Source organism: Cryobacterium sp. Sr8 (genome assembly GCF_004403225.1).
GTDB classification, from domain to species: domain Bacteria; phylum Actinomycetota; class Actinomycetes; order Actinomycetales; family Microbacteriaceae; genus Cryobacterium; species Cryobacterium psychrotolerans.
Map to the genome: position 1 here is coordinate 114,270 of NZ_SOHO01000041.1, position 45,060 is coordinate 159,329.

44 protein-coding genes and 1 tRNA gene (1 of these 45 cut by a window edge) are annotated in these 45,060 nt (G+C 69.2%); 35 read left to right on the plus strand and 10 right to left on the minus strand.

Features of this window, described 5'->3' with window-relative positions; translation table 11 throughout:
* The 4 genes from leuS to holA all read left to right on the plus strand — a co-directional run.
* Positions 1-535 carry the 3' end of a leucine--tRNA ligase gene (gene leuS / locus E3T54_RS07840; protein WP_134475224.1) on the plus strand. It extends 2,057 nt beyond the left edge of the window, so 535 of the gene's 2,592 nt are visible here — the last part of the coding sequence; its start codon lies beyond the left edge, outside the window; its stop codon occupies positions 533-535.
* Between the two features lie 164 nt (positions 536-699).
* Complete coding sequence (locus tag E3T54_RS07845; protein WP_134475225.1) at positions 700-1,395, plus strand: helix-hairpin-helix domain-containing protein; 696 nt, start codon at positions 700-702, stop codon at positions 1,393-1,395.
* On the plus strand, positions 1,392-3,899 hold the full coding sequence (locus tag E3T54_RS07850) for a ComEC/Rec2 family competence protein (RefSeq protein WP_134475226.1): 2,508 nt from the start codon (positions 1,392-1,394) through the stop codon (positions 3,897-3,899). Before E3T54_RS07845 ends, E3T54_RS07850 begins: the two co-directional genes overlap by 4 nt.
* A gap of 28 nt (positions 3,900-3,927) precedes the next feature.
* Positions 3,928-4,989 carry a DNA polymerase III subunit delta gene (holA, locus tag E3T54_RS07855; RefSeq protein WP_166804856.1) on the plus strand — a complete coding sequence of 354 codons (1,062 nt, stop codon included), beginning with the start codon at positions 3,928-3,930 and terminating at the stop codon, positions 4,987-4,989.
* A gap of 235 nt (positions 4,990-5,224) precedes the next feature.
* Here the strand turns inward: holA and rpsT are convergent, their stop codons facing one another.
* The 4 genes from rpsT to E3T54_RS07875 all read right to left on the minus strand — a co-directional run bounded on the left by rpsT (position 5,225) and on the right by E3T54_RS07875 (position 8,272).
* Positions 5,225-5,488 carry a 30S ribosomal protein S20 gene (gene rpsT / locus E3T54_RS07860; protein WP_092324572.1) on the minus strand — a complete coding sequence of 88 codons (264 nt, stop codon included), beginning with the start codon at positions 5,486-5,488 and terminating at the stop codon, positions 5,225-5,227.
* 119 nt (positions 5,489-5,607) lie between these two features.
* Complete coding sequence (locus E3T54_RS07865) at positions 5,608-6,375, minus strand: alpha/beta fold hydrolase (protein WP_241977119.1); 768 nt, start codon at positions 6,373-6,375, stop codon at positions 5,608-5,610.
* The gene (locus E3T54_RS07870) at positions 6,375-7,001 is read right to left on the minus strand and encodes a response regulator transcription factor (RefSeq protein ID WP_134475228.1); all 627 of its coding nucleotides are present in this window, start codon (positions 6,999-7,001) and stop codon (positions 6,375-6,377) included. The genes E3T54_RS07865 and E3T54_RS07870 overlap by 1 nt, the downstream gene beginning before the upstream one ends.
* Positions 6,998-8,272: a sensor histidine kinase gene (locus E3T54_RS07875; protein ID WP_134475229.1), complete on the minus strand. Its 1,275-nt coding sequence runs from the start codon at positions 8,270-8,272 to the stop codon at positions 6,998-7,000. Before E3T54_RS07875 ends, E3T54_RS07870 begins: the two co-directional genes overlap by 4 nt.
* 78 nt (positions 8,273-8,350) lie before the next feature.
* Between E3T54_RS07875 and E3T54_RS07880 the strand changes: the two genes are divergently transcribed.
* Genes E3T54_RS07880 through hemW form a run of 4 tightly spaced genes read left to right on the plus strand, consistent with a single transcriptional unit; the run spans position 8,351 to position 13,363 of the window.
* Complete coding sequence (locus E3T54_RS07880) at positions 8,351-9,589, plus strand: amidohydrolase (protein WP_134475230.1); 1,239 nt, start codon at positions 8,351-8,353, stop codon at positions 9,587-9,589.
* Positions 9,590-9,627: 38 nt separating this feature from the next.
* On the plus strand, positions 9,628-11,481 hold the full coding sequence (gene lepA / locus E3T54_RS07885) for a translation elongation factor 4 (RefSeq protein WP_092324566.1): 1,854 nt from the start codon (positions 9,628-9,630) through the stop codon (positions 11,479-11,481).
* A 4-nt stretch (positions 11,482-11,485) separates the two neighbouring features.
* A complete protein-coding gene (locus E3T54_RS07890; RefSeq protein ID WP_134475231.1) occupies positions 11,486-12,133 on the plus strand; it encodes a DUF1990 family protein in 648 nt (215 codons plus the stop codon).
* A 6-nt stretch (positions 12,134-12,139) separates the two neighbouring features.
* Entirely contained in the window at positions 12,140-13,363 is a 1,224-nt protein-coding gene (gene hemW, locus E3T54_RS07895) for a radical SAM family heme chaperone HemW (RefSeq protein WP_134475232.1), read from the plus strand.
* A 19-nt stretch (positions 13,364-13,382) separates the two neighbouring features.
* Here the strand turns inward: hemW and E3T54_RS07900 are convergent, their stop codons facing one another.
* Together E3T54_RS07900 and E3T54_RS07905 are read right to left on the minus strand one after the other, a co-directional pair.
* Complete coding sequence (locus E3T54_RS07900) at positions 13,383-13,754, minus strand: DUF4870 domain-containing protein (protein ID WP_241977120.1); 372 nt, start codon at positions 13,752-13,754, stop codon at positions 13,383-13,385.
* A 78-nt stretch (positions 13,755-13,832) separates the two neighbouring features.
* On the minus strand, positions 13,833-14,291 hold the full coding sequence (locus tag E3T54_RS07905; protein ID WP_134475233.1) for a DUF4870 domain-containing protein: 459 nt from the start codon (positions 14,289-14,291) through the stop codon (positions 13,833-13,835).
* Positions 14,292-14,498: 207 nt separating this feature from the next.
* Between E3T54_RS07905 and hrcA the strand changes: the two genes are divergently transcribed.
* The 9 genes from hrcA to leuA all read left to right on the plus strand — a co-directional run bounded on the left by hrcA (position 14,499) and on the right by leuA (position 23,654).
* A complete protein-coding gene (gene hrcA, locus E3T54_RS07910) occupies positions 14,499-15,521 on the plus strand; it encodes a heat-inducible transcriptional repressor HrcA (RefSeq protein WP_134475234.1) in 1,023 nt (340 codons plus the stop codon).
* 122 nt (positions 15,522-15,643) lie between these two features.
* Positions 15,644-16,750 (plus strand): molecular chaperone DnaJ, encoded by a 1,107-nt coding sequence (dnaJ, locus tag E3T54_RS07915; RefSeq protein ID WP_134475235.1) that lies wholly within the window; start codon positions 15,644-15,646, stop codon positions 16,748-16,750.
* A gap of 10 nt (positions 16,751-16,760) precedes the next feature.
* Positions 16,761-17,501: a 16S rRNA (uracil(1498)-N(3))-methyltransferase gene (locus E3T54_RS07920; RefSeq protein WP_134475236.1), complete on the plus strand. Its 741-nt coding sequence runs from the start codon at positions 16,761-16,763 to the stop codon at positions 17,499-17,501.
* A gap of 19 nt (positions 17,502-17,520) precedes the next feature.
* The gene (locus E3T54_RS07925; RefSeq protein ID WP_134475237.1) at positions 17,521-17,883 is read left to right on the plus strand and encodes an HIT domain-containing protein; all 363 of its coding nucleotides are present in this window, start codon (positions 17,521-17,523) and stop codon (positions 17,881-17,883) included.
* Positions 17,884-17,920: 37 nt separating this feature from the next.
* Positions 17,921-18,958, plus strand: a complete 1,038-nt coding sequence (locus E3T54_RS07930) for a PhoH family protein (RefSeq protein WP_134475262.1) — start codon at positions 17,921-17,923, stop codon at positions 18,956-18,958.
* Positions 18,955-19,419, plus strand: a complete 465-nt coding sequence (ybeY, locus tag E3T54_RS07935; RefSeq protein ID WP_134475238.1) for an rRNA maturation RNase YbeY — start codon at positions 18,955-18,957, stop codon at positions 19,417-19,419. Before E3T54_RS07930 ends, ybeY begins: the two co-directional genes overlap by 4 nt.
* Entirely contained in the window at positions 19,419-20,738 is a 1,320-nt protein-coding gene (locus tag E3T54_RS07940; RefSeq protein WP_134475239.1) for a hemolysin family protein, read from the plus strand. Before ybeY ends, E3T54_RS07940 begins: the two co-directional genes overlap by 1 nt.
* Positions 20,731-21,633, plus strand: coding sequence for a GTPase Era (gene era / locus E3T54_RS07945; RefSeq protein WP_092324593.1), 903 nt, complete (start codon positions 20,731-20,733; stop codon positions 21,631-21,633). Before E3T54_RS07940 ends, era begins: the two co-directional genes overlap by 8 nt.
* Before the next feature lie 254 nt (positions 21,634-21,887).
* Positions 21,888-23,654, plus strand: coding sequence for a 2-isopropylmalate synthase (gene leuA / locus E3T54_RS07950; RefSeq protein WP_134475240.1), 1,767 nt, complete (start codon positions 21,888-21,890; stop codon positions 23,652-23,654).
* A 118-nt stretch (positions 23,655-23,772) separates the two neighbouring features.
* On the opposite strand, the gene E3T54_RS07955 is transcribed toward leuA, so the two are convergent.
* Positions 23,773-24,450, minus strand: coding sequence for a hypothetical protein (locus E3T54_RS07955; RefSeq protein ID WP_198414447.1), 678 nt, complete (start codon positions 24,448-24,450; stop codon positions 23,773-23,775).
* A 105-nt stretch (positions 24,451-24,555) separates the two neighbouring features.
* On the opposite strand from E3T54_RS07955, the gene E3T54_RS07960 reads away from it, so the two are divergent.
* Positions 24,556-24,924: a nuclear transport factor 2 family protein gene (locus tag E3T54_RS07960; protein WP_092324549.1), complete on the plus strand. Its 369-nt coding sequence runs from the start codon at positions 24,556-24,558 to the stop codon at positions 24,922-24,924.
* 11 nt (positions 24,925-24,935) lie between these two features.
* Here E3T54_RS07960 and E3T54_RS07965 read toward each other — a convergent pair whose 3' ends face one another.
* A complete protein-coding gene (locus tag E3T54_RS07965; protein ID WP_134475241.1) occupies positions 24,936-26,318 on the minus strand; it encodes a DHA2 family efflux MFS transporter permease subunit in 1,383 nt (460 codons plus the stop codon).
* Between the two features lie 55 nt (positions 26,319-26,373).
* On the minus strand, positions 26,374-27,108 hold the full coding sequence (locus E3T54_RS07970) for a trimeric intracellular cation channel family protein (protein ID WP_134475242.1): 735 nt from the start codon (positions 27,106-27,108) through the stop codon (positions 26,374-26,376).
* Positions 27,109-27,186: 78 nt separating this feature from the next.
* Between E3T54_RS07970 and recO the strand changes: the two genes are divergently transcribed.
* The 17 genes from recO to E3T54_RS08050 all read left to right on the plus strand — a co-directional run bounded on the left by recO (position 27,187) and on the right by E3T54_RS08050 (position 43,996).
* Positions 27,187-27,909, plus strand: coding sequence for a DNA repair protein RecO (gene recO / locus E3T54_RS07975; protein WP_092324545.1), 723 nt, complete (start codon positions 27,187-27,189; stop codon positions 27,907-27,909).
* A complete protein-coding gene (locus E3T54_RS07980) occupies positions 27,906-28,730 on the plus strand; it encodes an isoprenyl transferase (RefSeq protein ID WP_092324543.1) in 825 nt (274 codons plus the stop codon). The genes recO and E3T54_RS07980 overlap by 4 nt, the downstream gene beginning before the upstream one ends.
* A gap of 38 nt (positions 28,731-28,768) precedes the next feature.
* Complete coding sequence (locus tag E3T54_RS07985) at positions 28,769-29,443, plus strand: DsbA family protein (protein ID WP_092324542.1); 675 nt, start codon at positions 28,769-28,771, stop codon at positions 29,441-29,443.
* Positions 29,440-29,562 carry a hypothetical protein gene (locus tag E3T54_RS17550; RefSeq protein WP_255452843.1) on the plus strand — a complete coding sequence of 41 codons (123 nt, stop codon included), beginning with the start codon at positions 29,440-29,442 and terminating at the stop codon, positions 29,560-29,562. The genes E3T54_RS07985 and E3T54_RS17550 overlap by 4 nt, the downstream gene beginning before the upstream one ends.
* A 106-nt stretch (positions 29,563-29,668) precedes the next feature.
* Complete coding sequence (dusB, locus tag E3T54_RS07990; protein ID WP_092324588.1) at positions 29,669-30,850, plus strand: tRNA dihydrouridine synthase DusB; 1,182 nt, start codon at positions 29,669-29,671, stop codon at positions 30,848-30,850.
* Positions 30,843-32,093 (plus strand): deoxyguanosinetriphosphate triphosphohydrolase, encoded by a 1,251-nt coding sequence (locus E3T54_RS07995; RefSeq protein WP_174844403.1) that lies wholly within the window; start codon positions 30,843-30,845, stop codon positions 32,091-32,093. The genes dusB and E3T54_RS07995 overlap by 8 nt, the downstream gene beginning before the upstream one ends.
* Before the next feature lie 24 nt (positions 32,094-32,117).
* Positions 32,118-33,983, plus strand: coding sequence for a DNA primase (dnaG, locus tag E3T54_RS08000; RefSeq protein ID WP_134475244.1), 1,866 nt, complete (start codon positions 32,118-32,120; stop codon positions 33,981-33,983).
* 176 nt (positions 33,984-34,159) lie between these two features.
* The gene (locus E3T54_RS08005; protein WP_092324537.1) at positions 34,160-35,797 is read left to right on the plus strand and encodes an ABC transporter substrate-binding protein; all 1,638 of its coding nucleotides are present in this window, start codon (positions 34,160-34,162) and stop codon (positions 35,795-35,797) included.
* 97 nt (positions 35,798-35,894) lie between these two features.
* A complete protein-coding gene (locus tag E3T54_RS08010) occupies positions 35,895-36,998 on the plus strand; it encodes an ABC transporter permease (protein WP_134475245.1) in 1,104 nt (367 codons plus the stop codon).
* Positions 36,999-37,000: 2 nt separating this feature from the next.
* Positions 37,001-38,077 carry an ABC transporter permease gene (locus E3T54_RS08015; protein ID WP_092324534.1) on the plus strand — a complete coding sequence of 359 codons (1,077 nt, stop codon included), beginning with the start codon at positions 37,001-37,003 and terminating at the stop codon, positions 38,075-38,077.
* Positions 38,074-39,762 carry an ABC transporter ATP-binding protein gene (locus E3T54_RS08020; RefSeq protein WP_092324533.1) on the plus strand — a complete coding sequence of 563 codons (1,689 nt, stop codon included), beginning with the start codon at positions 38,074-38,076 and terminating at the stop codon, positions 39,760-39,762. Before E3T54_RS08015 ends, E3T54_RS08020 begins: the two co-directional genes overlap by 4 nt.
* A 4-nt stretch (positions 39,763-39,766) precedes the next feature.
* Positions 39,767-40,690 carry an ABC transporter ATP-binding protein gene (locus E3T54_RS08025; protein ID WP_134475246.1) on the plus strand — a complete coding sequence of 308 codons (924 nt, stop codon included), beginning with the start codon at positions 39,767-39,769 and terminating at the stop codon, positions 40,688-40,690.
* Positions 40,691-40,759: 69 nt separating this feature from the next.
* Positions 40,760-41,752 carry a D-isomer specific 2-hydroxyacid dehydrogenase family protein gene (locus E3T54_RS08030; protein ID WP_134475247.1) on the plus strand — a complete coding sequence of 331 codons (993 nt, stop codon included), beginning with the start codon at positions 40,760-40,762 and terminating at the stop codon, positions 41,750-41,752.
* A 79-nt stretch (positions 41,753-41,831) separates the two neighbouring features.
* A tRNA-Asn gene (locus E3T54_RS08035) sits at positions 41,832-41,904 on the plus strand.
* Between the two features lie 83 nt (positions 41,905-41,987).
* Positions 41,988-42,863, plus strand: coding sequence for a sensor histidine kinase (locus E3T54_RS08040; protein WP_134475248.1), 876 nt, complete (start codon positions 41,988-41,990; stop codon positions 42,861-42,863).
* A 12-nt stretch (positions 42,864-42,875) separates the two neighbouring features.
* Positions 42,876-43,694 carry an AzlC family ABC transporter permease gene (locus tag E3T54_RS08045; RefSeq protein ID WP_134475249.1) on the plus strand — a complete coding sequence of 273 codons (819 nt, stop codon included), beginning with the start codon at positions 42,876-42,878 and terminating at the stop codon, positions 43,692-43,694.
* Positions 43,691-43,996 (plus strand): AzlD domain-containing protein, encoded by a 306-nt coding sequence (locus tag E3T54_RS08050; protein WP_134475250.1) that lies wholly within the window; start codon positions 43,691-43,693, stop codon positions 43,994-43,996. Before E3T54_RS08045 ends, E3T54_RS08050 begins: the two co-directional genes overlap by 4 nt.
* Positions 43,997-44,012: 16 nt before the next feature.
* On the opposite strand, the gene E3T54_RS08055 is transcribed toward E3T54_RS08050, so the two are convergent.
* Positions 44,013-45,060, minus strand: a 1,048-nt coding sequence (locus E3T54_RS08055) for an HNH endonuclease signature motif containing protein (protein ID WP_134475251.1), incomplete at its 5' end; no start/stop codon positions are given.

Here is a 45,060-nt window from a genome sequence, read left to right on the forward strand (position 1 = left end):
GGACGTCACGAGCGCGCCCGGCATCGAGTGGAAGACGGGCGACCAGGCCCTGCGTCGGGTGACTCACCGGTTCCTCGCCGACGCCCCATCGCTCATCGAGGCGTTCAAGTTCAACGTCGTCGTCGCCCGCCTGATGGAGCTCGTGAACGCCACCCGCAAGGTGATCGACACGGGCGCCGGGGGCGGGGATGCCGCGGTCCGCGAGGCGGCCGAGACGACCGCGATGGCGCTGAACCTGTTCTCGCCGTACACGGCGGAGGACATGTGGGAGCGCCTCGGCTACGAGCCGTGCGTCGCCCTGGCCCAGTGGCGCAAGGCCGACCCGACGCTTCTCGTGGCGGAAGCGGTCACCGCCGTCGTGCAGGTCGACGGCAAGGTGCGCGCCCGCCTCGAGGTGTCGCCGAAGATCACGAGTACGGACCTGGAGAAGCTGGCCCGCGAGTCGGCCGCCATCATCCGCTCGGTGGGCGACCGCGAGATCGTGAACGTGATCGTGCGCGCCCCGCGCCTGGTCAGCATCGTCACGAAGCCCTGACCTCCCCGCGAAACCGCAGTTGTGCCATTTATGAAGGTCGTTTAGCGCGCACAACTGCGGTTTCGCGGGCCGGGAGGAGACCTCCACAGGCGGCGGCGGGGGAGATTGCGCACGGGTTGGGGCCGGCGCGGGAGCGGAGCCGGGGCGCGGCCTAGCCTTCCGGCATGGAGTCCGACGAGGCGAGTGATGCCCTCGCACGCCTCGCCCCGTCGGCGCGTGCCCCGGAACGCGCGCGCCGCCGCATCGGGGTGGGCGCCGCGGTTGTGCTGTTGATTGTCGCGCTGGTGACCGCCGTCGTCGTGTCCGCATTCGGGCAGCCGCCGGGGCACGTCGTCGTGCCCGTCGGCAGCGGCCCGGGAACCGGGTCGTCCGGAGGCAACAACGAGGGGTCCGGCGTTCCCACGTCCCCCTCGGCAGACAGCGGCGGCATCCTGTTCGTTCACGTACTCGGCGCGGTTCGGCGGCCCGGTCTCTTCGAAGTCCGCGACGGGGCGCGGGTGATCGACGTCGTCGCGGCCGCCGGTGGCCTCCTGGCCACGGCCGACCCGGACGGCGTCAACCTGGCCAGGCTCGTGGGCGACGGGGAGCAGCTCTACATTCCGAAGCTCGGCGAAACGCAACCCGGTACCCCGCCGGGCGGGTCCGGCGGCGCGGCCCACGCCGCCGGCGGGAAGGTCAGCCTCAACTCCGCGAGCGCTTCGGAACTCGACACCCTCCCGCGGATCGGGCCGCTGATGGCCCAGCGCATCATCGACTACCGGGAGGCCAACGGCCCGTTCGCCGCCGTCGAAGACCTCCGCAATGTGACCGGAATCGGCGACAAGACCTTCGACGGCCTGAAGGCGCTGGTCACGCCGTGACGGCCGACCTGCGCCTGGCCGCCCCGGCCGCAGCCTGCTGGCTCACTGCCGGGGTGCTCTGCGCCGCTCCGGGGCAGGTGGCTGCGGCGGCTGGTCTGCTCTGGCTGGGGTCGGTGGCGGCCATCGGGATCGGCCTCGTCGATCGTTGGCCTCGGCGGTCGCGGTCCCAGAAAGGGTCTCAGCTTCGGGGGCGATGGCGAGCCCCGGCGCCAGCCCCGGGCCGCCCGGGTTGGCGCGCCCTGTGGGGTACGCTCGGCGTCACCTTCGCCGCCGCCGCGCTCGTCGCCACGGTCATCGCCGCCACCGCGTCCGCGCGGCTCCCGGGCGAGGTGAGGTCGGCCGCTGAACGGCACGCGATCGTCACCGGCACCGTCACGATCGGCACGATGGCCGCCGAGACGCAATCGTTCCAGGGTTTCAGCGGCTTCTCCAGTCGGGTCCGGTTCCGCGGCACCCTCACCGAGCTGCGGCTGGACGGCCGGACCGTGCCGGTGTCCGTTCCCGTGGTGGTGTTCGCCGAATCCACTGCTTCCGCTTCGCGCGCGCTGGAGATCGGTTCCTCCGTGCGGCTGACCGGCACGGTTCAGGTCGCCCAACCGGGGGATGCCGCGGCGGTTCTCTTCTTCGGACGCGGCCCACCGGAGGCCGGCACGGGTCCGCCGTGGTGGCTCGGGTGGGCCGGGGAGCTCCGGCACGGGTTCTCCGATGCGGCCTCCCGGCTGCCCGGCGACGGCGGCGACCTGCTGCCCGGCCTCGCCATCGGCGACACCACAGCGGTGAGCGACGAGCTGGACGGCGAGATGAAGACGAGTTCGCTGAACCACCTCACCGCCGTCTCGGGAGCGAACTGCGCGGTCGTGATCGCGTCGATCATGCTGCTCGGCGGGGCTCTCCGCCTGCGCCGAGGCGTGCGGATCGCCCTGTCCCTGGCGGTGCTCGTGGGTTTTGTGACGCTCGTGACGCCCGAGCCGAGCGTGCTCCGGGCCGGGGTGATGGCATCCGTCGTGCTGCTCTCGATCGGCATCGGGAGGCCCGGCGGCGGGGTGCCGGCCCTCGCCCTGGTCGTGATCGTGCTGCTGGCCGGCGACCCGTGGCTGTCCCGCAACTACGGCTTCGCGCTGTCGGTGCTCGCGACGGCGGGCCTGCTGGTCCTCGCCGGTCCCGTGACCCGGGCGCTGTCCCGCTGGATGCCCACCGGCCTCGCCGCCCTCATCTCGATCCCGCTCGCCGCTCAACTCGCCTGCCAGCCCGTACTCGTGCTGCTGAGCCCCAGCCTCCCGCTCTACGGGGTGCCGGCGAACCTGCTGGCGGCCCCGGCCGCGCCCCTGGCGACGGCCGTGGGACTCCTCGGCTGCCTGCTGCTGCCGTGGGCTCCTGGGCTCGCCGGGACCCTCCTGGGCGCGGCCTGGCTGCCGTCGGCGTGGATCGCCGCGGTTGCTCGAACTACGGCAGCCCTGCCGGGAAGCCGGCTGCCGTGGCCCGGCGGGGCTGTCGGCCTCACCGGCATCGTGCTCGTCACGCTTCTCGTCCTGATCCTCGTCTTCCGGCAGGCGGGAGCGCGCGGCGCGCGGCGGCGGACCGCGGCGCTGGCCCTGCTGCTGGCCTCGCTCGGCGCATATTCCGGGTCGCTCATCGGCACCGGGGTCGGGCGGGCCGCCGCCTTCCCCGACGACTGGCAGATCGCAGCCTGCGACATCGGCCAGGGTGATGCCGTGGTCGTGCGCGACGGGGACCGGTACGCGCTCATCGACGTCGGACCGGACCCGAAACCGCTCGCCGCCTGCCTCCGCACCCTCGGCATCGACCGGATCGACCTGCTCGTGCTCACCCACTACGACATGGACCACATCGGCGGGATCGACGCCGTGCTCGGCCGGGTGGACACCGCCCTGGTCGGGATCCCCGAGAACGACCAGGACCGGCGCCTGCACGACCGGCTCGCCGAGGGCGGCGCGCTGCTGCGGCAGTCTGCCCGGGGCGACAGCGGGGCCCTCGGCGGGCTGCGTTGGGAGATCCTCTGGCCGGTCAGGGGCTCACCGGTGATGCAGGTCGGCAACCCGGGAAGTGTGACGATCGGCTTCGACGGGCGCGGCATCCGGTCGCTGTTCCTCGGAGACCTGGGCGAGGAGGCGCAGGACGCCATGTCGCGCGCGTCCAGGCCGGCGGCACTGGATGTCGTGAAGGTCGCCCACCACGGTTCGGCCGACCAGAGCCCGGAGCTGTACGCCCGCCTCCGCGCCACGGTCGGGCTGATCGGGGTCGGCGCGGACAACGGCTACGGGCACCCGACGGATGCGCTGCTGGACATGCTCTCCGGAGTCGGAACGACCGCCTTCCGCACCGACCGGCAGGGGATGCTCGTGGTTGCGCCGGCCGCCCAGCGCGGCGGCGCGCTCACCGTGTGGACCGAGAAGGTGCCGCCCCGGGCGAGTGGGAGCCCGGGCGAGTGGGAGCCCGGGCGCGCGCGACAGCCGGCGCGCGGGCCCGTCACCGGCCCCGGCTAGGCTGGAACGAGCAATCGAAGGGAACCGCGTGGCCGCTCGCACCACCGCACCACGGGCACAGAAGCCGGCCCAGAAGTCGGCCTCGAAGTCGACGCCGAAGACCGCGGCTATCCCGCAGCTGGCCTGGCACCAGGTGCGTCCGGCGCCGGTCCTGCTGGTCTCCGGCACCGAATCATTCCTGGCCGAACGCGCCATCCGGCAGCTCCGGGACTTCCTGAAGCTCGAGGACCCCGAGCTCGAGGTCAGCGACGTGCAGGCCGACAGCTACGCGCCCGGCGAAATTCTCACCCTGGCCAGCCCCTCGCTGTTCGGGGAGCCTCGCCTGATCCGGGTGCGCTCCGTCGAGAAGTGCACCGACGCGTTCCTCACCGAGGCCCTCGACTACCTGCAGAACCCGGCCGAAGACACCTACCTGGTGATGCGGCACGGCGGGGGAGTGCGCGGCAAGAAGCTCCTCGACACGATCCGCAGCGGCGTCGGCGGCGGCATCGAAATCGTCTGCGCCGAACTCAAGAAGGACACCGACAAGTACGACTTCGCCTCGGCCGAATTCAAGACCGCGGGCAAACGCGTGACCGCCAGCGCCCTGCGCGCCCTCGTTTCGGCGTTCTCGGATGACCTCGCCGAGCTGTCGGCCGCCTGCCAGCAGCTGATCTCCGATTCGAGTGCGGAGGTCACCGAGGTCACCGTCGATCGCTACTACGGCGGCCGGGTCGAGGCCAACGCGTTCAAGGTGGCCGACTCGGCCATCGCCGGGCGCCACGGGGAGGCGCTGGTCACGCTCCGGCATGCGCTGTCCTCCGGGGCAGATCCGGTGCCCATCGTCGCCGCCTTCGCCATGAAGATCCGCACGATGGCCAAGCTGTTCGGAGTCCGGGGCGGTTCCGGCCAGCTCGCCTCCCAGTTCGGACTCGCGCCCTGGCAGGTGGAGCGTGCCCAGCGGGACCTCCGCGGCTGGAGCGACGAGGGCCTGGCCCGCTGCATCACCATGCTCGCCGAGACGGATGCGAACGTGAAGGGCGGCGGTCGCGACCCCGTGTTCGCGCTCGAGCGCCTCATCGGCGTGATCGCGCGGCGCGGCGAAGACTGACCGGCGGGGCCGCTGCTCGCCGACGTCGCCGGTTCCGGTCGAGACCGCCCGGTGCACCGGGGCAACTCGACCGGAACCGTTCGACTAGGCGGAACCGTTCGACTAGGCGGAACCGTTCGACTAGGCGGAACCGTTCGACTAGGCGGAACCGTGCAACTAGGCGACGAACGCAAAAAAAGTCCCCGCCGGCGAGGGCGGGGACTTATGAACCGAGGGCCGAAGCCCCGGTCGGAGACTACTTGAGGGCGGAAACCGACTTCGCGAGCGCGGACTTCTTGTTCGCGGCCTGGTTGCTGTGGATGACGCCCTTGCTGACGGCCTTGTCGAGCTTCTTCGAAGCGACGGCGAGGCTGGCGACGGCCTTGTCCTTGTCACCGGAGGTGATCGCGGCGCGCGCGATGCGGATAGCGGTCTTGAACTCGCTCTTGACCGCCTTGTTGCGCTCCTGGGACTTCTTGTTGGTGAGGATGCGCTTGATCTGCGACTTGATGTTTGCCACGTTTGCACGCTTTCGTTTAGATTCTTTTACGGACATGCCACTCAGCGGTAGAGGGCGCTTCGCGGCGAAAATCGTGTGGGGTGGGACCCAACACGCAAGCCAACAGGAAACGATACCAGCTATTGGCCCGGCCCGACAATCGGCCCCGGCTCCCCGCCCGCTTCCTCGGCCGGGAAATCCGCCGACAGCTCGGCGGCCACCCCGCGGAGCACCGCGGTGAAGCGCTGCGGTTGCGCGAGGCTCACCAGGTGGGTCGCGCCCGGCACGATCACGCGGCGTCCGCGACGGCAGGCCGCGAGGAAGCGCCGTTCGTTCAGGCGGAACTGGTCCAGGGCCCCATTCACCAACCACACCGGCCCCGGGTAGGCGGCCAGGCTCGCCAGCGGCCGGAGAGTCCCGGTGGCGCGCAGCCCGGCATCCATGACGTCCAGGGCCACGCCCCCGGCGAGCACGTCGTGCGCACCCTGGCGGGGAACCAGGGCGCGCACCATCGTCGTGTGCAGCCAGAGCCCGCGGTCGGGCAGCAGACGGATGCCCCTGGCCAGGCCGCGGTATGCCGCAAGTCCCGGTCCTCCCGGCACCGTGGAGCAGCCGGCCGCCACGAGCCCGGCCACCCGCTCGGGGTGCGCGCCGGCGTAGGCGATCGCGTAGTAGCCGCCGAGCGACAGGCCGACGAGCATCACCCGGCCGCCGAGTGCGGTCACGCCGGCATCGATCTCGCGGAGGGCGCCCTCCACTGTGAACTCCTCGCCGAGCAGCGCGCCGTGGCCCGGCAGGTCGATCGCGAGCACGGAGTGCCCGTCGTCTCGGAGCCGCTCCACCTGCTGCCGCCACATCGAGGCCGAGGTGCGGATGCCGTGCACGAGCAGGATCGGGATGGCGGCCATCAGCTGTTCCTGATGGTTCCGGCGGCCCGGGCCGCTGCCACGGCCGAGGTGCGCGAGCCGACCCCGAGTTTGGCGAAGATGTGCGCGAGGTGGGACTTGACCGTGGCCTCGCTGAGGAACAGGTCCTGGCCGATCTGGCGGTTCGACCGCCCGGCCGCGACGAGCGTGAGCACCTCGGCCTCCCGCAGCGACAGCCGGGTCTCCGGCACCCGGGCGCGGGTGTCCAGTCGCGAGGCGACGGCGGGCGCGAGCGCGCTCTCCCCGGCCGCCGCAGCGCGGACGGCCGCGATGAGCTCGGCCGGCGGGGCGTCCTTGAGCAGGTAGCCGCTGGCCCCGGCCTCGATCGCGCCCAGGATGTCGGCATCCGTGTCGTAGTTGGTCAGGACGAGCACGCGAGGCGCTCCCGGGCGCGAACGCACGGCCCGGGTCGCCTCCGCTCCCTGCAGCGCCCCGGTGAACTGCAGGTCCATCAGCACCACGTCGACGCCGCCCGCCGCGGCGACCGCGACCGCGTCCTCCGCGCTGCCGGCCTCCGCCGCGACGTCCATGTCCGCCTCGGCCGAGAACAGGGCGCGCAGGCCAGCGCGCACCACCGGGTGGTCGTCGGCCAGGAGGAGGCGGATCACGCCGCACCCTCGCCCAGCGGGAAGGTCACGGCGACCGCGGTCCCGCGCCCCGGGCGCGACTCCACCACGAACGTTCCGCCGAGCTGCTCCACCCGCTGCCGGATGGCGACCAGCCCGAACGACTCGGTGCGGAGCCCGGGCGTGGGCTCCGTCGCGGTGAAGCCCCGCCCGTTGTCGACGACATCGAGCGTGACCTCGTCGCTCATGTAGCTGAGGGTGACCTCGGCGCGGGTCGCCGCCGCGTGCTGGACCACATTGGCCAGCGAGCCCTGGGCGATCCGCAGCAGGGTGGCTTCGAGCCGCATGGGCAGCTCGACCGGCTCCCCGGTGACGTGCAGGCTCACCGCCGTCGCCTCCCGGCTCCCGGCGGCCTCGCGGGTCACGGTGTCGGCCAGGCGGGCGAGGGCGCCGGGGAGGGTCTGGGTGTCCAAGGCCGGGGGAGTGAGCTCGCGGATGAACCGGCGTGTCTCCTGCAGATTCGCGGCCGCGGTGTCCCTGGCCAGGCGCAGGTGCTCGAGCGCCGCGGCATCCGTCACCGTGCGTTCGGCGGCATGGATCAGCAGCTGGATGCTGGACAGGCCCTGGGCGAGCGTGTCGTGGATCTCGCGGGCGAGCCGTCCGCGCTCGGCCAGGATGCCCGCCTGGCGTTCGGTCGCGGCGAGGTCGGCTTGGGCGCCCCGAAGCTCACCGATCAGGGCCTGGCGTTCGGCGGCCTCGCGCAGCAGCGCCCGGTAGCCCAGCCCGATCGCGACGGCCACGCCGGCGCCGACCAGCGGCCCGAGCGCGGCCCCCACGCTGAAACCGAGGTTGCGGCTGAGCGCCCACACCGCCAGCAGCACGCTGACCAGGACGAGCGGCACGCCCCAGCGGAGGGGGAGCACATGGAGCTGGAGGAAGAACAGCGGGAAGACGATATACGCGGCGTCCTGGGCCAGGAGGGTGAGAGCGAGCCACTCCACGAGCAGCAGGCCCAGCCAGACCGGGATGATCCACCGTTCCCGGCGCGTGCGGGCGAGGTAGCTGCCGCCGAAGTAGCTGCCGAGGAACACGGCCGCCAGGCCGACGATCAGAGCTGGGTCGGGCCAGGCGCCGAACAAGGCGCGCACCACGACCAGGGCGGTCAGCGCGGCGATCAGCAGGTGGAGTCCCATTCGCAGCCCGGTGAACACCGGGGTGAGCGCCGACAAAGGCAGGCCGCCGCCGATGCTGGCGGACGGCAGGGTGGTGACAGGGCCTGGGGCGACTGGGCCCGGGGCGGCAGGGCTGGACATTGCGCCCAGCCTAACCAGAGCGGATGCTCCCGGGCATCCATCGAAGGGATGACCGTCGGGAGTGGCTAGGGTCGAGTCATGACTTCACCGCTGAATTCCGCCCGCGTGATCGCCCTCGTCAACGCCCGGGTCGTCCCGGTCGCCGGCGACCCGATCGAACGGGGCACCGTGCTGATCGAGGACGGACTGATCTCCGCGGTCGGCGCCGACCTGTCCATCCCGGGCGGCGCCGTCATCATCGACGCGGCCGGCAAGTGGGTGTTGCCCGGCTTCATCGAGGCGCACGGCCATGTCGGCATCGACGAGGAGGCCAACGGCTGGGCCGGCAACGACACCAACGAGATGACCGACCCCAACACGGCCGGCGTGCGTGCCATCGACGCGATCAACATCGACGATGAGGGATTCCGGGACGCCCTGGCCGGGGGAGTCACGACGATCGTGGTGAAGCCGGGCTCCGGCAACCCGATCGGCGGGCAGACGGTCGCGATCAAGAGCTGGGGCGGCCGCACCGTCGACGAGCAGGTCATCAGCGAGTCGGTCAGCGTCAAGTCCGCCCTCGGCGAGAACCCCAAGCGGGTCTACGGCGACAAGAAGCAGACCCCGAGCACCCGGTTGGGCGTGAGCCTGATCATCCGCCGGGCCTTCGTCGAGGCCCGCAACTACGCCGAGGCGCGTGACGCCGCCGCGGCGAAGAACGAACCCTTCACCCGTGACCTCGGCAAGGAGGCCCTGGCCCGGGTGCTCTCCGGTGAGCTCGCCTGGGATCAGCACGTGCACCGCCACGACGACATCGCCACCGCACTCCGCCTGGCCGACGAATTCGGCTACCGCCTGGTGATCAACCACGGCACCGAGGGGCACAAGCTCGCCGACGTGCTCGCCGAGCGCGACATCCCGGTGATCTTCGGGCCGCTGTTCACCTCCCGCACCAAGGTCGAGCTCCGCGACCGCGCGATCGGCAACCTCGTCGCGCTTGCCGCGGCCGGGGTGCGGGTGGCCATCACCACCGACCACCCCGTCGTCCCGATCAATTTCCTCGTGCACCAGGCGTCGTTCGCCGTCAAGGAGGGCCTGCCGGCGCGGGTTGCGCTCGAGGCCCTCACGGTGAACCCGGCCGCGATGATGCGCCTGCAGGACCGCGTCGGTTCGCTCACGCCGGGCCTCGACGCGGATGTCGTGGTCTGGTCGGGCGACCCGCTCGACATCAACTCCCGCGCCGAACTCGTGCTCATCTCCGGGGTCGAGGTCTACCGCTGGTCCGACGGCGCCGGACGTGTCGTCGAGCGCAGCGAACGGCTCGCTGTGCGCGGGTAGACCTGCGGCGCCGCTGAGCATGAAAGAATTGGGGCACCATGTCACCCAGAGCTCTCAAGGCGCTTGAACCGTCCGCCACCCCGCCGGCGTTCATCCGTAACTTCTGCATCATTGCCCACATCGACCACGGTAAGTCGACCCTGGCCGACCGGATGCTGCAGATCACCGGGGTCGTCGACGAGCGTTCCATGCGGGCGCAGTACCTCGACCGGATGGACATCGAGCGCGAGCGCGGCATCACGATCAAGAGCCAGGCCGTGCGGATGCCGTGGGAGCTCGAGGGCCAGACCTACGCGCTGAACATGATCGACACGCCCGGCCACGTCGACTTCACCTACGAGGTCTCCCGCAGCCTCGCCGCCTGCGAGGGCGCGATCCTGCTCGTCGACGCGGCCCAGGGCATCGAGGCGCAGACCCTCGCGAACCTCTACCTCGCCCTCGAGAACGACCTCACCATCATTCCGGTGCTGAACAAGATCGACCTGCCGGCGGCCGACCCCGACAAATACGCGAAGGAGCTGGCCAGCCTCATCGGCGGCAGCCCCGACGACGTGCTGCGGGTGTCCGGCAAGACCGGCGTGGGCGTGAGCGAACTGCTCGACCGGGCCACCCGGCTCATCCCGGCCCCGGTCGGAAACCCGGATGCCCCCACCCGCGCGATGATCTTCGACTCGGTCTACGACAGCTACCGCGGCGTGGTCACCTACGTGCGCATGATCGACGGCAAGCTGGGCCCGCGCGAGAAGATCCAGATGATGTCCACCCGCGCCACCCACGAGATCCTCGAGATCGGCGTCAGCTCGCCCGAGCCGACCCAGAGCCAGGGACTCGGCGTCGGAGAGGTCGGCTACCTGATCACGGGCGTGAAGGACGTGCGCCAGTCCAAGGTCGGCGACACGGTCACCACCGCGGTGAAGCCGGCGACGGTCGCCCTGCCCGGCTACACCGAGCCCAAGCCGATGGTCTTCTCCGGGCTGTACCCGATCGACGGCAGCGACTACCCGGCCCTGCGCGAAGCGCTCGACAAGCTCAAGCTCTCCGACGCGTCCCTCGTCTACGAGCCGGAGACATCCGTGGCCCTCGGCTTCGGTTTCCGCTGCGGCTTCCTCGGCCTGCTCCACCTCGAGATCATCACCGAACGCCTCGACCGGGAGTTCGGCCTCGACCTGATCACGACCGCGCCCAGCGTGATCTACGAGGTCACCACCGACGACAAGAAGACGGTCACGGTGACGAACCCGAGCGAATTCCCGAACGGGAAGATCGCGAAGGTCGAGGAGCCAGTCGTCAAGGCGGCCATCCTGGCCCCCAAGGACTACGTCGGCGTGATCATGGAACTCTGCCAGAGCCGCCGCGGCACCCTCCTCGGCATGGACTACCTCGGCGAGGACCGGGTCGAGATCCGCTACACCATGCCCCTCGGCGAGATCGTGTTCGACTTCTTCGACAACCTCAAGAGCCGCACGGCCGGCTACGGCTCGCTCGACTACGAGCCGATCGGCTCGCAGGAAGCAGACCTGGTCAAGGTGGACATCCTGCTCCAGGGCGAGCAGGTCGACGCGTTCAGCGCGATCGTGCACCGCGACAAGGCCTACGAGTACGGCGTGCTGATGACCGGGCGGCTGCGGAAGCTCATTCCGCGGCAGCAGTTCGACGTGCCGATCCAGGCCGCGATCGGCGCCCGGATCATCGCCCGCGAGAGCATCAGCGCCATCCGCAAGGACGTGCTGGCCAAGTGCTACGGCGGCGACATCTCCCGCAAGCGCAAGCTCCTCGAGAAGCAGAAAGAGGGCAAGAAGCGCATGAAGATGGTCGGCCGGGTCGAGGTGCCGCAGGAGGCATTCATCGCGGCGCTCTCCGGCGACGAACCGCCCAAGAAAGAGAAGAAGTAGCCGGATGCGCCGGGAAACCTTCACCGACGCCGCCGTCACCTACGGGGCCATCGGCGGCACCCTCGCGCCCGACCTGCTCCGCTACCCGCCCCAGGGGCACCGGCCGCAGGAGCGCAGCGTGCGGCTCGGCAGCGGCGAAGTGCGCTTCCGCCTGGCCTCGCGGTCGCTGATGACCTGGGGTGTGCAGCGCGGCAGCGGCATGAGCGTCACCGACCTGGAAAGCGGAACCGGGGTGCAGTACTCCGGCCTCCGGTTCAACGCCGACGGCACCGCTGCGGCCGACCAGAACGGATCGGACAACGAAGAGACCTTCTCGGACGACGGCACGCCCTACATCATCAACGGCATGACGGCCCGGCTCAGGGTTCCCTTCGGTCCGTTCACCGTGACGGCGCCGGTGCGCGTGGTCTACGTGATCGACGAGGTCGACCGGGTCGGCTTCGCCTACGGCACGATGAAGGGCCACCCGGAAAGCGGCGAGGAATCCTTCGTCGTCGCCCGGCACGAGGACGACTCCGTCTGGCTGACGGTCAGGGCCTTCTCCCGCCCGAGCACCTGGTACTACCGCCTGGTCTGGCCGATCCTGCGGATGCAGCAGGCGCGGTTCACCCGGAGCTACCTCCGGGCCCTGCACCCCGCCGGCGCGGCGTAGGCGCCGATGGCCGGTCCTCAGCCCCTCGGAGACCCTGCCCCGGCGGACGGCCTGCTGCCCGCCGGGGCGGCGGTCGGCGCGCCGGAGCGCGACTTCGGCGTCTACCTGCACGTGCCGTTCTGCCGCGTGCGCTGCGGCTACTGCGACTTCAACACGTACACGGCGACCGAGCTGCGCGGCGTCAAGCAGAGCGACTACGCGAGCCAGGCCGTCCTCGAGGTCGAGGCGGCGGGCCGCATCCTGACAGACTCCGGGCTGCCGGCCCGCGAGGCCTCGACCGTCTTCTTCGGCGGCGGCACCCCGACGCTGCTGCCGGCCGAGCACCTGGCCCGGATGCTTGCGTCGGTGAGGTCCGTCTGGGGCATCGCCGCGGGCGCCGAGGTCACCACGGAGGCGAACCCCGACTCCGTCGACGAGGCCTACCTGGCCCACCTTGCCGGCGCCGGCTTCACCCGGGTTTCGTTCGGCATGCAATCGGCCGTGCCGCGCGTGCTGGCCACCCTCGAACGCACCCACGACCCCGAGCGGGTGCCGCTCGTCGTGCGCTGGGCCAGGGACGCCGGGCTCGACGTCAGCCTCGACCTCATCTACGGCACGCCGGGGGAGACCCTCGCCGACTGGCGAGCCAGCCTGGAGCACGCGATTGCACAGGCCCCCGACCACCTGAGCGCGTACTCGCTGATCGTCGAGGAGGGCACCAAGCTCGCCCGGCAGATCCGGCGCGGGGAACTCGTCCAGCCCGACGAAGACCTGCAGGCGGACTTCTACGAGCTGGCCGACGAACTGCTCGCCGCCGCCGGGTACTCCTGGTACGAGGTGAGCAACTGGGCCACGGACGACGCCCACCGTTCCCGCCACAATCTCGCCTACTGGCGCAGCCAGGACTGGTGGGGCGTCGGTCCCGGCGCGCACAGCCACATCGGCGGCGTGCGCTGGTGGAACGTCAAACACCCAGCCGCCTACGCGGACCGGGTGCTCTCCGGGCTCTCGCCTGCGGCCGGCCGGGAGACGCTCGACGACGCGACCCGGGAGGTGGAGCGGGTGCTGCTGCGGAGCCGCATCCGGGAGGGCATTGCGGTCGCATCGCTGTCGCCGCAGGGACGCCGCGAGGTCGCCGGGCTGATCGCCGACGGGCTGATCGACGGCGCGGCGGCGATCGGCGGCTCGATCGAGCTGACCCTCCGGGGCCGGCTGCTGGCGGACGCGGTCGTCCGGCGCCTGACCGACTGACCGCGCCGGCAGCCGATCCCTAGCTGACGAACTTGATCGTGAGCGGGTAGGTGTAGTACCGGCCGGTGTTGGCTGCCATCGCGGCCATGATTCCGAAGACGATGGCGAGGATCCACGCGGCGGCGAGGATGAGGAAGCCGATCAGGAGGATCGCGGTGACGCCGCCCACGATGTAGGCGATCAGCAGGGTGATCTGGAAGTTCAGGGCCGTCGCCGTGTGCGCGCGGATGAACGGTCCGCGGTCCTTCAGCACGAGGTAGCCGATCAGCGCCGGCAGCGGGCCGAAGAGGATTCCGCCGATGTGGATGAGCGTCGCCCAGAGCTTCTCGTCGGCCGGGTTCATCGGGGTCGGGGCCTGGTACTGGTTCGAGGGGGGAGGTGCTGAGGACATTCGAACTCCTTATGGTCTGGGTCGGCACGGTCTGGGTCGGCCCTGTGCGGTCACGCCGACACCAGAGTAGCGGCCGGGCTACTTGATCAGGCGAACCGCGAACGGGTAGCGGTAGTGGTGTCCGTCCTTGGCCTGCTGGAAGCCGAGGATGGAGAAGATCAGGCTCACGACCCACAGCGCCACGGAGAAAATCCCGAAGATCCCACCGATTCCGAAGGTGATCGACGCCAGGAAGCTGGCGATGATGTTGATCGCCACGTAGCCGAAGACGAGGGTGATCTGGAAATTGAGGGCTTCCTTGGCTTCCTCCGCCGTGAAGCGGCCGCGATCCTTGAAGATCAGCCAGATGAGCAGGGACGGGAAGAAACTCAGGATGCCGCCGAGGTGGGCGAAGGAGGCCCACTGCCGGTCGTCGGTCTCGGTGAGCGGGGCGGCCGGAACCGGGGCGGGGCCCTGGTACGGGGCCCGGTAGGGGTCCTGGGGCGGTCGCTGGCCGCGGTACGGGTCGTCGGGGATCTGGGCGTTCGGATCGCTCATCGGGGTGCCTTTCAGCGAATGGTGCTCGTCGGCTGCCGGGGATTCCCGCGCCGATATGCATAAGCTACTGCCCCCGATCCGCTTGTAGCAATGGGTGATCCCGTGCGGGTCGCGGTATGATTGGCACTCAGGAAGGGCGAGTGCCAACACCGCCAACCACATGCCACGAGAACACGGCAGCACGAGCGGAGAGGGAAGCGATCCGTCATGGTATCTGATCGCAGCCTCGAGGTCCTGCGGGTCATCGTGCAGGACTACGTCGCTTCACGGGAACCCGTCGGGTCGAAGACCATCGTCGATCGGCACTCCTTTGGTGTGTCTGCCGCGACGATCCGCAACGACATGGCCCTCCTCGAGGAGGAAGAGCTGATCGTCGCCCCGCACACCTCGTCCGGGCGCATCCCCACCGACAAGGGCTACCGGGTCTTCGTCGACCACCTGGCCGACCTGCGACCGCTGTCCGCGGCTGCGCGAGGGGCCATCGAGACCTTCCTGGGCGAGTCCGCCGACCTCGACGAGGTTCTGGCCCGGAGCGTCAGGCTGCTCTCCCAGCTCACCCACCAGGTCGCCCTGGTGCAGTATCCGTCCCTGTCCCGCGCCAGGGTGCGCCACATCGAACTCGTTCCCCTAGGCGGCACCCGCATCCTGTCCGTGCTCATCACGGACTCCGGCCGGGTCGAACAGAGAGTGATCGAGCTGCCTCGCGCCCTCGACGAACAGCAGCTCGGCGATGTGCGCGCCCGGCTCAACTCCGCCGTGTCCGGCCTGAGCATGAGCGAGGCGGCAACGGCGCTGTCCGGCCCGGAAGGGCTGGTCCCACGGGACCTCGAGGATGTCGTCGGCCCGATCACCGCTACCCTGGGCGACCAGATCGGCGCGAACCGTCACGACAAGCTCGTGATGGCCGGCGCGGCCAACCTGGTCCGCACCGAAAATGACTTCACTGGCAGCATCTACCCGGTGCTCGAGGCCATCGAGGAACAGGTCGTGCTGCTGCGCCTGTTCGGCGAAATGGCCACCGACCAGCACGGCGTCTCGGTGAGCATCGGGCGCGAGAACGCGCCGTTCGGACTGGGCGAGACGTCCGTGCTCACGAGCGGCTACACCTCGCCGGGCGGCGACCTTGCCCGGCTGGGCGTACTCGGCCCGACCCGCATGGACTACTCCAACAACATGGCCGCGGTCCGAGCCGTCGCCCGGTACCTGTCCCGCCTCCTCGGCGAGAACTAGGTCCCGAACCCGCACCGCCCGCGAACCCACGGCCAGATCCTCACCATTTCCAGAACCTCACCATTTCCAGAACCTCACCATTTCCAGAACCTCACCCCCAAGATATTCAAGGAGAGCCAGCTTTGGCTGACCATTACGAAGTACTCGGCGTCGCCCGCGATGCCACCACCGACGAGATCAAGAAGGCCTACCGGCGCCTGGCCCGCCAGTTGCACCCCGACGTGAACCCGGGGGCCGACGCGTCCGAGCGGTTCAAGTCGGTCACGCACGCCTATGACGTGCTGAGCGACGCGAAACAGCGCCAGCAGTACGACCGGGGCGGGCAGGGCGGCGGCGGATTCGACAACGGCCAGTTCGGCAACTTCGGCGACATCTTCGAGACCTTCTTCGGCGGCGGAGGCGGCGGGAGCCGCGGACCCCGATCGCGCCGCGAACGCGGCCAGGACGCGCTGCTCCGGGTCGAGCTCGACCTCGACGAGGTCATCTTCGGCACGCACCGCGACATCGAGGTCGACACGGCCGTGGTCTGCGGCACCTGCAGCGGCACCTGCTGCCAGCCGGGAACGGCCCCGGTCACCTGCGACATCTGCCACGGAACCGGCAACATCCAGCGGGCCGTGCGGTCCCTGCTCGGCAATGTGATGACGTCGAGCCCCTGCGGCTCCTGCCGCGGCTACGGCACCATCATCGCCACCCCGTGTGTCACCTGCCAGGGCCAGGGGCGCGTGCGTGCCCGCCGCAAGGTCCCCGTCGACATCCCGGCCGGCGTCGACACCGGCCTGCGCCTGCAGATGCCCGGCAGCGGCGAGGCCGGCCCGGCCGGCGGCCCCAACGGCGACCTCTACCTCGAGATGAAGGTGCGCCACCACGACGTCTTCAGCCGCGACGGTGACGACCTGCTCTGCACCCTGGACATCCCGATGACCACCGCGATCCTCGGCACGACCACGACGGTCGCCGCGCTCGACGGCGACATCGAGGTCCAGCTGCGGCCCGGCGTGCAAAGCGGCGAGATCCTCACGATCAAGGACCGCGGCGTGACCAAGCTGCGCGGCAACGGCCGCGGCGACCTCCGGATCGGCGTGCAGGTTCTCACCCCGACCAAGCTCGACCACAAGGAGCGCGAGCTGATCGAGGCGTTCGCGGCCCGGCACAAGGTGCCCGCACCCTCGCTCAGCCACTTCCAGCAGGGACTGTTCGCGAAGCTGCGCGATCGGTTCCTCGGCTAGAGGCCGCCGGATGGCGCATTTCTTTCTCGACGAGTCGCTCCGGGCAGAGGACTGCGCCCCGGGCGCGGTCGTCCGCGTGGGCGGCAGCGAAGCCAGGCACGCCGTCACGGTCAGCCGGATCCGGCCGGGGGAAGAGCTGCTCCTCGGCAACGGCGCCGGGCTCATCCTCGGCGGCACCGTCGTCACGGCGGAGCCGACCGAGCTGTCCCTCCGCGTCGACACGAACACGGTGACGCCGCCGGCCAGGCCCCGGATCCTGCTCGTGCAGGCCCTCGCCAAGGGCGACCGGGACGAACTGGCCGTCCAGGCCGCCACCGAGCTGGGCATCGACGGCGTGATCCCGTGGGCGGCGGCGCGATCGGTGTCCCGGTGGGAGGGTGCGAAGATCGCCAGGGGCCGTGAGCGCTGGGCCAGCATCGTGCGCGAGGCCGGAAAACAGTCGATCCGACCCTGGCTGCCGAGCGTCGAGGGCCTGGCGAGCACGAAAGCGCTGGCCGCCCTGGCCGGCTCCGCGCGGATGCTCCTGCTCGAGCCGACCGCCTCGGCGCGGCTCACCGAGGTGCCCGCGCCGACCGACGACCGCGACATCCTGCTCGTCGTCGGGCCGGAGGGCGGAATCGCCCCGTCGGAGCTGGCCATCCTCGAGGCGGCCGGCGCGACGCGGGTGCGCCTCGGCGACACCATCCTCCGCACCTCCACCGCGGGGCCGGCCGCGGTGGCCATCCTGAACGCGACGCTCGGCCGCTGGTAGCGCCGCTTAAGATAGAGACATGTCTTCCTCCGGCGCAGAACCGTCCATCTTCAGCCGCATCGTCGCCCGTGAAATCCCGGCGACGATCGTGGCCGAGACCGACCGCATCATCGCCTTCAACGACATCCACCCGCAGGCGCCCGTGCACGTCGTCATCACGACCAAGACGCAGCAGTACCGCAACGTGGTCGAACTCGCCGCGGCCGAACCCGCCCTGCTGGCCGAACTCGTCGATGTGGCCCGGCAGATCGCCGACGAGCGCACGGGCGGGGAATTCCGCCTCGTCTTCAACACCGGCCCGTCCGCGGGACAGACCGTTTTCCACGTGCACGCCCACATCATGGGCGGACAGCTGAAGGAGGGGTCGCTTGGCTCCCACTGACGCGACATCGGCCGGCGCCGAACGCGCAGAGCTGCGGATGCAGGTCGACGGGATCGCCATGGTGCGGCTCCTCGGGCCGCAGGATCGGTTCCTCGACACGATTGAACACGAGTATCCCGACGTCACTGTGCACGTGCGCGGCAACGACATCACCCTGACCGGGGAGCCCGCACAGGTCGAGGCCGTGCGGCGCCTGATCGAGGAACTGCAGCTGATGCTCCGCGGCGGCCGCGACCTCGGCGAGGCGGAGATCTCGACATCGGCGCGGATGCTCGGCGCCGACAGCACCCGGAGCCCGTCTGAGCTGCTCGGCCAGGCCATCCTCAGCTCCAGGGGCAAGAGCATCCGCCCGAAGACCCTCGGCCAGAAGCACTACGTCGACGCGATCGACGAGAACACCATCACCTTCGGAATCGGCCCGGCCGGAACCGGCAAGACCTACCTTGCGATGGCCAAGGCCGTGCAGGCGCTGCAGCGCAAGGAGGTCGACCGGATCATCCTCACCCGCCCGGCAGTCGAGGCCGGTGAACGCCTCGGCTTCCTGCCGGGCACGCTCACCGAGAAGATCGACCCGTACCTCCGGCCGCTCTACGACGCCCTCTTCGAGATGATGGACCCCGAGCTCGTCCCGAAGCTCCTCGCGGCCGGCACGATCGAGGTCGCCCCGCTCGCGTACATGCGCGGGCGCACGCTCAACTCCTCCTTCGTCGTGCTCGACGAGGCCCAGAACACCACGCCGGAACAGATGAAGATGTTCCTCACCCGGCTCGGCTTCGGCTCCCGGATGGTCATCACCGGTGACGTGACCCAGGTCGACCTGCCCGCCGGTGCGAGCGGCCTCAAGCTCGTCAGCCGCGTGCTCGACAACCTGGACGACATCCACTTCGTGCAGCTGACCAGCGCGGATGTCGTGCGGCACTCCCTCGTGGGACGCATCGTCGACGCGTACACCGAATACGACGCGCAGAAGCAGGCCCAGCGCTACGAAAGCGACCAGGCGCGCGAATTCGCCGCCCGTGCCACCCCGCGCTCCGCCGGCCCGCGTGACCGCCTTCCGAAACGGAGACCCAGTTGAGCATCGAAATCAATAACGAGTCGAACATCCGAGTCGACGAGGCCGCCATCCTCCGGCTGGCCGCGTACGCGCTCGACGCGATGCACGTGCACGCGGATGCCGAGCTCGCGATCGTGCTCGTGGACGAGGGCGCCATGGAGCAGCTCCACGTGCAGTGGATGGACGAGCCCGGCCCGACCGACGTGCTCAGCTTCCCGATGGACGAGCTGCGCCCGGGCACGGAGGACAACGAAACGCCGCCCGGACTGCTCGGCGACATCGTGCTCTGCCCGCAGGTGGCCCAGGCCCAGGCGGAGACCGCCGGGCACTCCACCCTCGAGGAACTGCTCCTGCTGACGACCCACGGCGTGCTGCACCTGCTCGGGTTCGACCACGCCGAGCCGACCGAGGAAAAAGAGATGTTCGGCATCCAGCGGGACATCCTGATCGGTTTCGCCCTGCAGGAACGCACGCGCGGTTGATGATGATCGGGTGGTTTGTCACGGCGGCGATCCTGCTGGTGGCGTTCGGCGGGCTGATGGCCGCCGTGGACGCCGCCATCACCGCGCAATCCCGGGCGGACATTTTCGACCTGGCCGACACCTCGCGCGCCAGGCGCTCCCTCCAGGCGATCGCGCGGGACACCGGCGCCCACCTCAACGCCCTCAATTTCGTGCGCATCATCGCCGAGACGACCGCCGCAGTGCTCGTGACCCTCGTCTTCGCCACCTCCATCGAGGAGTTGTGGCTGGCGCTTCTCCTCTCCGCCCTGATCATGACGGCCGTGTCCTTCGTGCTCGTCGGGGCCAGCCCGCGCAGCGTGGGCCGCGCACACCCGACGAGCCTCCTGGCCGGCACGGCGCCGCTGGTGCACTTCGTCCGGGTGCTGCTCGGTCCGATCGCGAACGCCCTGGTCGCGCTGGGCAACCGGGTGACACCCGGCCGCACCCGCCTCGCCACCTTCACCTCGGAGGACCAGCTGCTGAGCATGGTGGACGAGGCCACCGAACTCGACGTGCTGGAGGAGGAGGACCGGGAACTCATCCACTCGATCTTCGAGTTCAACGACACCGTCGTGCGCGAGGTGATGATCCCGCGCACCGACATGGTGACCATCGACGCCGGCGCGTCCATCGGCGCCGCCATGGGCATCTTCCTGAGCAAGGGCTACTCCCGGGTGCCCGTCGTCGACGGCGAGGTCGACGACGTCACCGGCATCCTGTACCTGCGCGATGTGGCCAGGCTCGTCTATGAGCGGCCGTTGAACGTGGAGCAGCTGACCGTGGGCGAACTGGCCCGGCCCGCCGTCTTCGTGCCCGAATCGAAGAAGGCCGACGACCTGCTGCGCCAGATGCAGCTGGAGTCCAACCACCTTGCGATGGTGGTCGACGAGTACGGCGGCATCGCCGGCCTGGTCACCCTGGAGGACCTGATCGAGGAACTCGTCGGCGACATCTCCGACGAATACGACCGGGACGTCGTGGAGGTCGAGGACCTCGGCGGCGGATGCTTCCGGGTGGCCGCGCGGCTTCCCGTCGACGAGCTCGGCGAACTGTTCGACCTCGACCTGGACGACGACGACGTCGACTCGGTGGGCGGGCTGCTGGCCAAGACGCTCGGACGCCTGCCGGTCGCCGGATCCGTCGCCTCGGTGAGCGGCCTGGTCCTCACCGCCGAGCGCACCGAGGGCCGACGCAAGAGAATTAGCACCGTGCTGGTGGAACGAGACGAAGCGCTGATTGATGCGCAGACCGCATTCCTGGGAATGTCGGACGATGAAGGAGCAAATGGCCATGGCTAAAGAAGACGCGTACCGAGCGGGATTCGTGTCCTTCGTGGGCAGGCCGAACGTCGGCAAGTCCACGCTGACGAACGCACTGGTGGGGGAGAAGGTCGCGATCACCTCGTCGAAGCCGCAGACCACGCGCCGCGCCATCCGCGGCATCGTGCACCAGAAGAACGGCCAGCTGATCCTGGTCGACACCCCGGGCATCCACCGGCCGCGCACGCTGCTCGGCGAACGCCTGAACAGCCTCGTGCAGACCACGCTGGCCGGGGTCGACGTCGTGGGCCTGTGCATCCCGGCCAACGAGCCGATCGGCCCGGGCGACCGGTTCATCAACGAGCAGCTGGATTCCTTCCCGCGCGCGAAGAAGGTGGCCATCGTCACCAAAATCGACGCCTCGTCCAAGACCAACGTGGCCGCGCAGCTCCTGGCGGTGTCGCAGCTGCGGGATTGGGAGGCGATCGTGCCGATCTCCTCCCAGAGCCGCATCCAGCTCGACGTACTCAGCGCCGAGCTCCTGCGTCTGCTGCCGACCGCCGATGCCCCGCTGTACCCGGCGGACACGGTGACCGACGAGACCCTGGAGTCGCGCATCTCGGAGTACATCCGCGAGGCCGCGCTCGAGGGCGTCACCGACGAGCTGCCGCACTCCATCGCCGTGACCATCGACGACATGATCGAGCGCGACGACCAGGAGCTGGTCGAGATCTACGCCAACCTGTTCGTCGAACGGGACAGCCAGAAGGGCATCATCATCGGAAAGTCGGGCAGCCGGCTGAAGGATGTCGGCGTGCGCGCCCGCAAGCAGATCGAACCGCTCGTCGGCAAGCGGGTCTTCCTCTCGCTGCGGGTCAAGGTCGCCAAGGAGTGGCAGCGCGACGCGAAGCAGCTCGGCCGCCTCGGCTTCTAACTCGCCCCGCCCCGCCCCTCCCCTCCGCCGAGATTGACACTTGCGGTCGAGATTGCCAGGTGCGCCCGCCAATCTCGACCGGAACAGGCAATCTCGGCGGGGAGGGGAGGCAACACGGCCGGCGAACGGTGCTAGCCTGAAATGGTGCTGTTCGGTGTGCTCCTCCTTAGCTGCCGCGACGAGACCTAGTCTGGGCCTCACTCGTCGCGGAGTCTGTCGTGGGCTGACCACCATTCGCGAGGAGATCAGGGATCATGAAGAACAACCAGACCGCATCGGCCATGCCGATCCACAAGTACCGTCCGTACCACGAGCAGTTCCGGGTATCACTGCCCGACCGCACGTGGCCGGACAAGCACATCGTTCAGGCCCCGCGCTGGTGCGCGGTCGACCTGCGCGACGGCAACCAGGCCCTCATCGACCCGATGAGCCCCGAGCGCAAGCGGATCATGTTCGACCTGCTGGTCCGGATGGGCTACAAGGAGATCGAGGTCGGCTTCCCGTCCGCCAGCCAGACCGACTTCGACTTCGTGCGCAGCCTGATCGAAGACGACGCCATTCCGGATGACGTGACCATCCAGGTGCTCACCCAGGCGCGCGAGCACCTGATCCACCGCACCTACGAGTCCATCGCCGGGGCGAAGCAGGCCATCGTGCACTTCTACAACTCCACGAGTGTGCTGCAGCGCGAGGTCGTGTTCCGCCAGGACAAGCAGGGCATCACCGACATCGCCCTCTTCGGCGCGCGCCTCTGCCGAGCGGCCGAGGCGACGATCCCGGGAACGACCGTCTACTACGAGTACTCGCCGGAGAGCTACACCGGCACGGAGCTCGAGTTCGCGGTAGACGTGTGCAACCAGGTCATCGAGATCCTCGAGCCGACGCCGGAGCGCAAGGTCATCATCAACCTGCCCGCCACCGTCGAAATGGCCACCCCGAACGTCTACGCGGACTCGATCGAGTGGATGTCCCGTCACCTCGCCCACCGCGAGAACATCATCCTGTCGCTGCACCCGCACAACGACCGCGGCACCGCGATCGCCGCAGCGGAGCTCGGCTACCTGGCCGGGGCCGACCGCATCGAGGGCTGCCTGTTCGGCAACGGCGAGCGCACCGGCAACGTCGACCTCGTCGCCCTCGGCATCAACATGTTCACGCAGGGCATCGACCCGCAGATCGACTTCGGCAATATCGACGAGATCAAGCGCACGGCCGAATACTGCAACCAGCTGCCCGTGCCCGAGCGCAGCCCGTGGGCCGGCGACCTCGTGTTCACCGCCTTCAGCGGTTCACACCAGGACGCCATCAAGAAGGGCTTCGAGGCGATGGCCGCGGATGCCGCGGCGCAGGGCCGCTCCGTTGACGAGCTGGCGTGGGCCGTGCCCTACCTGCCGATCGACCCGAAGGACCTCGGCCGCAGCTACGAGGCCGTCATCCGCGTCAACTCGCAGTCCGGCAAGGGCGGCGTGGCCTACCTGCTGAAGACCGACCACGCCCTCGACCTGCCGCGCAAGCTGCAGATCGAATTCTCCGGCGTCGTCCAGGCCAAGACCGACGCCGAGGGCGGCGAGGTGACGAGCGAGCAGATCTGGGACATCTTCAACGACGAGTACCTGCCGGCGAAGCGGTCCAACCCGGATGCCAAGTGGGGGCGGTTCGAGCTCTACTCGACCCGCACCGCCAGCGACCTGTCCGGCACGGTCGAGCTCACGGTCGACCTGCGCGACGACGACTCCGTGGCCAATGCGACCGGGTCGGGCAACGGCCCGATCGCGGCGTTCCTCGGCGTCATGGCGGAGCGGGGCATCGAGATCACGCTTTATGACTACGTCGAGCACGCCATGTCGGCCGGCGGGGACGCCCTCGCTGCCGCCTACGTCGAACTCGACGTCAACGGCAAGCGCTACTGGGGAGTGGGAATCGACGCTGACATCTCCACCGCGTCGCTGAAGTCGGTCGTGTCGGCGGTCAACCGCGGCGTTCGTGCCGAGGTCGGCAACCGCGAACTCGCCACGGCCTAGGACAGCACCGCCCGCGACAGGGCACGGGACCGGGACCGGTTACGGGGCGGGGCCGGCTGGATCACCAGCAGGCCCCGCCCCGTCGTCGTCAGCGTTTTTCAGCGTTTGTCAGCGGTTGTCAGCGCAGGACCGGGACCGACGCGGAGCGAGCCGTCACCGGCGCCCCGAGGATGCGGGTGCAATCTTCGATGGCCCGGGCGAGGAGGCCGTACAGGCGCGCGTCCGTGTCGGGCACGCAGGCCTCCGCGATGCCCGGAACGGAAATGCGCAGGATCGACTCGGCAGTGTGGGTGGTGAATTTCGAGCGGGGCCGGGAGCCGACGAACCCGATGAAGTCCCGCGCCCAGCGCTCGGTGTCCGGCGCCCGCCGGAAGGCCTCCCTGACCTGTTCCGTGACGTTCGCAGAAGACCCGGCGTCCATCCCGGCGAGGTTGCGCTCGCAGGTGAGGATGCCCACCGCCAGGGCACGCTGGCGCTCCATGCTGGCGACCGGCAAGGCCTGGGTTGCCGCCCGCAGGGCGACAAGCAACTCGACTCGCGGGTCGTCGCCGCGCAGGCCGATGACGGACGGAATCAGCGTCGTCAACCGGGAGCGGGCCGCGTCGGAGGTGCAGTCGTTCACCATCCTCGCCATCGACGCGAGCGTCGGGTGCGTGCAGGCCGGATGGTCACTCCAGGACTCGCCCGCGAGGTAGGACGCGAATTCCATGAAGCATCCGCCGCTCCGCGGGGTGCGGTGCTTCCCTCGGGAAAGCACCGGCATCAGCTCCGGCGCGCCGGTCGAGTGTTGTGTCATGAGGAACCTCCATGAGACGTGAACCGTTGCCTTCCAGTCTCACCCCGCAGGGGATGAAATACCAGTGGCCTGTCCGCCGAGGCCCTCACGGGGTAGAACAGTGCCATGGCTGAACTGGCGGCGCTTGCCTCGTGGATTGACGGTTACCGCCGCGCCTGGGAATCAAACCGACCAGGGGACATCCGGGCGCTGTTCACCGAGCGGGCCGTGTACCGAACCGAGCCCTACGCCGACCCCTGGGTCGGGCAGGATGCCATCGTCGCCGAGTGGCTGTTCGCCGCCGACGAACCGGGGGAGACCTCGTTCCGCTGGGCGCCACTGGCGATCACCGACGATGTAGCCGTCGTCCTGGCGACGACGGTCTACCGCGACGGGCCGAGCTACCGGAACCTTTGGGTGATCCGGCTGGCTCCGGACGGCCGGGCGAACGAGTTCACGGAGTGGTGGATGGAAGAGCCCGACTCGGCTGCGTAGGCGAACCGGATTTACGGGGTGGGCTCCGCCGACACCGCCGACTCCGCACCGGTCAGCGTGGGATTGCGGATGCCCGCCAGGGAGACGAGGCCGCCCACCACCAGGAGCGCCGAAGTGACCATCGCCGCCCGCAGGTAGCCGTTCAGGTCGAGCGCCGAACCGACGATGATTCCCGTGCAGGCGACCGCGATGAGCCCGGCGACCCGGGCGACGGCATTGTTGATGGCAGAGCCGATGCCCGCCCTGGCCGGGTCGACGGCGCCCAGGATCGCCGTGGTCAGGGGAGCGACCGTGATGGCCATGCCGAGGCCGAAGACGGAGATACCGGGCAGGACCTGCGTCCAATAGGCGGCCTCCGAGGTCATGGTCAGGGTGAGGAGGAAGCCGACCGCGCAGACGAGCGGGCCGACCGTCATGAACAGGCGCGGCCCGATCCGATCGGCCCGGGCGCCGAACCAGGAGGCGAGCAGGATCAGCAGCACCACCGCGGGCAGTGTGGCCACGCCGGCCGCAAGCGCGGTGTACCCGCCGACCTCCTGCAGGAACACCGTGAGCACGAAAGGACCGAAGGTGAACGCCGCATAAATGAAGACGGTGGCGATGTTGCCCATGCCGAAGTTGCGCACGGTGAACATTTCGAGCGGCATCATCGGATCGTCGCAGCGGTTCTCCCACCAGAGGAAGGCGGCGAAGCAGGCAATCCCGAGCACGAACGGCAGGTAGATGGCCGGGCTCGACCAGCCCAGGCGTCCCTGTTCGATCAGGGCGAAGACGGGGCCGCCGAGGCCCAGTACGCCGAGGATGGCGCCCACGACGTCGACGCGCGGCCGGGCCGGATTGAGCGCGTCCGTGCCCAGGCCCGCGAGCAGCCACAAGGCAACCGCTATCGGCAGCACATTGATCGCGAAGATGAGCCGCCAGGATGCCGCGTCGACGAGCATGCCGCCGACGAGCGGCCCGACGACGAACGCGGCGGTCGTCCACGCCGTCCACTTGCCGATGGCCTTGCCCTGTTCGGACGGGGCGAACGTCGAGATGATCAGCGCGAGCGAACTCGGCACGAGCAGGGCCCCGGCTGCGCCCTGCAGGATACGGGCGATGACGAGCACCAGCGCCGTCGGGGCGACCGCGCAGAGCAGGGAGGTGGCCCCGAAGCCGTAGAGGCCGATGCGCATAATCCGCATCCGGCCGAACGAGTCCGACAGGGATCCGGCGATCAGGATGAATGCGCCCAGCGTGATCAGGTAGCCGTCGACGACCCACTGCTGCAACGCGAGTCCGCCGCCCAGGTCCTCGCGCATGGCCGGCAGCGCGACGTTGATGACCGCGCCATCGAGGAACGCCACGAAGGTGACGATGATGGCGACGAGAAGCACCCGCTGGGCTCTGGTCACACGCACAGCGTATGCCTCCTCCGGGCCGAACGACACCCGTATTCGGTCGGCCTGGCTAGGGGCCCCAGCGCCAGCGGCGGCCCGCCGCGCGCGGCGCCGGGCGGCCCTCCGGGCGGCCCTCCGTGCGGCCCTCCGTGCGGCGCCACCGCGGCCAGCTGCCGATCGCCCGCTGCTGCGGGAGGCTCCATCCGTACCGCGCCGAGAGCACCCGGATGACGGTGGTCGCGACAACGCAGACGATCCCGGCGATCGTGATCGGCACATCCAGCAGGAAGAGCATGACGAGCAGGCCGCTGCCGACTCCCGCGGCAACCGCGTAGTGCGAGCCGACGTGCATGACCGCGATGGGCACGTTGAGCATCATGTCCCGCACGGCCGAACCGCCGACGGCCGAGACCACGCCGACGAAGAGGGAGGGGATCTCGGGGAGACCGGCGGCGAGCGCCTTCGAGGTGCCGATGGCGCCGAACAGCCCAATCGTCACAGCGTCGAGCCCGATGATCAGTGGGCCCAGACGGTTGAAGTGGCTCTGCAGCAGCATGCCGAGGAGCGCAGCGCCGGTCGCCACCGGGAGGTACCAATTGCTCAGCAGCGCGGCCGGAACGCCGCCGAGGAAGATGTCGCGCAGGAGTCCGCCGCCCAGGCCGACCACGACGCCGATCAGGGCTACGCCGAGCAGGTCGAACCGGGCGTCCTTGAAACGGCCGGCGAACATGGCGCCCTGGATCGCCCCGATCCCGACGGCGGCAAGGTCGAGCCAGAGGGGAATCGTGAAAAGGGTGGAGGGCACTAACAACTAGTACCACGCAACGAGCCCGCCGACCGCGCCTTTCACCCGCTCCCCGGCCGATAGTGGGAGAATTGCCCCGTGCCTGTCTACCGTGATGAAGCCGTCGTGCTGCGCACCCACAAACTGGGTGAAGCCGACCGCATCGTCACCCTGCTCACCCGGCAGCACGGCAAGGTCAGGGCCGTCGCCAAGGGGGTCCGGCGCACAGCGTCGAAATTCGGCGCCCGGCTCGAACCATTCATGGTCGCCGACGTGCAGCTGTATGAGGGCCGCAGCCTCGACATCATCACCCAGGCGGAGTCGCTCGGTTCCTACGGTGCCCTGATCACGGCGGACTACCCCAGCTACACCGCGGCCAGCGTGATGGTCGAAACCGCCGACAAACTCACCGAGTCCGAAGGCTCCCTGCAGCAGTACCTGCTGCTCGTCGGCGCGCTCCGCTCGCTGTCGCGTCGCGAGCACGGCGCCGGCCTCACCCTCGACTCGTACCTGCTCCGAGCCCTGTCGATGGCCGGTTGGGCGCCGAGCTTCCAGGACTGCGCGCGGTGCGGCACGGTCGGCGACCATTCCGCCGTCGTCGTGCAACTGGGCGGCATCGTCTGCGATGACTGCGCTCCGCCCGGGTCGCCGCGCCTCGATGTCGAGGCGGTCGCCCTCCTGAGCGCCCTGCTCACCGGAGACTGGGAGCACGCGAAGGCCACACCCGAGCGCACCCAGGCCCAGGCCACCGGCGTCGTCGCCGCGTACACGCAGTTCCACCTGGAACGCGGCCTCCGATCACTGGAGCATGTCAGCAAATGACCCTGAACCCGTTCAGCCGCGGCCCCAAACCGTTCACCCACAAAGACGCCGTCCCCTTCAAACCCCTCGACTGGACGGGCCTGTACCCTTCGTCGCTGCCGTCCGGGGCCGTTCCCGGGCACGTCGCCGTCGTCATGGACGGCAACGGCCGCTGGGCCAACGCCCGCGGCCTGCCCCGCGTCGAGGGGCACAAGGCGGGGGAGGCGGCGCTGCTCGACGTCGTCGCCGGGGCCATCCAGATCGGCGTGAAGCAGCTCAGCGTCTACGCGTTCTCCACCGAGAACTGGAAGCGCTCGCCCGACGAGGTCCGCTTCCTGATGGGCTTCAACCGGGACGTGCTGCACCGCCGCCGGGATCAGCTGAACGAGTGGGGGGTGCGCGTGCGGTGGGCCGGCCGGAAGCCCCGGCTCTGGGCATCCGTCATCAACGAACTGCAATATGCCGAGAGGCTCACCGCCGGCAACGACGTGCTCACGCTCACCATGTGCGTGAACTACGGCGGCCGCACCGAGATCACGGATGCCGTGCGCGCCCTCGCCGAGGACGTCGCCGCGGGCAGGCTGAAGCCGTCCGGCATCACCGAGAAGGCCATCCAGCGGCACCTGTACACCGCGGACCTGCCCGACGTGGACCTGTTCGTGCGGAGCTCCGGCGAGCAGCGCACCAGCAACTTCCTGCTCTGGCAGAGCGCGTACGCCGAAATGGTCTTCCTCGACACGCTCTGGCCGGACTTCACCCGCGCCGACCTCTGGCAGGCCATCGAGCTGTACGCCTCACGGAACCGCCGCTACGGCGGCGCCGTCGACACGCCCGCCACCTGAGCGGGAATATTCCGACGACCGGGCACGGTTGCGCCAGAGTGAGCGAAACCATCAAAGTAGACATCTGGTCCGACGTGCAGTGCCCCTGGTGCTACATCGGGAAGCGCAAGTTCGAGGCCGGGGCCGCCCTCTTCGGCGCTGACATCGAAGGCGGGGAGATCGAGGTCGAATATCACAGCTTCGAGCTCGCACCGGATACCCCGGTCGACTTCGAGGGCAGCCCGGTCGAATACCTGAGCCAGCGCAAGGGACTGCCGCTCGCGCAGGTCGAAGAGATGCTCGAACGCGTCACCGGGATCGCCGAAAGCGTCGGTCTCCACTACGACTATGACGCCGTGCACCAGACCAACACGGTCATTTCCCACGAGCTGCTGCACTACGCCAAATCCCGCGGGCGCCAGCTCGACATGAAGGAAGCCCTGCTCAAGTCGTACTTCGTCGACGGCGGCCACGTCGGGCGGATCGCGGATCTGGCCGACCTCGCCGAGGGCATCGGCCTGGACCGGGCAGACGTCGTGCGGGCGCTCACCGACCATGAATTCCTGGGCGACGTCAAGGCGGATGTCGCCCAGGCCACCGCCTACGGCATCCAGGGCGTCCCCTTCTTTGTGATCGACGGACGATACGGCATCTCCGGAGCGCAGGATCCTGATACCTTTGCCCAAGCCCTCCGCCAGGCGCGGACCGATAAATCCGAGGAGAACAGCGCATGACTGACGCAACCACCACCCAGGAAGTCCCCACCGACGCCACCGACGCCACCGTCCCCGAGATCGAGCTGCTCGGTCAGTCCGGCGGCGGCTGCTGCGGCGGCTCCGCCTGCGGTTCCTAGCCCCGCCACCCACCGCGAAACCGCAGTTGTGCGCGTTATGGCGCGTTCATATCGAGCACAACTGCGGTTTCGCGGTGGTATTTAAAGTCTGGGAGAATTGATGACGATGATTCCTTCAGCAGCGACTACGCCGGCAGGCACAGCGACCACGCCGGCGCTACGCATCGGCCCCCTTGAACTCGACGTCCCCGTCGTCCTGGCGCCCATGGCCGGCATCACCAATACCGCGTTCCGCAGGCTGTGCCGCGAATTCGGCGCCGGGCTTTATGTCAGCGAGATGATCACCTCCCGCGCCCTGGTCGAACGCACGCCGGGCTCGATGCGACTGATCAATCACCACGAGAGCGAATCGACGCGCTCCATCCAGCTCTACGGGGTCGACCCGAAGACGGTCGCCGAGGCCGTCACCATGCTCGTCGCCGAAGACCGGGCAGACCACATCGACCTGAACTTCGGATGCCCGGTCCCCAAGGTCACCCGCAAGGGCGGGGGAGCGGCGCTGCCGTGGAAACTCGGCCTGTTCCGTCAGATCGTCGAGGCAGCGGTGAAGGCGGCGGGTCCGATTCCGCTCACCATCAAGATGCGCAAGGGCATCGACTCCGACCACCTCACCTACCTGGAGGCCGGCAAGGCGGCCGAGGGCGCCGGCGTCGCGGCGATTGCCCTGCACGCCCGCACCGCAGCCGAGTTTTATTCCGGCCAGGCCGACTGGTCGGCCATCGAAAAGCTCAAGAATGCGATCTCCGGCCCGCCCGTGTTGGGCAACGGCGACATCTGGTCTGCCGAGGACGCCCTGCGGATGGTCGGGGAGACCGGCTGCGACGGCGTCGTCGTCGGCCGGGGCTGCCTGGGGCGCCCGTGGCTGTTCGGCGACCTGGCCGCCGCCTTCCGCGGTGACCTGGAGACGGCGAAAATCCAGCCCGACCTCGGCCAGGTCGCGGCGACCTTCTATCGGCACGCGGAACTGCTGACCGAGTTCTTCGACAGCGAAGAGCGCGCCTGCCGCGATGTGCGCAAGCACGTGGCGTGGTACTTCAAGGGCTACCCCGTGGGCGGAGACCTCCGGGCCAGCCTGGCCACGGTGGGCTCGCTCGCCCAGCTCGAAGAGCTGCTGGCAACCCTCGACGGCACCCTGCCCTACCCGGGTGAAGGCGCCGAGGGGCCTCGCGGTCGGGCCGGGACGCCGAAGAGAACGGCGCTGCCGGAGCACTGGCTGGATTCCCAGGAGCTGGCCGGAGCGGAACGTGCCAATCTGACCGAGGGTGAAGGGGACACAAGCGGTGGCTAACGCTACGGGGTACGGCACCCACGACGAGGAGCGCTGGCTGCCGGAGGAACACAATTCGGGCCGCAGCGATTTCGCGCGCGACCGCGCCCGCCTCCTGCACTCCAGTGCCCTCCGCCGCCTGGCCGCGAAGACGCAGGTGCTCAGCCCGACGGCGGGCCTCGACTTCGCCCGCAACCGGCTCACCCACTCGCTCGAGGTCGCCCAGATCGGCCGCGAGCTCGCCCTGCGGCTCGGCCTCGACCCCGACATCGTCGACACGGCCTGCCTCGCGCACGACATCGGTCATCCGCCGTTCGGCCACAACGGCGAGAAGGCACTCAACACCTGGTCGCTCGACGTGGGCGGGTTCGAGGGCAACGCCCAGACCCTGCGCCTGCTCACCCGCCTCGAACCCAAGGTCTTCGGCGACGACGGCCGCAGCTACGGACTGAACCTCACCCGGGCCAGCCTCGACGCGAGTTGCAAATACCCGTGGCCGGAGGGCTCCTCGGTCAACGACCCGAGCGGCCGCGCGAAGTTCGGCTTCTACGCCGAGGACGTCGCCGCCTTCGAGTGGCTGCGCAGTGGGGCGCCGGACCGGCAGCTCTGCATCGAGGCCCAGGTCATGGACCTCTCCGACGACATCGCCTACTCCGTGCACGATTTCGAGGATGCCGTCGTGAACGGCTATGTGGATGTCGCCGCCCTGGGCAGCAGGGTCGACCACGACGAACTCGTCTCGTCGATGTACGAGTGGATCGGCGGCGAGCTCACCTACGACCAGCTGATCCGGGCCTTTGACCGCCTGGACTCCCTCGATGTCTGGCTCGACGGCTGGACCGCCGGCCGGCGCGACCAAGGACGCCTGAAGAACCTCACCAGCCAGCTCATCGGCCGGTTCTCCGGCGCGGCCGTGCGGGCAACGCGCGAGGCCTACCCGGGGGAGCGCCTCATCCGGTTCGGGGCGCACGTGGTCGTGCCGATCGAGATCCGGGCCGAAATCGCGGTGCTGAAGGGCATCGTGGCGGCCTTCGTGATGACCCGGAACACGCGCAAGCCGATCTACGTCCAGCAGCGGCAGGTGCTCACTCTCCTCGCCGACGCCCTGCTCGCCACCGGCGACGCTCAGCTCGACCCCGGCTTCCGCGAGGACTGGCAGGCCGCGCCGGATGACGACGCCCGCAAGCGGGTCGTCGTCGACCAGGTGGCCAGCCTCACCGACCAGTCCGCACTGGCCTGGTACGAACGTCTCGTGCAGGACTGACATGGGCGGGGGGAGCATTCAGCCATGGCAGGCCTGATCCGACAGAGCGACATCGAAGAGGTCAAGGCCCGCACGAACATCGCCGACATCATCGGCGATTACGTGAGCCTCAAGTCCGCCGGCGTCGGATCGATGAAGGGCCTGTGCCCCTTCCACGACGAACGCAGCCCCAGCTTCCATGTGCGCCCCCAGGTCGGTTTCTACCACTGCTTCGGCTGCGGCGAGAGCGGCGACGTCTACTCGTTCCTGCAGAAGATGGACCACGTCAGCTTCTCCGAGGCCGTCGAACGGCTGGCCGGCCGGGTGGGCCTGCAGCTCCACTACGAGGACGGCGGGGGAGCCCCCGACCACAGCAACCGCGCCCGCCTGCTCGCCGCCAACCAGGCCGCCGCCGACTTCTTCGTCGAACAGCTCGGCAGCCCGGGCGCACAGGTCGGCCGCACCTTCCTCGGCGAGCGCGGCTTCGACGCCACGGCCGCCGAACGATTCGGGGTCGGTTTCGCTCCCAAGAGCTGGGATGAGCTCACCAACCACCTGCGCGGCAGGGGATTCTCCACCGAGGAGCTCACCCTCTCCGGCCTCGTCTCCAGCCGCGAGGCGTCGAGCGGCGTCTACGACCGGTTCCGCGGCCGGCTGGTGTGGCCCATCCGGGACATCACCGGGCAGACCATCGGCTTCGGCGCGCGCAAGCTGCTCGAGGACGACAAGGGCCCCAAATACCTGAACACCCCGGAGACGCCGGTCTACCACAAGGCCCAGGTGCTCTACGGCCTCGACCTGGCCAAGCGCGACATCTCCCGCAGCCACCAGGTCGTCGTGGTCGAGGGCTACACCGACGTGATGGCCTGCCACATGGCCGGGGTCACCACGGCCGTCGCAACCTGCGGCACCTCGTTCGGCGTCGACCACATCAAGGTGCTGCGCCGCGTGCTCGGCGATGACAGCCGACTTGGCGAGGTCGTTTTCACCTTCGACCCGGATGCCGCCGGCCAGAAGGCCGCCGTCCGCGCGTTCAGCGAGGAGCAGCGCTTCGCCGCGCAGACCTTCGTCGCCGTCGGGCCGGACGGCCTCGACCCGTGCGACCTGCGCTTGCACCGCGGCGACGACGCGGTGCGCCGTCTTGTCGACTCGAAGAAGCCGATGTTCGAGTTCATGATCCGCCAGCTGCTCGGCCAGTACAACCTCGACACGGTCGAGGGGCGGGTCGCGGCCCTCCGCGCCGCCGCGCCGATCGTCGGCGACATCCGGGACCCGGCGCTGCGTCCCGGCTACACCCATGAGCTCTCCAGGATGCTCGGCATGGAGCTGGGCGAGGTGAAGAAGGCCGTCACGGCCGCCCAGGCCCGCGGCCGCGCCCCCGAGCCCGCCGCCGCGGCGAGTCGCCGGGAGGGCGCTGACAGCGCCCCGGCCGAGAAACCCTTCTCGCTACTGGAGCTGCCGACCGACCCGGTCACACGCCTGGAGCGGGACGGCCTGATGGCGATCCTGCAGCATCCGGGCGTCGTCACCCCCGAGCTCCTGGCCCGCGCGGTGCACACGACGTTCGCCAACCCGTCACTCGCCGTCGTGCGGGACGGGATTCTCGCCAGCCTGCCGCACGTGGCGGCCCCGGACTGGCTGGACCTTGTCGTCGCCGAGGTGCCGGAGCAGCTCGCGAACCTGGTCAGGCAGCTGGCCATGGCGCCGCTGCCCGAACGCACCCAGCGCGACATCGATCGCTACGTGCGAGACATCACGATCGCCCTGGTCGACCGAGACCTGCTGCGACAGAAGGCGGAGCTGCTGGGCAGATTGCAACGCACGGATGCCGCCAACCGCGAGGTCTACTCCACCCTGCAGCGTGAACTCGTGCGCGTCGAAGCCGAACGGCGCAACCTCCGCGAGGAGTGAAGTCCGTCGCTGGGCGACTCGGTTAGGTTGCAGGTCTGTAAAGATGCCCCGTGTGGCGCCACTGAACCGCCCGTTCTGTGCTAATTCTATGCTTACAGCTATGCACGGCTGCCGTTATCGCGCGCGCCGGGCATAAGACACACCTAAGGAATCACCTACAGGAAGAGGTTTCGGATATGACATCCGCATCCACAAACCGCAAGCGCGCACTCGCTGCATCGGCTGCCTTCGCAGCCGCGGCACTCGTGCTTGCAGGCTGCTCCGCCGGCGGCTCAACCGGCGGCGACACCAAGGCCGGCGGACCGATCACCATCGGCACGACGGACAAGGTCACCACGCTTGACCCGGCCGGCTCGTACGACAACGGTTCGTTCTCCGTTCAGAACCAGGTCTTTCCCTTCCTGATGAACACCCCGTACGGCAGCCCCGACGTCGAACCCGACATCGCGACCAAGGCCGAGTTCACGGCGCCGACCGAGTACACGGTCACCCTGAAGCCTGGCCTCAAGTGGGCCAACGGCAACGACCTCACGTCCTCCGACGTGAAGTTCAGCTTCGATCGCCAGCTGAAGATCGCCGCCGACAACGGGCCTTCCTCGCTGCTCTACAACCTCGCCAGCACCGCGGCGCCGGACGACACCACCGTCGTCTTCACCCTCAAGGCCGCCAATGACCAGATCTTCCCGCAGATCCTGTCGAGCCCGGCCGGCCCGATCGTCGACGAGGAGTCCTTCTCCGCCGACGCGCTGACGCCCGACGACGACATCGTGGAGGCCAACGCCTTCGCAGGCCAGTACGTCATCACGAGCTACGACTTCAACAACCTCATCGGCTACAAGGCGAACAAGGACTACGAGGGCCTCCTCGGAGCCGCGGAGACCGACGTCGTCCGCGTCAAGTACTACACCGAGGCCTCGAACCTGAAGCTCGACGTGCAGGAGGGCAACATCGACGTTGCATTCCGCAGCCTGTCGGCCACCGACATCGAGGACCTGCGCGGAAACGACAAGGTCAAGGTCGTTGACGGACCGGGTGGCGAAATCCGTTACATCACGTTCAACTTCGACACGCAGCCGTTCGGTGCGAAGACCGCCGACGCCGACCCGGCCAAGGCACTGGCCGTGCGCCAGGCTGTCGCCAACCTCGTCGACCGCGAAGAAATCGCCGACCAGGTGTACAAGGGCACCTACACCCCGCTGTTCTCCTTCGTTCCCGAGGGCCTGACCGGCGCCACGGAGTCCCTCAAGGGCCTCTACGGCGACGGCGAGGGCGCACCGGACGCCGACAAGGCGAAGGCTGTTCTCGAGGATGCCGGCGTGACCACCCCGGTCGAGCTCAACCTCCAGTACAACCCGGACCACTACGGCCCCGGCTCCGCCGACGAGTACGCACTCGTCAAGGACCAGCTTGAGGCTTCCGGACTGTTCTCGGTCAAGCTCCAGTCGACCGAGTGGGTTCAGTACGCCAAGGACCGCACCACGGACGCCTACCCGGCGTACCAGCTCGGCTGGTTCCCGGACTACTCCGACGCCGACAACTACCTGACCCCGTTCTTCCTCGAGGGTGGCTTCCTGAAGAACCACTACAACAACCAGGAAGTCAACGACCTGATCCTGAAGCAGGGCGTCACGGCTGACCCGGAGGAGCGCGCCAAGCTGATCGAGGAGATCCAGGACAAGGTCGCGGCCGACCTGTCGACCGTGCCCCTTCTCCAGGGCGCGCAGGTTGCCGTCACCGGAAAAGACGTCGCGGGCGTGGAAGACACGCTCGACGCGTCGTTCAAGTTCCGCTACGCCGCTTTGTCCAAGGGTTAAGCGATTCAGAGACTAGAGTCTTCTCTAGTTCGGTAAGCGGGGGTGCCCGGCGTTCTCGCCGGGTGCCCCTTCTCTTTGTAATCGTGAGGTAAGAAGAATGACCACTGTGGCAACGACGCCGGCAGTCCCGGCCGGCCGGCCGGCTGGGCGCAAGAGCAAACCAGCCGGGGGTGGGATCGGGCGCTACCTGCTGATCCGGTTCCTGCTCATCTTCCCGACCATCTTCATCCTGGTCTCCATGGTGTTCTGGCTGATGCGCGCCACCGGTGACCCGATCACGGCGGCCCTGGGCGGACGCCTGGGTCCGGAGCAGCTGGCGGAACGGATCCACGCGGCCGGCTACGACCGTCCGATCCTGGTGCAGTACGTCGAGTACCTCGGCCAGATCTTCACCGGCAACTTCGGCACCACGATCAGCACGAACCGTCCGGTCTCCGAGGTGCTCCTGACCTACGGTGTGGCCACTGCGGAGCTCGCGTTCTACGGGCTCCTCGTCGCGTTCATCGTCGGCATTCCGCTCGGCATGGTCGCCGCGTACTTCCGGGACAAGGGTCAGGACGCGCTCCTGCGGGTCTTCGCGATCCTCTGCTACGCCACCCCGGTGTTCTTCTCCGGCCTGCTCTTCAAGCTCGTCTTCGCGGTCTGGCTCAACGTGCTCCCCGTCGCCGGGCGCGCCACGACCGGCTCGGAACTCGAGATGCAGCTCCTGCCGAACCCGACAGGCCTCTACACGATCGACGCCATCCAGGTTGCCTTTCAGGCCGGGAACACCGACGTGCTCATCGACGTGCTCCAGCACGCCGTGCTGCCGTCCCTTGCCCTCGGCCTCCTTACCGCCGGTGTCTTCCTGCGGCTCGTCCGCACGAACGTCATCGGCACGCTCGGCACGGACTATGTCGACGCAGCCCGGTCGCGCGGAGTGAGCGAGTTCCGGCTCGTGAGCAAGCACGCCTATCGTCCGGCGCTCATCCCGATCATCACCGTCATCGGCCTGCAGATCGCCTTGCTGCTCGGCGGCGCGGTGCTGACCGAGACCACCTTCGAATGGAAGGGCCTCGGCTTCGTGCTGATTGAGTTCATCAAGGCTCGCGACTACGTCGCCGTGCAGGGCATCGTCGCCCTGCTCGCCGTCATCGTCGCCCTGTCCAACTTCATCGTCGACATCATTGCGGCGATCATCGACCCGAGAGTGAGGTACTAGTCATGACCTCGACCTCCGACCTGACAGTCCCGCGCAAGCCCGGCCTGTTCTCCCGCCTGCCCGTCATCCACCAGTTGCGCCAGAGCGTCGGACTGCAGCGCGGGATGCTCGTCGCCGGCCTCGTCATCACCGGCGTCTTCATCCTGACCGCGATCTTCGCCCCCCTGCTCGCACCCTACGGCTTCAGCCAGTTGCGTGATGAGAGCGGCCGGTTCGGTTCGCAGCAGCCCCCGAGCGGCGAGCATCTCTTCGGCACAACGGTGGGCGGGTACGACGTGCTGTCCCGGGTGCTCTGGGGTGCGCAGACTGCGATCTTCGTGATCGTTGTCGCCGTGGTCCTGTCAATCTTCGCCGGCGTGGTGCTCGGCCTGGTCTCCGGATACTTCGGCGGCTGGCTCGACCGCGTGCTCGTCGTCGTCTCCGACGCCGTGTACGCCTTTCCGTCGCTGCTGCTGGCCATCGTGATGTCGATCGTGATCTCCGGTGGGCGGTCCGACCTGATCGGCGGTGTGCTGGCCGCGGCGATCTCGATCACCGTGGTGTTCATCCCGCAGTACTTCCGGGTGATTCGCGCGGAAACCGTGCGGATCAAGGCGGAAGCCTACGTGGAATCCGCTCGCGTGCTCGGCGCCAGCAACAGCCGGATCATGTTCCGGCACGTGCTGCGCAACGCCACCCGCACGCTGCCGCTGATCTTCACGCTCAACGCCTCCGAGGCGATCCTCACCCTCGCGGGCCTCGGCTTCGTCGGCTTCGGCATCGAGCCGACCGCCGCGGCCGAGTGGGGCTACGACCTCAACAAGGCCCTGTCGGATGTCACGAGCGGGATCTGGTGGACGTCACTGTTCCCCGGCCTCGCGATCGTTCTCGTGGTGCTCGGCATCACCCTTGTGGGCGAGAGCCTCAACGACCTGGCCGACCCGCGTCTGCGCGGCCGACGCCGCGTCGCCCAGGCGTCGGGCCTGGTCGCAGAAACCTCCGTCGTTCCCGGTGGCACCCTCGTCGCCGGCCCCGGTGGCCTGGACGGGCTGGAGAGCAACGCAACGCACCCCGACACAGGATTGGAAACCAGGCCATGAACAATGTCCTCACGATCACGAACCTGGGCATCTCCTTCGCCACGGACGCCGGCGCGGTCAAGGCCGTCGACGACGTCAGCCTGACCGTCGCCCCCGGTGAAGTCCTCGCCATCGTCGGGGAGAGCGGCAGCGGAAAGACCGTCACCGCCAAGACGATCCTCGGCCTGCTGCCGGAGACGGCGACCATGAACGGCGCCGTCATCCTCAGCAGCAAGGACGGCTCCAGCGAGAGCAACATCGTCTCGCTCACCAAGCAGCAGCTGCGCCAGGTGCGCGGCACGGACGTCTCGATGGTCTTCCAGGAGCCCTCGACCGCGCTGAACCCGGTGTACACCGTCGGCTGGCAGATCGCAGAGGGCATCCGTGCCCACGGCCAGTTCAGCAAGAAGGAGGCCAGGGTCAAGGCGATCGAGATCCTCGGTCGCGTTGGCATCCCCGACCCCGAGACCCGCGTCAACTACTACCCGCACCAGTTCTCCGGCGGGCAGAAGCAACGCGTCGTCATCGCCATGGCCCTGGTGCTCGACCCGGGGCTCATCGTCGCGGACGAGCCGACGACGGCGCTCGACGTGACCGTGCAGGCCGAAATCCTCGACCTGCTCCGCCGCGTCCGCGACGAATTCGGCACCGCAATCGTGTTGATCACCCACAACATGGGTGTCGTCGCCGACCTGGCCGACCGCGTCGCCGTGATGTTCGAGGGCAAGGTGGTCGAAGAGGCACCGGCGCAGAAGCTGTTCAGCTCGCCCCAGCACGAGTACACGAAGAAGCTGCTGGCGGCCGTGCCGCACGTGGGGCAGGGCATCGTCCGGGCCGCGGCCAGGGCGGAGGCTCGCGCACCCGGCTGGGCCGAGCAGACGCCCGTCGTCGAGGCCAAAGACCTGCGGATCGAATACCCCGGCCGGCTCGGCCGCCACGGCTTCACGGCGGTCGACGGGATCAGCTTCTCGATCCGCCCCGGCGAGGTGCTCGGCCTGGTCGGCGAGAGCGGATCGGGCAAGACCACGACCGGTCGCGCCATCGCCGGCCTGACCCGGGTCACGGGCGGCTCGCTCAAGGTCCTCGGTCACGAGATGCACGGGTTCAAGGAACGAGAGTTCAAGAAGTTTCGCAGCGACATCGGCTTCGTCTTCCAGGACCCGGCGTCGAGCTTCAACCCGCTGCTGACCATTGCCGAATGTGTCGCGGAGCCGCTCGTCGTGCACGGCCGGGCGTCCAACCCCGGGGCGGCCCGGGCGCGGGTGAACGAACTCCTCGAGGCCGTTCAGCTGCCACGCGCCTACGGCGACCGTTACCCGCACGAGCTCAGCGGTGGGCAGCGCCAGCGTGCCAGCCTGGCACGTTCCCTCGCCCTCGAACCCTCGTTGCTTATCGCCGATGAGCCCACGTCGGCCCTGGACGTCTCGGTTCAGGCCCGCGTGTTGGAGCTCTTCGCGGAACTTCAGCGGGAGTTCGGCTTCGCGGCGCTGTTCATCAGCCACGACCTGGCCGTCGTCGACATCCTCGCCGACCGCATCGCTGTGCTGTACAAGGGCAAGCTGGTGGAGGAGGGCACCGGCGCCGAAGTCCTCGGCGCGCCGAAGGATCCCTACACCCAGCGGCTGCTCGCTTCGCTGCCGGTGCCGGATCCGGCCGAACAGGCCCAGCGTCGGGAGGGTCTGCGCAAGCTGCGTGCGGCAGGATAGACCCATGACACGCGGCGCCGCACCGGACTACCCGATCACCACGAGTGACCTGACGATCGAGTACCCGGCTCATGGTGCCAGCCCGGCCTTCGTGGCCGTGCATGGGCTCACCCTGCGCGTCGCGCCCGGTGAGGTGCTCGGACTCCTCGGCGAGAGCGGCTCGGGTAAGAGCACGATCGCCCGCGTGCTCTCCGGCGCCGCCTACTCGGGCGGCTTCGGGGGAGTGCGGGCGCAGATCACCGGGGGAGAAGCGGCGGTGCTCGGCATCCCGCTCCGGCGGATCGGCCGACGGGCGCTCGCCCGCCTGACCTACGGGGTGGGCCTGGTGGCGCAGGATGCCGCAGACACGCTTCCGCCCAGCAGGACCGTCGCCGAGATCGTCGCTGAACCCGTGCTCGAACGGGACCAGCGCTTCGACCGCAAGGAGCTCGACACCCGGGTTGCCACGATGGTGGACGCGGTGCGGCTGCCCTTGTCCCTGCTCGGCAAGTTCCCCTACGAGCTGAGCGGTGGGCAGCGCCAGCGCGTCGCACTGGCCCGGGCCCTCGTGTTCGGCCCGTCGCTGCTCATCGCCGATGAGCCCACCGCCGGAGTTGACGTCACCGTGCGCAACGCCGTGATCGACCTGATCGGTGAGCTGCAGCGCGAACGAGCCTTCTCGGCGCTCGTGATCAGCAGCGACCTGGCCGTCCTGCGCCGCGTTGCGAACCGGATCGGCGTGATGTACCAGGGCGTCCTGGTGGGTCTCGGCACGATCGACGAGGTCTTCGACAACCCGTGGCACCCCTACGTGGCGGGCCTCGGGGCTGCACTGTCCGGAGAAGGCCCGGCCGCCCGGGTGCACCTTGCCGTGGCCGAGGAGGCCGCCGAGACCGAGGAGGCCGCGGCGACCGGCGGCGGGATGGCGGAGCATGTCAACGGATACTGAGACCGTCGCTCAGGCGACGACCCGGCTTCCGTCCCCGGCCGGTAGTACGTCGCAGTCGCGACCGTGCGCATGACGGGGCAGCACCGGGCAGTGCTGGCCGGCGACGTCACCGCGCTTCCGCCGGCGGAACGACCCACGCCCGGCCCCATCGCGGTCCTGCCGACTGCCTCCGGGGTCTTCGCCGCGGCCGTTCGCGACGCCGGCGGCCAGGTCGCCGAGCTCTCTGCCGAGACCCGAGGGCTGATCTGGCTCTCGTACAGCCGTGCCGACGATCTCGGGGCCACGCTGGCGGCGAACCCGCAGATCGAATGGGTGCAGTTGCCCTGGGCCGGGGTCGACGGGTTCAGCGGTGTCCTGGCCGCACAGGCCCGGCCCCGACTGCTCTGGACGAGCGCAAAGGGTGCCTACGCCCAGCCAGTCGCCGAGCACGCGCTGGCGCTCACCCTCGCCCTCTTGCGCGTGCTGCAGAAACGCGCGCGGGCAGCAAACTGGAACGCCGTTCCCGAGGGCAGTTCTCTGTACGGCCGTAACATCGTGATCATCGGCGCCGGCGGCATCGCGCTCGAACTGATCCGCCTCATCGCACCCTTCGGCGCCGTCGTCACGGTCGTCCGCCGAATCGCGGCGCCGGTGCCCGGGGCCGCGCGCACCGTGCAGACGGATGCCCTCCACGACGTGCTCCCCGATGCGGACGTGGTTGTCGTGGCCGCCGCGCTCACTGCCGGAACCCGGCAGCTGCTCGGCGCCGAGGAGTTCGCCCTCATGCCGGTGCACGCGAACCTGGTCAACGTCGGCCGGGGAGCCCTCGTCGACACCGACGCCCTCGTGGCTGCCCTCGCTGCGGGCGAGATTGCCGGTGCAGCGCTCGACGTGACCGATCCGGAGCCGCTGCCGGACGGGCATCCGTTGTGGAGCGAACCTCGCTGCCTGATCACGCCGCACATGGCCGACACGCCCGAGATGACAGCGCCCCTGCTCGCCGAGAGAATTCGCCTCAATACGCGTGCTTTCCTTGACGATGGGCGCTTCGTCGGCGTTGTCGACCCCCGGTCCGGCTACTGACGGGCCGAGTGGATTTGGCACACGGCGAACCTTTGGTAAAGTAGCAACGCTGTGTTCAAGCGTTTCATGTTCAAAGCATTCCTCGATAGCTCAATTGGCAGAGCAGCCGGCTGTTAACCGGCAGGTTGTTGGTTCGAGTCCAACTCGGGGAGCGAAAGGCCGTTCCGGGCTCCACCCTGGACGGCCTTTTTTCTTCCCTCATCGCAGACGGCGTGCACGACGAAAGGCGGTTCGGGTGGACCCCTGGCTCATCCTCAGTGCCGTCCTCGCCCTGGCTGTCGCGGCGCTGCTCGTGCTCTGGATCAGGGCCGCCGCGAAGGCCCGGCACACCGTCTTCGACCGCATTGCCGCCGAACGCCTGCGCATCGAGCTGGAGCTCGCCCTCGCCGAGCAGCAAGGGCGCCTGGGCATCATCGGCGAGCTGCAGGATGGCGCCATCCTCTCGCTCGCCCAGCTGATCACGCGCGCCGAGGGTGCGAAGTACGCGGCCAGGAGCGACCCGTCGACGGTCGTTCGTGCGGCGGCCGCGCTCGTCGACGACGGGCGGATCGCCCTGGCCGATATGCGCCGGGTGCTGACGCTCGTGCGCGACGGTGAGAGCACCAACCGACCAACGCCAAACCTGCAGTCCACGGAAGACCTGGTTCGGGTCATGCGGGATGCGGGGCTCGAGGTGAGCCTCACGGAGTCGGGGGAGAAGTTCCCGCTCAAGCCTGGGGCAGAGCTGGCGATCTACCGGATCCTGCAGAGCGCGCTGGCCAACGCCCTCGTCCACGGCGGCGTCGGCACCTCGGCACGGATTTCCTTCACCTGGACCCAGGGCGGCCTGCAGCTGCTCGTCGATGACGATGGCATCCGGGCCGCCGCCCGGCGCGAGGGCGGCAGCGAGGGCGACATCGCGGCACGCACCTCGTACACGATCGATGATGACCTGAAATCTCTCAGTGGCAGCCTCACCGGCGCCGGCCTCACCCAGATGTGGGAACGCACCCAGGCTTTCGGCGGCGTCTTCAGTGCGCGCACGGTGCCGGGCGTCGGTTTCTCGGTGTCGGCGATTTTCCCCTCGCTGCGGTTCCACAACGGCGTCCACGGCGTCGACCTCGGTCGCTGAAGGGCCGGCCACATGAATGACCCCGGCGGCTTCGACCGCCACCACAGGTCGGCCGCGCGAGCCGGCCTGGCGGTCGGCCTCGCCACCGCGGCCTACGGGATTTCTTTCGGGGCGTTGTCGGTGGCGTCCGGTCTGGACATCTGGCAGACCTGCTTCATCAGCCTCGTCATGTTCTCGGGAGGGTCGCAGTTCGCCCTCGTCGGGGTTCTGGCCGCCGGCGGTGCGGCAGCCGGTCCCGCCGCCATTGCCGGTGCGGCGCTCCTGGGCACGCGCAACGGCATCTACGGGATCCGCACCGCGCCCATCGTCGGCGGTGGCCCGTGGAAACGGCTCGCCGCCGCCTGGATCACCATCGATGAATCAACCGCCGTTGCCCTCGCCCAGCCGACGCCCCGCAGCCGGCGGACCGGTTTCTGGGTGACCGGCATCGCCGTCTTTGTGGGCTGGAACCTCACCACACTGGCGGGCGCGCTTATCGGCGAGGCACTCGGTGATACGCGTGCCTTTGGTCTGGATGCCGCGGCCGCCGCCGCATTCGTCGGTTTGCTCTGGCCACGACTGAAGCGGGTCCAGGCCGGAGCGGTGGCTGTCACCGCGGCAGTGGTCGCGGTGGTTCTGACCCCCGTGCTGATGCCCGGCCTGCCCGTGCTGGTCGCCGCCCTCGTCGCGGTCGCCATCGGCCTGTTCAATTGGCTGGGGACACCGGATGGCCCCGCACCGGTTCCCGGCGCAGCCCCGTCGGTTCCGGGTGCCGCCCTGGTTCCGGGTGCCGCCCTGGTTCCGGGTGCCGCCCTGCCGGCGTCCGGCACGCGCGAGGAGACGGCCTCGTGACGTTCTGGCAGATCATCATCCTTGCCTCCATCGCGGTGCTGGCCCTCAAGGTCGCCGGATATCTGGTGCCGCCCAGCCTGCTGGAGAAACCGGCCGCGGCACGGGTCGCCGACCTCTTGACGATCGCGCTGCTTGCTGCCCTCGCGGCCGTCCAGACGTTCGGCGCCGGCGAGGAGATCGTCGTCGACGCCCGGGTTCCCGCGGTCATCGTGGCGATCGCGCTGTTCGCGCTGCGCGTGCCGTTCATCCTGGTCGTGATTGCGGCGGCAGGCGTCGCGGCGGGAGTCCGAGCGCTGTCGTGAATTGCGCGCCGCCCGCCTAGGCGCTATCTGACCGGACACTGCCAGTCGTGTCTGTGTCTGTGTCTGTGTCTGCGCCCGCCTCGATGGCGGGGAGGGTGACGGGGGAGCCGAGGTGCAGGGCGGCTTTGCTGGCGAGGCGGATGGGGGTGTGGTCGGGGTCTTGGCCGAGTGGGGGAACGAGCCAGTAGGTTCCGGTTGACTCTCGTGTGATCGTCCAGCCTTCGTTATGGAGGCGGAGATGGTCGGGTCTGCAGAGCAGGATGCCGTCGGCGATGTTGGTGAGGCCGACCTTGGCGAGCCATTCGTTGATGTGGTGGGCTTCTGTCCAGGAGGGGGGTTTGTCGCAGCCGGGCCAGAGGCAGCCGCCGTCTCGGATGGCGAGGGCGATTTTTTGGCGTTCGGTGAAGAGGCGTTTTTCCCGGCCGATGTCGACGACCTGGTCGTCGTCGAAGGCGATGGCGGTGAATCCGTCGCAGAGGTGCCGGTCGATGTCGGTTTGGGGGATCGGGTCGGGGTGGCCCTCGATCGCGCCGTGTTCGTGGAGTGCGCCGTGGTCGGTCCTGGCGCCGTTCCCTGCCTGGGCCGGTCCGGTCCCGGTTGGGGTGCTGGCGGTGCCCCGTTGCACGACCACTCGTGCGGTGGGCCGGGAGCCGGAGAACACGGTGCCGGGGTCGGCGTTGACGGCGATGTGGATGAGTTCGATGAGGGTTTCGGCGTGGATTTGGTTGGTGCTGCGGGGGTCGTCGATGATTTTCTGGGCTCGGGCCTTCCGTTCTTTGTCGACGAAGCGGGGGCCGCCGCGGCGGGGTCCGGTGATCTGGGCGAGGACTTCGAGAAGGAAGGTGCCGTTTTCGGGGTTGAGGTCGAAGTCGCCGTGGACCGTGCCGTTGGGCTTGCGCCAGGCGCGGAGGTATTGGGCGGCGCGCAGGGCGTCGGCGCGGGCGGCGATCCCGTTGGTGTCGATCTGGTCGCGGGCGTGGCGGGCGGCGGTGAAGGCCTGTTCCGCGTTCAGGCCCTGGCGGGCGGCAATTCCGCGATCGGCGGTGCGGAGGTCCGTGCAGCGT

What these genes read in the sequence shown, in the direction of transcription:
- E3T54_RS07845 (WP_134475225.1), top strand. Translation starts at nt 700, where the DNA reads ATGGAGTCCGACGAGGCGAGTGATGCCCTCGCACGCCTCGCCCCGTCG.
- E3T54_RS07865 (WP_241977119.1), bottom strand. Translation starts at nt 6,375, where the DNA reads ATGGCCGCCATCCCGATCCTGCTCGTGCACGGCATCCGCACCTCGGCC.
- E3T54_RS07875 (WP_134475229.1), bottom strand. Translation starts at nt 8,272, where the DNA reads ATGTCCAGCCCTGCCGCCCCGGGCCCAGTCGCCCCAGGCCCTGTCACC.
- E3T54_RS07880 (WP_134475230.1), top strand. Translation starts at nt 8,351, where the DNA reads ATGACTTCACCGCTGAATTCCGCCCGCGTGATCGCCCTCGTCAACGCC.
- lepA (WP_092324566.1), top strand. Translation starts at nt 9,628, where the DNA reads ATGTCACCCAGAGCTCTCAAGGCGCTTGAACCGTCCGCCACCCCGCCG.
- E3T54_RS07890 (WP_134475231.1), top strand. Translation starts at nt 11,486, where the DNA reads ATGCGCCGGGAAACCTTCACCGACGCCGCCGTCACCTACGGGGCCATC.
- hemW (WP_134475232.1), top strand. Translation starts at nt 12,140, where the DNA reads ATGGCCGGTCCTCAGCCCCTCGGAGACCCTGCCCCGGCGGACGGCCTG.
- E3T54_RS07900 (WP_241977120.1), bottom strand. Translation starts at nt 13,754, where the DNA reads ATGTCCTCAGCACCTCCCCCCTCGAACCAGTACCAGGCCCCGACCCCG.
- E3T54_RS07905 (WP_134475233.1), bottom strand. Translation starts at nt 14,291, where the DNA reads ATGAGCGATCCGAACGCCCAGATCCCCGACGACCCGTACCGCGGCCAG.
- hrcA (WP_134475234.1), top strand. Translation starts at nt 14,499, where the DNA reads ATGGTATCTGATCGCAGCCTCGAGGTCCTGCGGGTCATCGTGCAGGAC.
- E3T54_RS07920 (WP_134475236.1), top strand. Translation starts at nt 16,761, where the DNA reads ATGGCGCATTTCTTTCTCGACGAGTCGCTCCGGGCAGAGGACTGCGCC.
- E3T54_RS07925 (WP_134475237.1), top strand. Translation starts at nt 17,521, where the DNA reads ATGTCTTCCTCCGGCGCAGAACCGTCCATCTTCAGCCGCATCGTCGCC.
- E3T54_RS07930 (WP_134475262.1), top strand. Translation starts at nt 17,921, where the DNA reads ATGCAGGTCGACGGGATCGCCATGGTGCGGCTCCTCGGGCCGCAGGAT.
- E3T54_RS07940 (WP_134475239.1), top strand. Translation starts at nt 19,419, where the DNA reads ATGATGATCGGGTGGTTTGTCACGGCGGCGATCCTGCTGGTGGCGTTC.
- era (WP_092324593.1), top strand. Translation starts at nt 20,731, where the DNA reads ATGGCTAAAGAAGACGCGTACCGAGCGGGATTCGTGTCCTTCGTGGGC.
- leuA (WP_134475240.1), top strand. Translation starts at nt 21,888, where the DNA reads ATGAAGAACAACCAGACCGCATCGGCCATGCCGATCCACAAGTACCGT.
- E3T54_RS07955 (WP_198414447.1), bottom strand. Translation starts at nt 24,450, where the DNA reads ATGACACAACACTCGACCGGCGCGCCGGAGCTGATGCCGGTGCTTTCC.
- E3T54_RS07960 (WP_092324549.1), top strand. Translation starts at nt 24,556, where the DNA reads ATGGCTGAACTGGCGGCGCTTGCCTCGTGGATTGACGGTTACCGCCGC.
- E3T54_RS07980 (WP_092324543.1), top strand. Translation starts at nt 27,906, where the DNA reads ATGACCCTGAACCCGTTCAGCCGCGGCCCCAAACCGTTCACCCACAAA.
- E3T54_RS17550 (WP_255452843.1), top strand. Translation starts at nt 29,440, where the DNA reads ATGACTGACGCAACCACCACCCAGGAAGTCCCCACCGACGCCACCGAC.
- dusB (WP_092324588.1), top strand. Translation starts at nt 29,669, where the DNA reads ATGATTCCTTCAGCAGCGACTACGCCGGCAGGCACAGCGACCACGCCG.
- dnaG (WP_134475244.1), top strand. Translation starts at nt 32,118, where the DNA reads ATGGCAGGCCTGATCCGACAGAGCGACATCGAAGAGGTCAAGGCCCGC.
- E3T54_RS08005 (WP_092324537.1), top strand. Translation starts at nt 34,160, where the DNA reads ATGACATCCGCATCCACAAACCGCAAGCGCGCACTCGCTGCATCGGCT.
- E3T54_RS08010 (WP_134475245.1), top strand. Translation starts at nt 35,895, where the DNA reads ATGACCACTGTGGCAACGACGCCGGCAGTCCCGGCCGGCCGGCCGGCT.
- E3T54_RS08015 (WP_092324534.1), top strand. Translation starts at nt 37,001, where the DNA reads ATGACCTCGACCTCCGACCTGACAGTCCCGCGCAAGCCCGGCCTGTTC.
- E3T54_RS08020 (WP_092324533.1), top strand. Translation starts at nt 38,074, where the DNA reads ATGAACAATGTCCTCACGATCACGAACCTGGGCATCTCCTTCGCCACG.
- E3T54_RS08025 (WP_134475246.1), top strand. Translation starts at nt 39,767, where the DNA reads ATGACACGCGGCGCCGCACCGGACTACCCGATCACCACGAGTGACCTG.
- E3T54_RS08030 (WP_134475247.1), top strand. Translation starts at nt 40,760, where the DNA reads ATGACGGGGCAGCACCGGGCAGTGCTGGCCGGCGACGTCACCGCGCTT.
- E3T54_RS08045 (WP_134475249.1), top strand. Translation starts at nt 42,876, where the DNA reads ATGAATGACCCCGGCGGCTTCGACCGCCACCACAGGTCGGCCGCGCGA.